The organism is Peteryoungia aggregata LMG 23059, assembly GCF_030814435.1.
In the GTDB taxonomy this organism is placed as follows: Bacteria; Pseudomonadota; Alphaproteobacteria; order Rhizobiales; family Rhizobiaceae; genus Allorhizobium; species Allorhizobium aggregatum.
Genome location: NZ_JAUSUW010000004.1, coordinates 224,594 through 281,955, shown reverse-complemented (window position 1 = coordinate 281,955; position 57,362 = coordinate 224,594). Strand labels below are relative to the sequence as shown.

General features: G+C 61.6%; 51 protein-coding genes (2 of these 51 running past the window's edge). 22 read left to right on the top strand and 29 right to left on the bottom strand.

All coding sequences use genetic code 11. From position 1 onward, the window contains the following. The 3 genes from J2045_RS08780 to J2045_RS08770 form a co-directional block, all read right to left on the bottom strand. A protein-coding gene (locus J2045_RS08780) for a hypothetical protein (protein WP_307371755.1) crosses the window boundary here: on the bottom strand, positions 1-323 show its start. It extends 523 nt beyond the left edge of the window; only the first 323 of its 846 coding nucleotides appear in the window; the start codon lies at positions 321-323; its stop codon lies off the left edge, out of view. Between the two features lie 1,047 nt (positions 324-1,370). After that, on the bottom strand, positions 1,371-2,135 hold the full coding sequence (locus tag J2045_RS08775; RefSeq protein ID WP_307371753.1) for a class II aldolase/adducin family protein: 765 nt from the start codon (positions 2,133-2,135) through the stop codon (positions 1,371-1,373). Then, a complete protein-coding gene (locus J2045_RS08770; RefSeq protein WP_307371750.1) occupies positions 2,132-3,271 on the bottom strand; it encodes a TauD/TfdA family dioxygenase in 1,140 nt (379 codons plus the stop codon). The genes J2045_RS08775 and J2045_RS08770 overlap by 4 nt, the downstream gene beginning before the upstream one ends. A 134-nt stretch (positions 3,272-3,405) precedes the next feature. On the opposite strand from J2045_RS08770, the gene J2045_RS08765 reads away from it, so the two are divergent. The 6 genes from J2045_RS08765 to J2045_RS08740 all read left to right on the top strand — a co-directional run bounded on the left by J2045_RS08765 (position 3,406) and on the right by J2045_RS08740 (position 9,662). Further along, on the top strand, positions 3,406-4,287 hold the full coding sequence (locus J2045_RS08765; protein WP_307371748.1) for a LysR substrate-binding domain-containing protein: 882 nt from the start codon (positions 3,406-3,408) through the stop codon (positions 4,285-4,287). A 628-nt stretch (positions 4,288-4,915) separates the two neighbouring features. Then, positions 4,916-6,229 (top strand): ABC transporter substrate-binding protein, encoded by a 1,314-nt coding sequence (locus J2045_RS08760; RefSeq protein ID WP_307371746.1) that lies wholly within the window; start codon positions 4,916-4,918, stop codon positions 6,227-6,229. A 108-nt stretch (positions 6,230-6,337) separates the two neighbouring features. Further along, positions 6,338-7,036, top strand: a complete 699-nt coding sequence (locus J2045_RS08755) for an ABC transporter ATP-binding protein (protein ID WP_307371744.1) — start codon at positions 6,338-6,340, stop codon at positions 7,034-7,036. Continuing rightward, positions 7,029-7,760 (top strand): ABC transporter ATP-binding protein, encoded by a 732-nt coding sequence (locus J2045_RS08750; RefSeq protein ID WP_307371741.1) that lies wholly within the window; start codon positions 7,029-7,031, stop codon positions 7,758-7,760. Before J2045_RS08755 ends, J2045_RS08750 begins: the two co-directional genes overlap by 8 nt. Beyond that, on the top strand, positions 7,753-8,652 hold the full coding sequence (locus tag J2045_RS08745) for a branched-chain amino acid ABC transporter permease (protein ID WP_307371738.1): 900 nt from the start codon (positions 7,753-7,755) through the stop codon (positions 8,650-8,652). The genes J2045_RS08750 and J2045_RS08745 overlap by 8 nt, the downstream gene beginning before the upstream one ends. Beyond that, complete coding sequence (locus J2045_RS08740; protein WP_307371735.1) at positions 8,649-9,662, top strand: branched-chain amino acid ABC transporter permease; 1,014 nt, start codon at positions 8,649-8,651, stop codon at positions 9,660-9,662. The genes J2045_RS08745 and J2045_RS08740 overlap by 4 nt, the downstream gene beginning before the upstream one ends. Here the strand turns inward: J2045_RS08740 and phnN are convergent, their stop codons facing one another. The 14 genes from phnN to phnG all read right to left on the bottom strand — a co-directional run bounded on the left by phnN (position 9,663) and on the right by phnG (position 21,887). After that, complete coding sequence (gene phnN / locus J2045_RS08735) at positions 9,663-10,259, bottom strand: phosphonate metabolism protein/1,5-bisphosphokinase (PRPP-forming) PhnN (protein WP_370873051.1); 597 nt, start codon at positions 10,257-10,259, stop codon at positions 9,663-9,665. Further along, positions 10,256-11,392 (bottom strand): alpha-D-ribose 1-methylphosphonate 5-triphosphate diphosphatase, encoded by a 1,137-nt coding sequence (locus J2045_RS08730; RefSeq protein WP_307371732.1) that lies wholly within the window; start codon positions 11,390-11,392, stop codon positions 10,256-10,258. The genes phnN and J2045_RS08730 overlap by 4 nt, the downstream gene beginning before the upstream one ends. A gap of 4 nt (positions 11,393-11,396) precedes the next feature. After that, a complete protein-coding gene (locus J2045_RS08725) occupies positions 11,397-12,098 on the bottom strand; it encodes a DUF1045 domain-containing protein (protein ID WP_307371730.1) in 702 nt (233 codons plus the stop codon). A gap of 53 nt (positions 12,099-12,151) precedes the next feature. Beyond that, positions 12,152-13,678, bottom strand: coding sequence for a phosphonate ABC transporter, permease protein PhnE (gene phnE, locus J2045_RS08720; RefSeq protein ID WP_307371728.1), 1,527 nt, complete (start codon positions 13,676-13,678; stop codon positions 12,152-12,154). Positions 13,679-13,685: 7 nt separating this feature from the next. Further along, entirely contained in the window at positions 13,686-14,648 is a 963-nt protein-coding gene (gene phnE, locus J2045_RS08715; protein ID WP_307371726.1) for a phosphonate ABC transporter, permease protein PhnE, read from the bottom strand. An 81-nt stretch (positions 14,649-14,729) separates the two neighbouring features. Beyond that, the gene (gene phnD, locus J2045_RS08710) at positions 14,730-15,635 is read right to left on the bottom strand and encodes a phosphonate ABC transporter substrate-binding protein (RefSeq protein WP_307371722.1); all 906 of its coding nucleotides are present in this window, start codon (positions 15,633-15,635) and stop codon (positions 14,730-14,732) included. A gap of 78 nt (positions 15,636-15,713) precedes the next feature. Further along, on the bottom strand, positions 15,714-16,571 hold the full coding sequence (gene phnC, locus J2045_RS08705) for a phosphonate ABC transporter ATP-binding protein (protein WP_102021083.1): 858 nt from the start codon (positions 16,569-16,571) through the stop codon (positions 15,714-15,716). A 121-nt stretch (positions 16,572-16,692) separates the two neighbouring features. Beyond that, complete coding sequence (locus J2045_RS08700) at positions 16,693-17,307, bottom strand: DapH/DapD/GlmU-related protein (RefSeq protein ID WP_307371720.1); 615 nt, start codon at positions 17,305-17,307, stop codon at positions 16,693-16,695. Further along, positions 17,304-18,011, bottom strand: a complete 708-nt coding sequence (phnL, locus tag J2045_RS08695) for a phosphonate C-P lyase system protein PhnL (protein WP_307371718.1) — start codon at positions 18,009-18,011, stop codon at positions 17,304-17,306. Before phnL ends, J2045_RS08700 begins: the two co-directional genes overlap by 4 nt. 24 nt (positions 18,012-18,035) lie before the next feature. Next, positions 18,036-18,812: a phosphonate C-P lyase system protein PhnK gene (gene phnK / locus J2045_RS08690; RefSeq protein ID WP_166600493.1), complete on the bottom strand. Its 777-nt coding sequence runs from the start codon at positions 18,810-18,812 to the stop codon at positions 18,036-18,038. Further along, a complete protein-coding gene (locus J2045_RS08685; protein ID WP_370873059.1) occupies positions 18,809-19,687 on the bottom strand; it encodes an alpha-D-ribose 1-methylphosphonate 5-phosphate C-P-lyase PhnJ in 879 nt (292 codons plus the stop codon). Before J2045_RS08685 ends, phnK begins: the two co-directional genes overlap by 4 nt. A gap of 11 nt (positions 19,688-19,698) precedes the next feature. After that, positions 19,699-20,805, bottom strand: a complete 1,107-nt coding sequence (locus tag J2045_RS08680; protein WP_307371713.1) for a carbon-phosphorus lyase complex subunit — start codon at positions 20,803-20,805, stop codon at positions 19,699-19,701. A 3-nt stretch (positions 20,806-20,808) separates the two neighbouring features. Continuing rightward, positions 20,809-21,417, bottom strand: a complete 609-nt coding sequence (gene phnH, locus J2045_RS08675) for a phosphonate C-P lyase system protein PhnH (protein ID WP_307371710.1) — start codon at positions 21,415-21,417, stop codon at positions 20,809-20,811. Continuing rightward, on the bottom strand, positions 21,417-21,887 hold the full coding sequence (gene phnG / locus J2045_RS08670; protein WP_307371708.1) for a phosphonate C-P lyase system protein PhnG: 471 nt from the start codon (positions 21,885-21,887) through the stop codon (positions 21,417-21,419). Before phnG ends, phnH begins: the two co-directional genes overlap by 1 nt. A 102-nt stretch (positions 21,888-21,989) precedes the next feature. On the opposite strand from phnG, the gene phnF reads away from it, so the two are divergent. Then, positions 21,990-22,709 carry a phosphonate metabolism transcriptional regulator PhnF gene (phnF, locus tag J2045_RS08665; RefSeq protein ID WP_307371705.1) on the top strand — a complete coding sequence of 240 codons (720 nt, stop codon included), beginning with the start codon at positions 21,990-21,992 and terminating at the stop codon, positions 22,707-22,709. A gap of 73 nt (positions 22,710-22,782) precedes the next feature. Here phnF and J2045_RS08660 read toward each other — a convergent pair whose 3' ends face one another. Then, on the bottom strand, positions 22,783-27,030 hold the full coding sequence (locus tag J2045_RS08660; RefSeq protein ID WP_307371703.1) for a beta strand repeat-containing protein: 4,248 nt from the start codon (positions 27,028-27,030) through the stop codon (positions 22,783-22,785). A 402-nt stretch (positions 27,031-27,432) separates the two neighbouring features. Between J2045_RS08660 and J2045_RS08655 the strand changes: the two genes are divergently transcribed. Beyond that, positions 27,433-30,138 (top strand): cation-transporting P-type ATPase, encoded by a 2,706-nt coding sequence (locus J2045_RS08655; RefSeq protein WP_307371701.1) that lies wholly within the window; start codon positions 27,433-27,435, stop codon positions 30,136-30,138. 10 nt (positions 30,139-30,148) lie between these two features. Here J2045_RS08655 and J2045_RS08650 read toward each other — a convergent pair whose 3' ends face one another. Then, positions 30,149-30,847, bottom strand: a complete 699-nt coding sequence (locus J2045_RS08650) for a GntR family transcriptional regulator (RefSeq protein WP_307371700.1) — start codon at positions 30,845-30,847, stop codon at positions 30,149-30,151. A gap of 172 nt (positions 30,848-31,019) precedes the next feature. On the opposite strand from J2045_RS08650, the gene J2045_RS08645 reads away from it, so the two are divergent. Continuing rightward, positions 31,020-31,706 (top strand): type 1 glutamine amidotransferase, encoded by a 687-nt coding sequence (locus J2045_RS08645; RefSeq protein WP_307371697.1) that lies wholly within the window; start codon positions 31,020-31,022, stop codon positions 31,704-31,706. A gap of 6 nt (positions 31,707-31,712) precedes the next feature. On the opposite strand, the gene J2045_RS08640 is transcribed toward J2045_RS08645, so the two are convergent. Further along, positions 31,713-32,624, bottom strand: coding sequence for a LysR family transcriptional regulator (locus J2045_RS08640; RefSeq protein WP_307371695.1), 912 nt, complete (start codon positions 32,622-32,624; stop codon positions 31,713-31,715). Positions 32,625-32,747: 123 nt separating this feature from the next. Here J2045_RS08640 and J2045_RS08635 point away from each other — a divergent pair, with 123 nt between their 5' ends. Both J2045_RS08635 and J2045_RS08630 read left to right on the top strand, forming a co-directional pair. Beyond that, positions 32,748-33,680, top strand: a complete 933-nt coding sequence (locus tag J2045_RS08635; protein WP_307371693.1) for a ring-cleaving dioxygenase — start codon at positions 32,748-32,750, stop codon at positions 33,678-33,680. Positions 33,681-33,735: 55 nt separating this feature from the next. Then, positions 33,736-34,344 (top strand): alpha/beta hydrolase, encoded by a 609-nt coding sequence (locus J2045_RS08630; RefSeq protein WP_307371692.1) that lies wholly within the window; start codon positions 33,736-33,738, stop codon positions 34,342-34,344. A gap of 63 nt (positions 34,345-34,407) precedes the next feature. Here J2045_RS08630 and J2045_RS08625 read toward each other — a convergent pair whose 3' ends face one another. The 7 genes from J2045_RS08625 to J2045_RS08595 form a co-directional block, all read right to left on the bottom strand. Continuing rightward, positions 34,408-35,424, bottom strand: coding sequence for a zinc-binding alcohol dehydrogenase family protein (locus tag J2045_RS08625; RefSeq protein ID WP_307371691.1), 1,017 nt, complete (start codon positions 35,422-35,424; stop codon positions 34,408-34,410). An 80-nt stretch (positions 35,425-35,504) separates the two neighbouring features. Next, on the bottom strand, positions 35,505-36,476 hold the full coding sequence (locus tag J2045_RS08620) for an ABC transporter permease (protein WP_307371689.1): 972 nt from the start codon (positions 36,474-36,476) through the stop codon (positions 35,505-35,507). Between the two features lie 50 nt (positions 36,477-36,526). Continuing rightward, positions 36,527-38,080 carry a sugar ABC transporter ATP-binding protein gene (locus J2045_RS08615; RefSeq protein ID WP_307371686.1) on the bottom strand — a complete coding sequence of 518 codons (1,554 nt, stop codon included), beginning with the start codon at positions 38,078-38,080 and terminating at the stop codon, positions 36,527-36,529. Positions 38,081-38,180: 100 nt separating this feature from the next. Further along, positions 38,181-39,167: an ABC transporter substrate-binding protein gene (locus J2045_RS08610; protein WP_307371684.1), complete on the bottom strand. Its 987-nt coding sequence runs from the start codon at positions 39,165-39,167 to the stop codon at positions 38,181-38,183. Positions 39,168-39,358: 191 nt separating this feature from the next. Next, positions 39,359-39,805: an RbsD/FucU family protein gene (locus J2045_RS08605; protein WP_307371681.1), complete on the bottom strand. Its 447-nt coding sequence runs from the start codon at positions 39,803-39,805 to the stop codon at positions 39,359-39,361. A gap of 9 nt (positions 39,806-39,814) precedes the next feature. After that, a complete protein-coding gene (locus J2045_RS08600) occupies positions 39,815-40,834 on the bottom strand; it encodes an aldo/keto reductase (protein ID WP_307371678.1) in 1,020 nt (339 codons plus the stop codon). Between the two features lie 28 nt (positions 40,835-40,862). Then, positions 40,863-42,368, bottom strand: a complete 1,506-nt coding sequence (locus tag J2045_RS08595; RefSeq protein ID WP_307371675.1) for a UxaA family hydrolase — start codon at positions 42,366-42,368, stop codon at positions 40,863-40,865. A 250-nt stretch (positions 42,369-42,618) separates the two neighbouring features. Here J2045_RS08595 and J2045_RS08590 point away from each other — a divergent pair, with 250 nt between their 5' ends. Beyond that, a complete protein-coding gene (locus J2045_RS08590; protein WP_307371673.1) occupies positions 42,619-43,506 on the top strand; it encodes a GntR family transcriptional regulator in 888 nt (295 codons plus the stop codon). Between the two features lie 3 nt (positions 43,507-43,509). Further along, a complete protein-coding gene (locus tag J2045_RS08585) occupies positions 43,510-44,598 on the top strand; it encodes a mannitol dehydrogenase family protein (RefSeq protein ID WP_307371671.1) in 1,089 nt (362 codons plus the stop codon). 10 nt (positions 44,599-44,608) lie between these two features. Here the strand turns inward: J2045_RS08585 and J2045_RS08580 are convergent, their stop codons facing one another. Beyond that, entirely contained in the window at positions 44,609-45,532 is a 924-nt protein-coding gene (locus tag J2045_RS08580) for a helix-turn-helix domain-containing protein (protein ID WP_307371669.1), read from the bottom strand. Positions 45,533-45,683: 151 nt separating this feature from the next. Here J2045_RS08580 and J2045_RS08575 point away from each other — a divergent pair, with 151 nt between their 5' ends. From J2045_RS08575 to J2045_RS08535, 9 genes are all read left to right on the top strand, one after another. Then, positions 45,684-46,916: an ABC transporter substrate-binding protein gene (locus J2045_RS08575; protein WP_307371667.1), complete on the top strand. Its 1,233-nt coding sequence runs from the start codon at positions 45,684-45,686 to the stop codon at positions 46,914-46,916. 88 nt (positions 46,917-47,004) lie between these two features. Then, a complete protein-coding gene (locus tag J2045_RS08570) occupies positions 47,005-47,913 on the top strand; it encodes a carbohydrate ABC transporter permease (RefSeq protein ID WP_307371664.1) in 909 nt (302 codons plus the stop codon). Next, positions 47,913-48,764, top strand: coding sequence for a carbohydrate ABC transporter permease (locus tag J2045_RS08565; protein WP_069042831.1), 852 nt, complete (start codon positions 47,913-47,915; stop codon positions 48,762-48,764). The genes J2045_RS08570 and J2045_RS08565 overlap by 1 nt, the downstream gene beginning before the upstream one ends. After that, on the top strand, positions 48,761-50,866 hold the full coding sequence (locus tag J2045_RS08560) for an alpha-galactosidase (protein WP_307371660.1): 2,106 nt from the start codon (positions 48,761-48,763) through the stop codon (positions 50,864-50,866). Before J2045_RS08565 ends, J2045_RS08560 begins: the two co-directional genes overlap by 4 nt. Next, the gene (locus tag J2045_RS08555) at positions 50,859-51,950 is read left to right on the top strand and encodes an ABC transporter ATP-binding protein (RefSeq protein WP_307371657.1); all 1,092 of its coding nucleotides are present in this window, start codon (positions 50,859-50,861) and stop codon (positions 51,948-51,950) included. Before J2045_RS08560 ends, J2045_RS08555 begins: the two co-directional genes overlap by 8 nt. After that, positions 51,950-53,878, top strand: a complete 1,929-nt coding sequence (locus J2045_RS08550; protein WP_307371653.1) for a beta-galactosidase — start codon at positions 51,950-51,952, stop codon at positions 53,876-53,878. Before J2045_RS08555 ends, J2045_RS08550 begins: the two co-directional genes overlap by 1 nt. Before the next feature lie 90 nt (positions 53,879-53,968). Then, positions 53,969-54,775: an alkaline phosphatase family protein gene (locus J2045_RS08545; protein ID WP_307371652.1), complete on the top strand. Its 807-nt coding sequence runs from the start codon at positions 53,969-53,971 to the stop codon at positions 54,773-54,775. A gap of 68 nt (positions 54,776-54,843) precedes the next feature. Then, entirely contained in the window at positions 54,844-55,560 is a 717-nt protein-coding gene (locus J2045_RS08540) for an SDR family oxidoreductase (RefSeq protein WP_307371649.1), read from the top strand. Next, positions 55,554-57,092 (top strand): cryptochrome/photolyase family protein, encoded by a 1,539-nt coding sequence (locus tag J2045_RS08535; RefSeq protein ID WP_307371646.1) that lies wholly within the window; start codon positions 55,554-55,556, stop codon positions 57,090-57,092. Before J2045_RS08540 ends, J2045_RS08535 begins: the two co-directional genes overlap by 7 nt. Before the next feature lie 15 nt (positions 57,093-57,107). Here the strand turns inward: J2045_RS08535 and J2045_RS08530 are convergent, their stop codons facing one another. Further along, positions 57,108-57,362: the final stretch of a glucan ABC transporter ATP-binding protein/ permease gene (locus J2045_RS08530; protein WP_307371644.1), read on the bottom strand. The gene runs 1,491 nt beyond the window's last position; the window shows 255 of its 1,746 coding nt (coding positions 1,492-1,746); its start codon lies off the right edge, out of view; its stop codon occupies positions 57,108-57,110.

Here is a 57,362-nt window from a genome sequence, read left to right as displayed (position 1 = left end):
ACAAGGACCCTGGCACGGCGATCCTGATCATGATCGACAGATTCGATGAAGCCGGCAAAGCGGAGGAGTGCAAAGAAGCCGGACAAGGTGCGGGATCGCCCCATCTCCGCCTGGATCCGCGTCAGGGTCGGACGGTCGCCTATTCCCAGTTCTGCCTCGCAATGCATGACGGCCAGGAGGCCTGCGGCATGGGACTGGAGATTGCGACCGAAGATCTTGTTGATCAGCTTTTCGCCGAGATGCATCGGCAGGATGCTGTTGGCGCAGTAGAGGATCGCATCCTCATAGGCCTGATCATCCAGTTTTGACCTCAATATGTCCATTGTTCCACACATCTCCATCGAGAGCCGGACAACGCTAACATGATTTCAAGGATTGTGCCGTGACCTCGATTACACGCGGTGTTGGAGAAGCTGGGCACTCCACTCGCGCGCCTGCGGTGATATCCATATGGATTTTGGACTTTCTGACCTCAGGATGTTCGGCGATCATAGATTTGTCGGGACACGCTCCCGTCGCATCCGCCGGGCTATATGCGGACTGTTGCCATGCCTATCCTTAATGCGAGGCCTTTCATCACGCCCGCGCGTTGGGTTTGCCGCAAATCTCTGACTTTCATGCCCCGGCGGATTGCCGGCCGATCACCGTGATCTTTCCGCCAGCGTCAAGGGCCGTAAATACCAGGTCGCCGCTGGCAGGTACGACCGAGGTCAATCCCGTGACGTTGACCTGATGTGTTACGAGTACGGATGGGGTTTCCGGTCGCCGGCTTGCAAGCCACGCGCGGAGAGCGTCCGTCTGCTCACGTCCATCCTGCAGTCTGCCAAAAAACGAATTGAGGAGGGGCTGTTCGGCGACTGGCCCGAGATGCAGAAGCGCAGCGGTCTCCAGGCAGCGGCACCACTGGCTCGAAAAGATGCTGGCTTGCGGTATGCCATTGGCCCGGAACAGGATCGCCGATCCTCAGCGCCTGGGCACGGCCGTCGGCGGAGAGGTTTCTCTGCGTGCTGCAGTCCCCAATATGGAAGTCCGGCGGGTCGCCAGTGCCCGGGGCCGTGGCGTGCCGCAGCAGCACAAAGCAGGTCCCTGCCCGCAGAGCCGCCCACGGATCGGCGGCCGCTGCGCCGCGAGGCGAAAGGGCGAGAAGTGAAGTCAGCAAAAGTTGCCGGCGCAGGAGCATGCCAGATCTCCGGTTACGTTCCGCGAAGGGTTACCTCGCAGATACGGGATCTGCCGCAATCAGATCATTTGGCCCGCCTTCCGAGTGGCTCGGCACACCGCCACCACCGCGACGCACCTGATCATCTCAAGCCGCGTGTGGGCGGCGATCATGTCGGGTGCCTGCCATGGCGTGTCCGGCGGCACGGATGTCACATCTTGTAGCTCGGGTCGTCACGCTCAAGCTCCGACTTCAGATGGTCGAAGTGGCGAATTGCCATGCCACGATAGGGTCCCCAGCCATCTGCGGTCGCCTGCGCCACCTCGTCGGAGAGAATGGAGAGCGGTTTTCCCGTAGAGAGCGCGAGGATCATGGTCTGAGCCGCCTTTTCGAAGAAGTAGAGGTCTTCGAATGCGTCCGCCACGGTTTCTCCTGCGATCGACACTCCGTGATTGCCCATGACCAGAACGGACTTGCCTTTCATCATGCGGGCAAGGCGTATTCCCTCCTCCTGCGCGTCCGCGATGCCCCCGAACTCCAGGTCGTAACCGATACGCCCGAAAAAGCGGGCGGTGTTGTTGTCGAGCGGCAGCATTGTCGGATCCTTGAGACAGGCCAGCGCCAATGCATAGGGGGAATGGCAGTGCAGGATCACGCGGGCTTCGGGCAACATGCGATGCAAGGTGCCATGAACCACCCATGCAGAGGGATCGGGCGCATTCGGACCCGTCATCACATCGGGATCATCGGCATCAAGAAGGAGGAGGTCGCTGGCCTTTATGCTGGCGAAATGTTGCCAGCGTGGGTTCAGCAGAAACTTCCGACCGCTCGGAGAGACGGCCGCGCTGAAGTGGTTGCCAACGGACTCACTCCAGCCGAAGCGATGGCAAATGCGGAATGCAGCCGCGAGCTCCTGTCGCAACAGGGCCACTTCCTGCGGTTCGGCCACGTCATTCTTCAAGGGAGTATGGCTCATGCCTTGAACCGTCCTTCCGAGACGAGCGCACGATAGGTCGAGCGCATTTCCGCCCGATCGGCATAGCAGCCGCGCAGATAACGGTCACCGCTGGTCGCGGAATAGGCGAGCCTCCCATGTACGATCCGGTGGTTGTCGAACACCATGCACTCACCCGCCTTCATCATGAAACGCATCATGAAGCGATCATCCTGCAGCATCTTTCCGAAGCGGCAGAAGGCGGGATAGTAGGTGTCCAGCAGGGTCTGAGGCAGATCGAAGATGTCCGCCATATGCTGGCTGATGGTCAGTCCCGATACCTCGCCATGCTGATCCAGTTCGATCACCCGTTGGCGGGACCGCATGTCGTAGTCATCATGCTCGCAATAGAAGGGGATGTCGATTTCACTGAGCAGGCGAAAGCCCTCGGGATCGATCGTCCGGAATGCGTTGGCCACTGCCACGCCATCCGAATAGATGCTCAACCCGCCCTGCACGGAATTGGCGCGGCAATGCAAAAACTGGATCCCCGGTGCGTATTCCTCGGCAGGCGTATCCGTATGCAGCTCAAGTGCTTTCGCCGTGTAAGCGGTGTTGGTCGGGTTGATGTGGGTCTTCACGTCGAAATACTCGCCGAAGAAGGTCGGTCTCACATGCCCCATGAGCCTGACAGTCTCCGTCAGCCCCTGATCGCTGTCTGGCATGTCTGTGACAATCGTCAAACCCTCGACAATCATGGCCCTGATCCACTCGGCGACCAGCTGCTTGTCTTTCAAAAGCTCGGGTTGAGAGAAACGCGGGATCTCAGGATAGTGATCGCTGAACCATGCCTTGCGTGCAAGGTCCGCAGGGTCGGCGCGATGCTTTCCACTGACATAGTCGGCAAGCATGATGAGGGGGTAGCGCGAAACGTGTGTTTCGTTGGCCCATGAAATGACGAGGTCCTTTCCGTCGACCTCTGCCGAAGCCGCACGCGGTGGCTGTTCAAGGTGAAAGATATCGAAGCTGCGTTCGCGCGTTGTCCTGTCGAATGAGGACGAGCAGTTGTCGCGCAGCCAGTAGTAGTTGAAATAGGCCGTGGTGTCCGCGCTAAGCTGTAGCTGGAGACCGTTTTCCTGCAATACGACAGCCTGCTGATGCAGAAAATGCGTGTTCATGACAGCCATCCCTAGCTTATTCTAGATCTCCGGTGCTTCCTGATGGAAGTCCCTGTGAGCATAGGTTATGCTCACATCGCTCCATTGGAAATGCTGGAAAAACTACCTGTAGAATAAGCTCAGGATTATACTGAATGCCCTCGGCCATTCCTCCTCTCAGGCTGCTAACCGTTTTCGATGCAGTCAACAGATGCGGCAGTACCCGAGGTGCTGCCCGCGAACTGAATGTCACCCAGCCGGCGATCAGTCAGGCCATCCGTGCGCTGGAGGAGCATATCGGCGTCACCTTGTACGACCGCGGGACACGACCGGTTTCCCTGACATCGGCGGGCGAAATCATGAGAGCCGGGGTTTCTCAGGGCTTGAGCCGTATTGCCGAGGCGATCGAGCGTGCTCAAGCTGAACACGGCACGGACGAAAACTCCGTTACGATTGGTTGCACTGTGGGAACGGCAACCTATTGGCTGATGCCGCGCCTGGCGGGGTTCTACGCAGACCACCCGCAGGTTGCAGTCAACGTTCTGACCACGATCGACAGTCCCAACGTCACCCATGGTGTCGACATGGTCATCCGCTATGGCCTTGGAGCATGGGAGGACGGCGATGTGACCAAGCTGTTTGACGAGAGGCTCGCTCCGGTGTTCAGCCCCGCCCTTCACGACCCGCCGCGTTCACTCTCAGATCTAAGGCACGCGACGCTTCTCCATGTGGTCAAGACTGATCCGACCTGGTTGTCCTGGAAGGACTATTTCGAACGACTCGGTCTGCCGGAAAATCGATTGCGTGGTCGCAACTTCTCCAACTATGTCCAGGCGACCCAGGCTGCCCTGTCCCAACAGGGTGTCATGCTGGGCTGGCATTCCAATACCGGCGACCTCATTCGGGAAGGTCGGCTTGTCGCTCTTGAGGGCGGTGAGTACGTCCCGCGAGAGGCCTTTTATCTGGTGGTGCCCGCCAGAAGTCGCGAGCGGGAGGCCTGTCGATTGTTCGCCAACTGGATCCTGCGACTGAGGTAGGGCTCGTGCATCCCCATACCAAGTCCGCACGTTGTCAACAGGTGGCCATGGTTCGGTGCCATTCAGCGTTCCGGCTGCAGTGATCGAACGACCGGCGGGCCGCCGATCCACTTGCGGGTTTCCGGATGTCGGACTCGAATTTGATGAAAATATAGATGAATTTCACTATATAGTGAATTTTTCCGGGCCCCTGAAGCTATGCCTGCATCCAGGGCTGAATTGCAAAAAATCAATTCTTTCAATCGCTGCAGCAGACCATACGCCACTGCGTGTTGTCGGTGTGATCAACTGGCACGCCTGTTGCAGATTATCAGGCGAACCGCTTGAGGAGGCGGCTCGGAGGAATCAGCAGTAACGCATATGTCGCCTGGGCAGCCGAACGTGGCCGACTTCCATGGGGGCGGAGCCATGCCTGAAACTTCCCGCAGCAAGGGTTTGGGAGGCCTGTCAGTCCTGTACGTCAATCATCGCGTGTCCCTGCGGGACGGTCTCTGTCCGATCTCTCCGCACATGTGCGCTGCCGCTCTTCGCTGCGGCGACGATGGTTTGCGGCGTTACTCGGTTCGGTCGCCAGATCCGTCCACTTAAACTCTTTTCCAACGCACCATTGAATCTCGGGAGGATTACGATGAATGAAATGAAAGTTGAAACCACACGCCGTAAACTGTTGCAGGGAGCCGGCATGGCTGCGGGTGGTGTGGTTGCAGCGCTTGCAGCGCCCGCCTTCGTCCGGAGTGCCTTTGCATCGGGTGATACCATCAATATCGGCTGGGTGAACGCACGCTCCGGCCCCCTTAGCGCGTTCGCCGAAGCTGATGAGTACGTCCTCTCACTGGTCAATGCCGCCTTGACGGGAGGGGTGGAGATTGGTGGCAAGACCTATGCGGTGAATTTCGTTCTGAAGGATACGCAGTCCGATCCGGTGACGGGTTCGAAAGTGGCGAAGGAACTGATTTCCTCCGACATGGTCGACATCGTGATGACCTCATCCACGCCGGAAACGATCAATCCGGTCGCCGATGCGTCCGAGGCCGGCGGCGTACCTTGCATCTCAACCGTGGCTCCCTGGGAGGCCGTCTATTTCGGTCGTGGCGCCAAGCCCGGCGCACCGTCGCCGTTCAAGTGGACCTATCACTTCTCGTTCGGCGCATCGGACTTTGCAGCCGTCTATGCCGACCAGTGGTCGAAGATCGAGACCAACAAGAAGGTTGGCGTTCTCCTGCCGAACGATGCCGACGGCAATGCCATCCGCGCCATCATGATCCCGGCGCTGGAAAAGGCAGGCTTCACGGTCACCGATGCCGGCCCTTACGAAAACGGTTTGACCGACTTCTCCGCACAGATTTCCACGTTCCTCGATGCCGGGGTGGAGATCGTCAATTCCTTCCCCTTCCCGCCGGATTTCCCTGTGTTCTGGCGCCAGGCCGCCCAGAGAGGGCTCGCTCAGCGGGTCAAGATCATGCAGGTGGCGAAGGCCGGCCTCTTTGAACCAGAACTTGAGGTTTTGGGGGAGCTTGGTAACGGGATCGCCGCCGGCGCCTACTGGCATCGCGCCTTTCCGTTCGTTTCACCCGTTACCGGCAAGACCTGCAGCGAATTGGCTGACGGCTTCGAAGAGGCGACGGGCAAGCCCTGGAGCCAGCAGGTCGGGGCGCAGATGGCGCTTTTCGATGCCACAATCGGGGCGCTGAAGGCATCCGGAAATCCCAAGGACAAGGCTGCGGTCGCTGCTGCCTTGGCAAGTCTCAAAGTCGAGACTGCCACGGGAATTGTCGACTTCACCGCTGGACCTGTTCCGAACTGCGCCGCCACCGGTCTCGTTGGAACGCAATGGATGATGAAGGAGGGCGGGAAATTTCCCTTCACGCTGGAGGTCACCTCCAATGTGCTCGTCCCGGATGTGCCGATCACCGCGCCGCTCCAACCCTTCGAACTGGGCTGATTGACACGAAGCAACCTCGGCGCGGCGCCGTGTCCGCGCCGAGGTTCTATCGCGAGGTAGCGGGGTAAAGGATCTATGGGAATCATCTTGTCGGGAGCCTCTCTGAGCATGCGTTTCGGAGCGTTTCAGGCGGTCAAGGATGTCAGCTTCTCGCTGGCAGAGGGCGAGGCGCTGGGGATCGTCGGCCCAAACGGGGCGGGTAAGACCACGCTGTTTTCGCTGATCGCCGGCTCGCTGACACCGAGCGCCGGATCGATCAGCCTCGCAAGCGAAAGTCTTGTCGGCAAGGACGCGGCCGCGCGATGTCTTGCTGGAATCGGCCGCACCCACCAGGTGCCTCGGCCCTTTCTTGGCATGACGGTGTTCGAAAACGCGCTGGTGGCGGCGCAGCACGGTTCTGGTCTGCCTGCCGGGGCGGCGGAGCGTGGCGCCGCCGAGGCGCTCACAAGAACCGGTCTGTCGGCTCTGGCCAACCGTCCTGCCGCAGCCCTCGGTCTCCTCGACCGCAAGCGACTCGAACTTGCGCGGGCTCTGGCCACGGCGCCGCGGGTTCTGCTGCTCGACGAAATCGGTGGCGGATTGACCGAGGCTGAACTGATCACATTGGTCGGTCTGATTTCCGAACTCAAAGCGGACGGTCTCTCGATTATCTGGATCGAGCATATCCTGCACGCTCTGCTGAAGGTGATCGACCGCCTCATCTGCATGAGTGTCGGGGAAATCATTGCCGAGGGGGATCCTCAGGCCGTCATGCGGGATCCCTCGGTCATGGCCGCCTATCTCGGAGGTATCGAAGAGCATGCTTGAAGTCAGGAACATCCAAGCCAGACATGGTCTCCTGCAGGCGGTCAGGGGCATATCGTTCCAGGTCCGCAGGGGCGAGGTGCTCGGCGTCATCGGGGCGAACGGGGCGGGCAAGACAACTCTGTTTCGGGCGATCACCGGGGTGCATACCGACATGACAGGGTCGGTCTTCCTGAACGGACGGGATATCTCCACGCTACGTCCGTCGAAGCGTGTGGCTGCGGGGCTGGCGATGGTTCCGGAGGGGCGCAGGCTCTTTCCGGACATGAGCGTGCGCGAGAACCTGCAGGTTGCCGGTGAACATGGCCGCCCGGGTGAGTGGACGATGGACACCGTGCTTGATGCCCTTCCGGCACTAAAGCCGGTCCTCCGCTCGCTGGCGGGGAACCTGTCCGGTGGTCAGCGACAGGCGGTGGCGATCGGCCGCGCGCTGATGACCAATCCGGATGTCGTGATCATGGACGAGGTGTCTCTCGGCCTTTCTCCGATCGCCATCGAAGGTCTCTACGAATCACTCGCGCAGCTCAAGGCCAGCGGGAAGACCGGGATCGTCGTCGTGGAGCAGGACCTGCGCCGGGCGACAGGGTTCGCTGATCGCATCGTCTGCATGCTGGAAGGGCTCATCACGCTCGAAGGTGCCGCAGCCGAGCTCAGCCATGACGACATCACCAATGCCTATTTCGGTCTCGACAACACGGGTGGAGAAGGGAGGGTGTCGCATGCTTGAAGCCATCATTCAGGGCGTGCTGCTCGGCGGCTATTACGCGATCCTTGCGGCAGGTCTGTCGCTGATGCTGGGTGTCACGCGATTTCTCAACCTGGCGCATGGCGACCTCGCCATTCTGGCCGCCTATCTTGTCGTCCATCTCGTCGCCGTCTGGCACTTGCCGGTCATCTGGGCAATCGCTCTGATGCTGCCTGTCATGGCTGTCCTCGGATGGGCGCTCCAGGCCATGCTGTTCGGACGTACGATGCGTGGTGGCTTTCTCTTGCCCCTCCTGACGACATTCGGTCTCGGGGCCGTCATCCAGAACGGCATCTACGGTGTTTTCTCCTCAGATGTGAAATCCCTCGGGAACTTCATCGGAAATCTCGCATGGGCTTCGTGGAAGCTGCCCGGCGACATCTCGATCGGAAAGCTGCCCGTCTACATTTTCCTGGCTGCTGTCGTCGTTCTCGTCTCGCTGCAATTGTTGCTCAGCTTCACCAAGCTCGGGCGGGCGATGCGGGCCACCACGGTCGATGAGGAGGCTGCCGAGCTTTCCGGTGTCGATGCGCGTCTCATCCAACGTGCAACGGTTGCGATTGCGATGGTTCTGGCCGGTCTGGCCGGCACGGCACTCGCCATGCGCTCACTGATCAATCCCTATACCGGCCCAACGCAACTGATCTTTGCCTTCGAGGCTGTCGTCATCGGCGGTATTGGTTCGTTGTGGGGCACGCTTGCCGGCGGGATCGTGCTCGGTGTCGCTCAGAGTCTTGGGGCGATGCTCTCGCCGCAGCTCTTCCAGCTCTCGGGGCACCTCGTGTTTCTAAGCGTGCTCTGGTGGCGGTTGAAAGGCTCCGGATCCCTGGAGTTCTCCAGTTTCCTACGTTTGCTGAGAAGAGGGCGCGCATGACTGATTCCCGTTTCGAATTCCAACGCTGGACGCCAGAGGGCTTGCGCACAGTGTGGACTGCAGGCGCACTGCTCATCGTGCTGGCGGTGGTTCCGCTCGTCATGCCGGCGATTGCGGTCGAGAAGCTGACGACACTATGGATCTACATCCTGCTTGCCGTCGTTTGGAACCTGCTCGCCGGTTTCGCAGGCCTCGTTTCGGTCGGCCAGCAGGCCTTTTTCGGGCTCAGTGCCTATCTGACGCTGCGCCTCGTCGAGTGGGGCGTCAATCCGTGGCTCGCCCTCGTGGGGGCAGCCTTCATCGCCGGGGCAGTCGCCATCCCCATCTCGTTCTATGCCCTGAGGCTCAGGGGCGGTGAATTTGCCATAGCGACCTGGGTGATCGCTGAAGTCGTGCGCATCTGCGTGATGTTCGATCCCCTCGTACAAGGCGACACAGGCAATTCACTGATCGCCCTCAACGCTTATGCGCCCGATTTGCGTCGCAACGTGATCTATTGGCTCGGTCTTGTCGCCATGGCCGGCTTCCTGATCCTGTCCTTCAGGGTGCTGCGATCGAAAATCGGCAGTGCGGCTCAGGCGGTGCGCGACGACGAGGAGGCAGCCCTGTCGGTTGGGGTGTCCGTGATGCAGACGAAGCGGATCATCTTTGTCCTCGCCGCATTCGGGACCGCACTGGCGGGCTCGATCTGGCTCGCAAGCGCGATCACTTTTCTGCCGCGCACGAATTTCGGTGTGCACTGGACGGTGTTCATGCTGTTCATGGTTCTCGTTGGCGGGCTTCGGACCTTCGAAGGGCCCATCCTCGGTGCGCTGATCTTTTTTGCGCTGCAGGAGACATTCAGCAGCTATGGCGTCTGGTACCTCTTCGGACTCGGCTTCACCGCCATCTTCTTTGCGCTCGCCTTGCCCGACGGATTGTGGGGGCTGCTGCGCAAGAAGCGAGGCGGCGATCTCCTGCCCATGGGAACGCTGCTGGTGGACACATCCCAGAGGTCGGAGGGCTCCTGATCAGCGGTGCTGGAGTTGCCGCTGGATCAGGTCTACCAGAGTCCGACCGGCTAGAGCCAGTTCGCCGCTGTTGTCTATTGTCGCGACGTTGAGATCTGTCGGCAGGGGGGCGGTTGCACGTGCAAGGCGGGCCTCTATGTCGGCGCGGGTTTCTCGTCCCCTGGCCGCCAGGCGTTCGGCCAGGACTTCCGGATGTGCTGTCACATTGATCACAAGCAGCCTCGGGAAGGCTGATCGAAATCCCTGAAGCGCGGAGCGGGAGCCATTGGCGACTACGACATGACCGGCGGCGAGATCGTCATGCACATCCGCAGGGATGCCGTAGTCTAGGCCGTGGGCATGCCAGCTTACGGCGAAGGCTCCGGCACGATCGAGTGTCTGGAAGTCCTCGGTGCTGACTGCAAGATGGTCTTCACCCATTGCCTCCTGAGGTCTTGTGATAATACGCCGGACGAAGCGCAGGTCCTGCCGGCCTGCGAAATGATCGCGGGCGATGTCGATCAGGCTGTCCTTGCCGACACCGCTTGGGCCAACCACAACCACGAATAGGCCAGCGGAGGTTTCGGCGTTTCGCTCTTCGACGGGGTGTCCCATCATGCTACGCGCCGCCCTTCCCGCCAGACGGCGCGGATAACCGGAACACCTTGATCGCGGCGGACGCGGACGAGATCGGCGCGCAGGCCTGGCTCGATTCGGCCGCGATCGGCGAGGCCGACGGTGCGTGCCGGCGTGGCAGTCACCATGGCGACAGCCTGAGGAAGAGATATCTCCTTGATTTCGTCGGCGAGCACGAAGCTCGCATGCAGCAGGCTCAGCGGCACGTAGTCGGACGAGAGGACATCGAGCACGCCGCGTTTGGCGAGGTCACGGGCGGCGATGTTGCCGGAATGCGACTTGCCGCGCACGACGTTTGGAGCACCCATCAGCACGCTCATGCCGGACTGGTGAGATGCTTCGGCTGCCTCGATGCTGGTCGGGAACTCGGCGAGCTTTACGCCATGTCCCTTCGCTTCTTCGACATGGGCAAGCGTTGCGTCGTCATGGCTTGCGACCGTGATGCCGCGTTCGGCGCAGGCCTTGGCGAGGGTATCCCGATGCAGGGCCGAATAGCGCTCCGACAGCGAAAGGCGGCTTTCGACAAAGCGGGCGAACTGCTCGTCCGTCAGGCCGCGCTTGGTCTTGTAGTAGAGCGTGTACTGTTCCATCGTCTGGAACTGGCGCTGGCCCGGGGAGTGATCCATCAGCGAGACGAGACGGACATGCGGGTCGTGCGCGAAGTCGGCGAAGTGTTCGAGCACGTTGTCGGAGGCGACTTCGCAGCGAAGGTGGATCAGGTGTTCCGCGCGCAACCGGTCGTCGCGTTCGGCGGCCTGGATGGCATCGGCCATGTCGCGCATTTCGCCCTTGTCGAAACCGCCGTCTTCGTCGGAGCCCATGCGCAGGCAGTCGAAGACGGTGGTGATACCAGACGTGACGATCTGGGCGTCGTGCGCCTGGATGGCCGATGTCATGTGCCAGCGCACGCCGGGGCGGGGCGAATAATGCGATTCCAGGTGATCGGTGTGCAGTTCGATGAGGCCGGGGATCAGGTAGTCGCCGCCGAAGTCCTCGCCGGTGCGGCTCGAACCTTCGTCGATGGCGGCAATCTTGCCGTCGCGGATCACGAGGTTGCCGTCGACGATCCGGTCTTCGAGGATGATGCGGGCGTTGGAAAAAATCTGTTCGGACATGGGATCAGCCGTTCTGTTGGGCGGCCTTGAGCGGCAGCCTTGAATGGACGAGGAAGGGAGCGCCGCGCTCGGGCTCGACAAAGAGGGCGAGCCCGTCGATCCGCAGGGGGCGTCCGATGAAATCGGCAAAGCGATGGGCAAGGATGCCAGCCATCAGCGGTGCCTTGGCTTCTGGCACGGGCCCGGTCAGCGTCATGTGAAAGCGGAAGTCGTCGAAGACGTAAGGATAGCCCCAGCGCATCAGGTTTTCGCGCTCACGCGGCGGCAGGCTGTCCGGCTTGCGCCTTTCGATATCCGACTGCGAAAGCGGCGCGCGAAACGGCTCGAACGTTTCCACAACGCTGGCTGCGAAATCCTGCAGAGGCGGATAGAGCCTGTCCGGCACCAGAGCGAAGAAGTGACCCAGCTGGCCGACGATGGCCGCCGGGATGTCGAAGGCCGATGTCCTTGCAGCGAAGGCCTCGATGGCTCCTGTGAGTTCCGCTTCGCTCCGTCCATCTGCAAGATGGAAAGGCGCCTTGAGCGTCGCGTGAAAGCCATAGCGTCTGGGATCGGCGGTCAAAGCCTCAAGTTCGTCTGCCGCAAGATCATCTTCCGCGACCCTTCGGAACTCGGCATTGCTGAACGCATCGCGTCCGAGCCACTCCGCTGCTGTCAGGTTCAGCGGATCGTCTGCGGAGGGGGTGAAATAGAGGGCGTAGCGCAAGTGTATGTCTTTCGTATCAGGTCACGCGGGATGGTGACCCCGCGTGCCGAAAATCAGTGGCGACTCTTGCCTATCAGGCGCGAGCGCAGGCTATTGGAGATGGCATCGAAAATGAACACCACGATCAGGATCAGGAGCACCATGTAGGCGACATTTTCCCAGTCGGAATTGGTGCGCATGGCTTCCCAGAGCTTGAGACCGATGCCGCCTGCGCCGACCGCGCCGATGATGGTTGCCGATCGTGTGTTCGATTCCCAGAAATAGAGGGCCTGGGAGGCGAATACCGGCATCACCTGCGGCAGCACACCGAAGCGCTGGACGGCCGCTGCCGGGGCGCCGACCGATTTGACGCCTTCGCGCTGCTTGTCGTCGATGTTCTCCAGCGCCTCGGCATAGAGTTTCCCGAGCGTGCCGGTATCGGTGACGAAGATCGCTGAAATGCCGGCAAGCGGCCCGGGGCCGAAGGCGCGGGTAAAGAACAAGGCCCAGATCAGCATGTCGACGGATCGTACAAAGTCGAAGAAGCGCTTGGTGATCTGGTTGATCGGCCGGTTGCGGGTGATGTTGCGGGCCGCGACAAAGGAGAGCGGGAAGGCGATCAGCATGGCGAGCAGAGTGCCCATGAAGGCCATGACGATGGTCTGCAGAAGCTTGGTCCAGACGTCCAGATGCTGCCAGGAGGCGTTGTAGAGGATGTTGTTCCAGGCGAGTGCCAGATTGCTCATCTTCGGATCGATGCGGTCACTGGAGGTCACCTTGTCGAACACTTGCCCGGCGGACAGGCCGAAGAAGGGCGAGTTGGTGTCGAAGACAAAGTTTTCCCAACCGAAGAAGCGTTTGCGCACCCGGACGCGATCGGACGACACGTCGATCCAGCCGGCCGAGCCGAAGTAAGCGATGACTCGGCCGCCTTCGAGGCGCTGCTCCACCCAGTCAGCGCTGCTGCCCTCAATGGTGACCGTGTCCCGCTGCTGGTCGAGCAGCAGTGTCACGGTTTCATCGCCGCGCACCAGCATCACGCGCTCTCCGGCAAGGTCGATCCGGGCGCTGCCAGACAGTGCAATCCGGGCTTCCGTGATGACCTCTTCAGTCGCCACGTTTGGCGCGGTTACCGCGTTTTCTGTGGGAGCTGTCCCGGATTGTGCCTGGGGCGTCGGCGACGTCATGAAGCTGAACGTGGAGCTCGGTTTCGCAACGCTCGGCGCCGGAGCCGCTGCCGCAGAGGGCGCCGGCTCTGTGCGGGTGATCGTTTCGCGCGTCGTCTCGATCCAGTCGGGATTCGGGTTGGGGCCGATCGGGTCGAAACGGGGATAGGTGACGGTGATGGCACCATCCCGATCGATGTCGAATTCCGGTCTGATTTCGTAGGATACCCAGTCGGCCAGATAGTTGCCGGCGATACCCCAATTGGCCTGGGAGATGGTCTTGCCGATGGCGAAAAACCACCAGCAGAACAGGAGGTAGAAGGCCAGGATGCCGATCGAGAAGGGGATCCGGTAGCGTTGCCAGAGACTACGCTCCAGCACCTGCGGATAACGCTCGGCCAGACGGTTCAATTCGGCGGTGTTGATCATCGACATGGGAACCTCACGTGACCGACTGGAAGGCCTGATCGCCGACGAGCTTTTGGCGCAGCCAGGCTGAGAACTGGTCGACAGCAATGACGGTCGACAGAAGGAGAAGCACGATGGCGAGGGTCTTTGCTTCGTGGCCCTGGCCAATCGAAAGACGGAGCGCTTCGCCGATCCCGCCGCCGCCGACGGCGCCGATGATCGTCGAGGCGCGGACGTTGATCTCGAGACGCAGCAGGAAATAGCTCATGAAGTTCGGCATGACCTGAGGCGTGATCGCAAACCAGACGCGCTCGAACCAGTTTGCGCCAACGGCCCTCAGACCTTCATCCGGTCGCATGTCGGCGTTCTCGATGACTTCGAAGAACATCTTCCCGAGTGCGCCGATGGTGTGGACCGTGACAGCAATGATCGCCGGGATGGGGCCGAGCGACAGGATGGCCAGGAAGAAGCCGGCGATGACGACTTCCGGAAAGGCACGCAGGATTTCCATGAAACGGCGCACCGGCCAGCGGACCCAGTTGCTCGCCATGGTGTTCTTTGCGGCGAGAAAAGCGAGGCCATAGCCGAAGATCATCGCAATCACGGTGGACAGCAATGCGATGTTCACCGTCTCGAGCATCTTATGGAAATATTCGGGGATGTAGAGGCTCTCGGTGATGTAGAGCCGTCCCTCGGGATAATTGTATTTCAGGCTACCATCGTCATAGGGCGAGGGCAGGTCAAACATGGCACGCCAGATCTCCCAGCCATCACGAGGCGCCAGATCGCCGATAAAACCGAAGAGATACGGAAGACGGTCGAAAAACTTGCCGGAATTGGTCTCGTTGGCGAACCAGAGTGAACCGGTCACCGCCATGATCAGGACCACCACGCCAAGGCCCGTATACATGCGCCGCTTGGCCGCGAGTTCCTGCCAGTGGCGCTCGACGGCTGCGCCGCGTTCGCTCAAGATGGGCTGTGTCGCCGTCATGGCCATCACCGCAATTCCTCTGGAAAAGACTTCAAGGAAAGACCGCCGGCGGTTTCCCGACCGGCGGTCTCTTTAACTCGTTGGCAATCAGCCGCCGATGGTTGCCTTGCGGGCGTCGATGATCGGCTTGTAGAAGTCGACGTTGACTTCGGTGAAGCCAGCGAAGTCGCCGCCCTGTATAGCCGAGAAGCAGGCCGGGTCAGACTTCGGCAGGTCCATCATGAACTGCTTGAACTTCGTCTTCATGTCGTCGTTCATCGAGGTGCGGACAACGACCGGACCATTCGGGATCAGCGGGGACTTCCAGACTTCGACGAGGTCGTCCATGTTCAGGATGCCCTTGTCGACCATCTTCTTCAGATTGCCGGAGGTGTAGCCGTCCTTGAACTCGCCAACGCCAGAACCCCAGGTGGTGCCGACGTCGAAGGTGCCCTTGACGACTTCGAGAACGAGGTTCTCGTGACCGCCGCCGAAGCCGGTGGAGGCGACAACCTGGTCAACCGGAGCGCCGAGAGCTTCCGGCAGGGTGACGAGGGGCACGAGGTAGCCGGAGGTGGAGTCCGGATCGGCATAGCCGAGCTTCTTGCCCTTGATGTCTTCGGTCTTGGTGATGCCCGAATCCTTGCGGGCAACCATGATCGAGTAGTAGCCGCTGGAGCCGTCGGTCTGGACCGTGGTCAGGATCGGCTCCACGGCGTCAGCCTTGGCAAGGTAGACCTTGGCGAAGGCGGATGCGCCGAGTTCGGCGTAATCGAGCGTGCCGCCGAGAAGGCCCTGGACAACGCCGTCATAGTCGGCGGCCGGGAAGAGCGAGACCTTTTCAACGCCGAGAACCGACGGAAGCTTTTCGGTCATGCACTGGAAGTTGCGCAGGCGGTCGGCTTCGTTTTCGCCGCCGAGGATGCCGATGCGGAATTCCTTGAGGTCTTCGGCGTGGACGCCGGAAGCCAGAGCGACGAGTGCTGCCGTAGCGAGCAGGGTCTTCTTCAACATGAGTTCATCTCCTGTTTGGTAGGATGAGGGTGTGTCTTGACGTCTTGCCCTTGTCGCAGGGCCTGCGATCGTCGCGGCTCAGGCCTCGGCAACTGCGAGGGGGCGGAGGCCGGCGGATGAGGTCTTGCGCTGTTCGTTGTCCTGATGCGCAAAGGTGATGCTCGTCGAGGTCATGGTCTCGTCGATGCCGGCGCCATGCTGGTCGGCGCCGTAGATTTCGTGGACAGCCTCGGCCGTAAGATCAGACGGCGTGCCGTCGAACACGACGCGGCCACGCGCCATGCCGATGATCCGCTCACAGTAATTGCGGGCCGTATCGAGCGTGTGCAGATTGGTGATGACGGTGATGCCTTCGCGCTCGTTGATGTCGCGCAGCGCGTCCATCACGATCTTGGCGTTCAGCGGGTCGAGCGAGGCGATCGGTTCGTCGGCCAGGATCATCTTCGGCGATTGCATGAGGGCGCGGGCGATTGCCACGCGCTGCTGCTGACCGCCCGAAAGCGTGCCGGCTGCCTGCAGTGCCGTCTGTTCGATCCCCAAGCGCTCCAGGGCCGCAATCGCCATCAGGCGTTCTTCGCGGGAGAAGATGTTCAACACGGAAAGCGCCGTGGAACGATGGTTCAGACGGCCAAGCATCACGTTTGTCAGGACATCAAGGCGCGGCACGAGGTTGAACTGCTGGAAGATCATAGCGCAATCACGCTGCCAATTGCGGAGTGCTGCGCCATGCAGGCCGGAGATCTCGAGGTCGCCAAAGCGGATGCTGCCGGACGTGGGGTCGACAAGGCGGTTGATCATGCGCAGCAGCGTCGATTTGCCAGCACCCGAGCGTCCGATCACGCCGACCATCTGTCCGGCCGGGATCTCGAGTGTCACGGAATCAACGGCCTTGTTGGTTCCGAACTGGCGGGTGAGGTTGTCCAGCCTGAAGCGCATCGTCGTTCCTTCGCCGTCATTAATTGCGGTGCTGGAGATGCATTAGCGTGGGCCCGTGAAGCGCTAATGTCAGTTTTGTGTCGGATTTGTTAAACTTGGCAAACGTCTGAAAAGACTGACTTTAGGCGTGCTTTGCGATGAATTCCGGGGCGTCCATGTGACGGAAGTCATCCAGTGCTGCGAACAGGCGATCGTGGTCCCAGTCCCACCAGGCGAGCGCCTGCATGCGCTCGGCAACCGATCCGGGAAACCGCTCACGGATCAGCTTTGCTGGCACGCCGCCGACAATGGTGTACGGAGCCACATCGCGGGAGACGACGGCCCCTGCGCCGATCACCGCACCGTCGCCGACGGTCACCCCCGGCAGGACGGTCGCGCCATGGCCGATCCAGACATCGTGGCCGATCACGACCCGGTTTTCCCGACGCCAGGCAAAGAAGTCGTGATCGTTCTCGGCGCCATCGAAATAGTCGGCAGCACGATAGGTGAAGTGATGCAGCGTCGGGCGCCAGGTCGGGTGGTTGGTGGCGTTGATGCGGACGCTGGCTGCGATATTGGCGAACTTGCCGATCGTTGCGCACCAGACGGCACCGTCCTGCATGATGTAGGAGTAGTCGCCCATTTCGACTTCATCGAGGCGGCATCGATCGGCGACTTCCGTGTAACGGCCAAGCGTCGAATTGACGACGCGTGCGGTCTCGTGGACGAGGGGGGCTAACCCAAGCTTCTTGGTCATGCCGCGACCTTTCGCGGCGAAAACTGCATGACGTTGAGGATGCGGTCGGCGACGGCTTCGCGCACTTCCTCGTCATGGAAGATGCCGAGCAGAGCGACGCCGGCTTCCTTTTTCGCGCGGATCATCGAGACCACGACGGCGCGATTGGCCGCATCGAGCGAGGCGGTCGGTTCATCGAGCAGCAGCACGGCATGGTCGGTGATGAAGCCACGGGCAATGTTGACGCGCTGCTGTTCGCCACCGGAGAAGGTGGAGGGCGGCAGTTGCCAGAGGTCGTGCGGCAAGTTTAGCCGGCTCAGGAGCTCGCTCGCCCGTTCGCGTGCTTCGTCTGTCGGTACACCGCGTGCGACGAGCGGCTCGGCCACCACGTCGAGGGTCGAAACGCGCGGGACGGTGCGCAGGAACTGGCTGACATAACCCAGTGTGCCACGACGGACTTCAAGCACCGTGCGGGGATCTGCCGAGGCGATGTCGACGATGCGGCCACCGTTGTTAACGAGGATCTGGCCCTGGTCGACGGCATAGTTGCCGTAGAGCATCTTCAGGATCGAGCTCTTGCCGATGCCCGAGGGTCCGCCGAGCACGACGCATTCGCCTGACGCGACCGAGAAGGAGACATTGGCCACGACCGGCAGGACCAGCCCGCCGCGCAGGTGCATGGTGAAGCTTTTGGCGACTTCCGAAACGATAAGCGGGGTCGGCATGATGTGTTCCTTTCGCGACGTCCGTCAGACCTGCAAGATCGAGGAGACGAGAAGCTGAGTGTAGGGTTCGCGGGGATCGTCGAGCACACGGTCTGTCAGCCCGTGTTCGATGACATGGCCGTCCTTCATCACCATCATCCGGTGCGAGAGCAGGCGGGCAACCGCGAGGTCGTGGGTGACGACGATGGCCGAGAGGCCGAGGTCGTTGACGAGGCCGCGCACCAGATCGAGGAGACGCGCCTGGACCGAGACATCAAGGCCGCCGGTCGGCTCGTCCATGAAGACGAGGCGAGGGCCGGTGACGAGATTGCGGGCAATCTGCAGGCGCTGGCGCATGCCGCCGGAGAAGGCGCGCGGCTGGTCGTCGATGCGATCGGTCGAGATCTCGACGCGCTCCAGCCATTCGCTGGCCGTCTGGCGGATCTTTCCGTAATGCCGGTCACCGATCGCCATCAGACGCTCGCCGACATTGGCGCCGGCCGAGACCGTCATGCGCAGGCCGTCTGCCGGGTTCTGGTGGACGAAGCCCCAGTCGGTGCGCATCAGGAAGCGGCGTTCGGCCTCGCCCATATGGTAGAGCTCGCGGTACTGGCCGTCGCGCATATGGTAGTCGACGCTGCCCGTTGTCGGCATCAGCCGGGTCGAGAGGCAGTTCAGAAGCGTCGTCTTGCCCGAGCCGCTTTCGCCGACAATGGCGAGCACTTCGCCCGGCCAGAGATCGAAGGAGACGTTCGAGCAGCCGATCCGACTGCCGTAGAACTTCGAGAGGTTGCGAACCTTGAGAAGCGGCTGGTCGCTCATTCTGCGGCCTCCTTTTTCTGGAAGAGCATTTCTCCGACATGGCCTTCGGCCTGGCGCGTCTCGCAGTGGTCGGTATCCGAGCAGACGAACATCCGGCCGCCCTTGTCGTCGAGCACGACCTCGTCGAGATAGACATTGTGGGCGCCGCAGAGCGCGCAGGGTTTGTCGAAGGTCTGGATCTCGAAGGGGTGATCCTCGAAGTCGAGGCTGACGACTTCGGTATAGGGCGGAACGGCGTAAATGCGTTTTTCACGGCCGGCGCCGAAGAGCTGCAGGGCTTGCGACATGTGCATCTTTGGATTGTCGAACTTCGGCGTCGGCGACGGGTCCATCACATAGCGGCCCTCGACCTTCACCGGATAGGCATAGGTCGTGGCGATGCGGCCATGCTTTGCAATGTCTTCGTAGAGCTTCACATGCATGAGGCCGTATTCTTCCAGCGCATGCATCTTGCGGGTCTCGGTTTCGCGCGGCTCGAGGAAGCGCAGGGGTTCCGGGATCGGCACCTGATAGACCAGAACCTGGCCCTCTTTCAGCGTCTCCTCCGGGATGCGGTGGCGGGTCTGGATGATCGTCGCTTCGCCGGTCTTGGTGGTGACGGCGACGTTGGCGACCTTCTGGAAGAAGGCACGGATGGAGACGGCATTGGTCGTGTCGTCGGCACCCTGGTCGATGACCTTCAGCGTGTCGTCGCGGCCGATGATCGACGCCGTGACCTGCACGCCGCCTGTGCCCCAGCCATAGGGCATCGGCATTTCACGGCTTGCAAACGGCACCTGATAGCCGGGGATGGCGATCGCCTTCAGGATCGCGCGGCGGATCATGCGCTTGGTCTGTTCGTCCAGATAGGCGAAGTTGTAGGTGGCGAGTTCCATTGCCGGCGCGCTCATTCTGCGGCCTCCTTCAGATCTGTCTGTTCAGTTCGGCTCGCATCGTGCTTTGCCCGCATGCGGCGGACGAGATCGAGTTCGGCCTGGAAGTCGACGTAATGCGGCAGCTTGAGATGTTCGACGAAGCCGGTCGCCTGGACGTTGTCGCAATGGGAAATCACGAATTCCTCGTCCTGGGCCGGCGCCACGACATCCTCGCCGAATTCCTGGGTTCGGAGCGCCCGGTCGACCAGCGACATGGACATGGCCTTGCGTTCACCCTGGCCGAAGACAAGGCCGTAGCCGCGGGTGAATTGCGGCGGGGCCTTGGCCGAACCCTTGAACTGGTTGACCATCTGGCATTCGGTCACGCGGATTTCGCCGAGTGAAACCGCAAAGCCGAGTTCCGGCACGTCGAATTCGACCTCGACGAGGCCCATGCGGATCTCGCCGACAAAGGGGTGGGTGCGGCCATAGCCGCGCTGGGTCGAATAGCCGAGCGCCAGCAGGAAGCCTTCGTCGCCACGGGCCAGCGCCTGGAGGCGCAGGTCGCGGGGCATCGGGAATTCCATCGGCTCGCGGGTGATGTCGCCGGCGACGTGATCCTCTGGCATCTCACCATCCGGCTCGATCAGGCCTTCACCGTCGAGAATGTCGGAGACCCGCATGACATGCTCCAGGCCTTCTTCGCGCTGTTCGCCGGTATCCACCGTCTCGTCATCGAGCAGCGAGGGATCGAGCAGGCGGTGGGTGTAGTCGAAGGTGGGGCCGAGCAGCTGTCCGCCGGGCAGATCCTTGTAGGTGGCCGAGACGCGGCGCTCGACGCGCATCTTACCTGTTTCGATCGGCCTTGAGGTGCCGAAGCGTGGCAGCGTGGTGCGATAGGCGCGCAGCAGGAAGATCGCCTCGATCATGTCGCCGCGTGACTGCTTGAGTGCGAGGGCCGCGAGCGCGCAGTCATAGAGCGAGGCTTCTGCCATGATACGGTCGACGGCGAGGCCGAGCTGGGCAACGATCTGAGCGATCGTCACCGACGGCAGCGACCTGTCACCCCGGCGGCGGTCGGCGAGCAGCTTGTGGGCATTGGCGATGGCTTTCTCGCCACCCTTGACGGCAACATACATGGCTCAGGCCTCCATCTCGCGGATCTTGGTCGTGCGCGGGAGCGCGATGAAACGCCGACCTGCCGTCAGCACCAGATCGACGCCGCGCGGGAAAAGGGCGCGATTGTCGGCCCACTGGCGCAGGAAGGTTTCGGGCAGACCCTTCGGGGCAATCGTGGCGGTGTCGCGAATGCCGGGGCCTGACAGCTGCAGAGGCTGGCCGCCCTCAAGCGACGAAGCTTCTACGATCAGCGTCGTTGAGCGGTCGGGGTATTCCTGGGTTCCCAGCGCAAACTGCGTCAGCGAGAGGACCAGTGCTCCCGCTTCGACGAAGGCGAATTTGGCATCGGTCTTCGTGGGCGTCAGGCTGGCGCCGGTGTGGAAGCCGATCCAGCCTGCCAGGGCGGACTTGGCGAGGACTGGCGTGACCCAGATCGGCGTGTCGTGGTCGCAGAGCGTCAGCAGCAAGGCGCCTGCCGCAATGCCGAGCGGTGCGGGTGGTGCGACGGGCACGTCGACGATACCGATGCTGCCGGGACGCGCCATGGCGTCCATCACGCTGCGGAAGACGCCTTGAGCATGGGTAACGGCATCCGGGAAACCGCCGTCGAGGCTTTCAGTCACTTCGAGCATCAGTCTTCTCCGCGAACCATGGTGAAGAAATCGACCTTCGTGGCGGCCGTTTCGGCTTCGAGCCGTTCGGTTTCCGTCGCGAGACGTGTTTCGAGAGGCCTCAGGAGGCGGGTCTCAAGCAGGGCGCGGGCCGTTTCGTCCTGCGCCACGGCATCGAGAACGGCCGAGAGCTGAGCCGCCTTGCGGTCGGTTCCGAGGCGGTAGCCGTGTCCGATCCGCCCGTTGCCAAGCCGCACGCTTGCCCTGCTCACGGTCGCTTCACCAAGATTGAAGGGTGCGCCGCCGCCGCCGATGCGGCCCTTGACCATGACGAGGCCGGTTTCGGGGCCGCGCAGCGCGGTGTGGGCCGATGCGGGGTCGATGGCCGCGAGGGCATCTTCAAGTTCGGCAAGCGTAGCCCTGGCCAACAGATCAACGATCCGCTTTCGGTCGGTAGCGGTGCCGGAATCAATTTCAGGAGCTCTGTCCATTGTCAGTCCTCGAAATGTCTAGTAATATAGACAACCATACAAGTTACTCTAGAAGTAACGCGGGGTCGTGACAAGCTTGTGACAGGGGGCTTAATTCCGGTGATGCAGAGGCAGAAGGGCGTGGCGTTGTGGCGACAGATTTCCGATCGGATTCGCGCCAATATTCTTGCAGGTCTCTATGACGGGACAGGCATGGTGCCTGCTGAAACCGCGCTTGCGGAGGAATTCGGTGTGAACCGCCACACGGTGCGCGCAGCCCTGGCGGCTCTGGCACAGGAAGGCATCGTTCGCGCGGCCCAAGGCCGGGGGACGATGATTACCCAGCGCGACAAATTCGACTTCCCAATCGGTCGGCGAACGCGGTTCACCGAGGGGATCGGTGATCAGGCTCGGGACCTCAAGGGGATCCTTCTGGCATCCGAAACACAGGCGGCATCCGCTGAGGTCGCGCACCGGCTCGGATTGCGAATCGGCGAGCAGGTCCTGCGTCTCGATGGCGTTCGCACAGCCGACGGGCGACCGGTTTCGCGCTCGTCGATGTGGTTTCCGGCAAATCGCTTCGCCGGGATCGATGCCGCTTTCGCCGCAAGCGGATCGATTACCCGTGCCCTCGCATCATGCGGTGTCGAAGATTATCTGCGCGATACGACTGAGGTGACGGCCGTCCACGCGGAACCCGACGATGTCGCCAGCCTTGGTCTGACGCCGGGTGCGATCGTGCTCGTCACGCGGGCGCTCAACACTGATCTTTCCGGCACGCCGATTCAGTACGCGGTCACGCGCTTCCCGGCTGATCGGGTCCAGTTCACGATCCGGAGCTGATGCTGCGCGAGAGCTTGTGTTCCCCTCGTTTCCAGCATGGACATCACCCGCCCCTTGCCTCCGAGCTCTCCGTTCAGACGGCTTCGTAGGCAGCCAAGATCGCTGCGATCTGGTCCGGGCTCAGGCTGTTGGACTGGGTAGCGCTGATTGCATGCAGCTGTGCACTGGTCATGTTGGAGATCTGGCTGACCGTGAGGCCCGGAAGAGCCTGCTGGCTCAGCGCGGCGATATCGTCCGTCGAGAAAGTGCGGAGATTGGTCGCGCTGAGAGCCGCCACCTGAGACGAGTTCAGGCCGGCCACCTGTGTCGGTGTCAGGGCCTCGGCCTGTGCGGCCGAGAGCGCTGTGACCTGTGCGACGGTCAGTCCTCCGATCGCCTTGGCATCCATGGCCGCAATCTGCGAAGTCGTCAGCCAGCCGACCTTTTCGGTGCCGAGTGTGGCGAGCTGAATGGCGTTCATCGATCCGATCTGCGCCGTCGTCAGGGCGCCGACCTGGTCCTGTGTCATCGCGCGGAGCTGATGATAGGTCAGGCCAGCAACCTGGCCCGTCGTCAGCGCTGAAATCTGCTCAGGCTGCAGCGTGGCAAATATCGCGGCGGGCAGGCCACCAATGGCAGACGGCGACAGGGCTGCGATGTCCGCCGACGTCAGAGTTTCGAGTGCTGTCGAGCTGAATGCGGAAAGCTGCGTGGCATTCAGTGCACCGAATTGCGCCGAGGTCATCGCGTCTACCTGACCCGGGGTCAAGGTTGCGATCTGTGCTGTGCTGAGACCAGGGATTGCCTTGGATGAGATTGCGGCGATCTGGGTGGTCGAGAGAGCTGAAAGAGTGCCGCTCGACAGTGACGCGATCTGTGTCGCAGTCAGGGCGCCGATCTGCGTTGGCGTCATGACGCCAAGCTGGTCTGGACGCAGCGCGTTCAACTGGTCGAAGGTCAACGCCCCGACCTGCCCCGCTGTCAGCACGCCGATCTGTTCCTGGCTGAGCGCGGCGATATTGGCTGCCGAAAGACCTGCTATCGCTGCCGGCGCGATGGCGGCAAGCTCTGCGTTCGAGAATGTTGCCAGTTGCGCGGAAGAGAGCGCGCCGATCTGGGTGGCTGTCAGCGCGGCAATCTGTGTCTGGCTGAAGCTGTCGATCTGGGTTGTGGACAGGGAGGCAACCTGAGAGGCCGTCAGACCAGGGATCGCCTTGACGTTCAGGGCTGCAATCTTGTCGCTGGTCAGCGTTGCGAGACTGTCGTTGGAGAGCGCGCCCAGTTGTGTGGAACCCAAGGCCGCGATCTGTGTGGTGGTGAACAGGGTCACCTGTTGCGGCGTGAGCGCCGCTACCTGCGCAGGTGTCAGGGCGGCGATCTGTGTTCCCGTCAGTGCTCCGATCTGGTCGGCACCGAGAGCGGCGATCTGCTGCGTACTCATGCCGGCAATGCCGGCGGCCCCGATCGCTGCAAGCTTGCTGTTTGGTAGTGTGGCCAACTGGGTCGGGGTGAGTGCCGCAACCTGCGTTGCCGTCAGAGCGCCCATCTGGGTCGTGGTCAGGGCTTCAATCTGTGTTGTCGCCAGTGCCGCTATCTGGGTCGTCGAAAGGCCGCTGATTGCGCCTACGCTGAGGGCGGCAATCTGTTCCGGGGACATGGCTGCGAGCGTGGCTGGTGTGAGCGCTGCAGATTGCGTCGCTCCAAACCCTGCCACCTGCTTTGCAGTCAGCACATCCATCTGCGTGGGTGTAAGGGCGGCCGTCTGCTCGGCACTCAGGACCCCAAGCTGTGCGGGGGTCAATGCCGCCACCTGGTCGAGATTGAGGGCTGCGATCGTCTCTGCCGAGAGACCGCTCATCGCGGTCGTGGTGATCGCCGCGATCTCGGCCGGCTCGAAGGCGAGAATATCGGCAGTGCGCATCGCGGCCAACTGCGTGGCGGTCAGGCCCGAAACCTGGGTTGCGGTCATTGCCGCAACCTGGTCGGAGGACAGTGCTGCAATCTGGTCCGTGCTGAGCGCCGCAACGGTCCGGGGGGAGAGCCCGGCGATCTGCTCGCGCGACAGCGAGGCGATGTTGCTGGGCGACAGTGCCGCGATCTGCGCTGCGGTGATCGCCTGCAGCTGGCTCGCACTCAAGGACGCAAGCTGAGTGGGGGTGAACGCGACGACTTGTTCGTTCGTCATCGCCGCGATCTGGGATGTTGTCAGTTTGGCAACCTGTTCGAGGCTGAGGCTAGCGATCTTCTCAGGAGCGAGCGAGGAGATGGCGCTTGTGGAAATCGCTGCGATTTCGGCCGGAAGGAATGATGCAAGTTGCGCTTCGGTGAGCGCGCCGATCTGGGCGCCGCTCATCTTGGAGATCTGGCCGGCGCTGAGCCCCTCGATCTGGCTGTCGTCAAGTGCGGCAAGCTGTGCCGTCGTCAGTCCCGGTATGGCGCCGGCGACGATGGCGCCGACCTGCGCCGGCGACCAGGCCTTGACGCCTTCGACGCTGATGACCCCGAGCTGGGCAGCCGACAAAGAGGCGATCTGCCCGTTCGTCATGGCTTCGGTCTGTGAAGGCGACAGAGCGGCAATCTGATCGCTCTTGAGCGCCCTGATCTGGGTCGTCGTCAAGGCAGCGACCTGATTGGGTGCCAGATTTCCGATGCGTTCCGGCTGAAGCCCCGATATTGCCTTGGCGCTGAGCGCGGCAATCTTGGCCGGCGTCATCGCAACGATGGCATCCGCTGGCATCGCCGCTGCCTGGATCGCGTTCAAGGAGGCGATCTGCGTCGTCGAGAGCGCATCGAATTGATCGACGGACATTGCGCCGATCTGATCAGCAGTCAGGCCTGAGACGGCTCTCGCGCTTAGTGCCGCGATCTGATCATCAGTGAATCCCGCCACCGCACTTGGCGGCAGTGCCGCAACCTGAACTGCCGTGAGGCCGCGGATCTGCGTCGGCGTCAGACCTGCCACCTGATCGGTCGTGAATGCTGCCGCCTGAGCGGACTTGAGTGACGAAATCTGTGCGGCTGTCATCGCTCCCACCTGACTGATGGTCAGCGAGGAGATCTGATCGGTGGTCAGGCCGGTCACAGCGGCGGCGTTGATTGCCCCGATCTGGGCCGGAGAAAGAGCGGCGATCTGTGCTGTCGAAAGGCCCGCAACCTGACTCGATGACAACGCCGTCATCTGCGATGTGCTGAGGCTCTGCAACTGTTCGGTGCTGAGGACCGCGAGCTGAGCGACGCTGAGACCGGCCACCGTCTTGGGAGCGAGGGCGGCGATCTGCGTCGTGCTCAGACCCGCAATCGTCGTCGCCGGCATGGCGGCGATCTGTGTTGCGCCCATGGCCCGGATCTGGGTGGTGGTAAAGGCGGCCAGCTGCTGCTCACTGAACGCGGACATCTGGTTGCGCGTCAAAGCGGCGACCTGACCTCCGGTCAGAGCCGCGGTCTGTGCCGGAGACAGTGCGGCGATCTGATCGCCAGTCAAACCGGAGATCGCCCGCGTGTTGATGGCGCTGATCTGAGTGGTGGTCAGGTTGGACACCTGTTCGACGCTCAGCGCTGCCAGCTGCTTTGATGTCAAAGCCGCCAACTGCCCGGAGGTCAGGGCCGCGACCTTGTCGTTTCCGAGTGCGCCGATCTGGCTTGTCGTGAGGCCGACCACGGCGCGGGCACTGATCGCTGCGAACTGCGCGGTGGACAAAGCATCCAGCTGCGGGGTGGTCAGCGCTGCAACCTGGGTCGCGCTGAGTGACTGGATCTGGCCGGCCGAAAACGCTGCGACTTGCTGCGGCGTCAGTGCCGCTATCTGATCAGGTCGAAGAGCGACGATCTGTGTGGATTTGAGGGCTGCGGTCTGGGGCGCTGACAGACCTGCAAGACGCTCTCCCGACAGGCCGCGCAGTGCAGCCGTGTTGATGGCGGCGATGTCTGCGGTCGAAAATGTTGCGAGATCCTCAGTGCTGAACGCCGCGAGTTGGGTCGCAGTCAGTTTGGCGATCTGGCCGGGCGTCAAGGCTTCCGACTGTTCGGTGCTGAGCCCGGCGAGCTGGGTCGACGACAATGCGGCGACCTGTGACGATGCAAGGCTTGAGACGTCTTCCGTCGACAGTGCCGTGATCTGATCGAGCGTCAGGCCGGTGATTGAGCGAGGGGAGATGGCCTTGATCTGGGCAGTTGACAGCCCCGACACCGCATCCGTCTGCAGCGCTGCAACCTGAGCGGCTGTCAGTGCGTTCACCTGGGCGCTCGACAGTTGGCTTACCTCGTCTTCAGACCAGGAGTTCACGGTGGCAGTCGGGAGCGCCCTGATCTGGGCTACGCTGAGCTGTGAAATGGGCGACGTCATGTCTATCGGCCTCTTCTGGTCAACCGGATATGCTCAAATTTTGTCTGCCGGTCGTTACACAGCTGAAGGGGTCATGACCTCGACAGCACCCGGCACGGAAATGCGGCACCCCCTCACTCCGTTGAGGATGGGCATGCCGGACATTGGGATCAATAGAGCCCAAGGCTTGCCCGAGCCTGTGCAGGCGCATCTCTTGGTTGGTCTGCGGCGATGCACGCCGGGCCGCGGTTGACGGCTGCGCTGCGGCAAAAAATTGTCATGGATCAAGGCGGGAGGGTGCGTCCCCCTTCATTGTCGCGACGGTCGAGAGCACTGTAATTGGGATGTTCGCTGGCCTTTGGGAGGCCATTCGTCCCGGTCGCTGGTTCAAGAGGAAGTTCACACGGGAGGAAAGACAACCTGATGATCGACGACAGCAAGCCTTTGGTGCCGCATGCCCTCCCGGAGGAGGTTGTCCTGCAGGCAATGAGTTCGAGTATGGAGGGTCTCAGCTCGCAGGAGGCGCAACGAAGGCTCCAGGTCTACGGTCGCAATCGTCTGCCCGAGGCTCCAAAACGCAGTGTCCTTGTCCGTTTCCTCTCGCAGTTTCACAACGTACTGATCTATGTCCTAATCGCCTCCGCGATCGTGACGGCTTTCATGCAGCACTGGGTCGATACGGGTGTCATCGTCGCTGTCGTCCTCGGGAATGCGATCGTCGGCTATCTTCAGGAGGGACGAGCGGAACAGGCGATGGATGCGATCCGTGGCATGCTCGCCCCGCATGCCGCAGTGTTGCGCGACGGAAGGAGGACATCCGTCGATGCTGCCGATCTGGTTCCGGGCGACGTCGTCCTCGTTGAGGCGGGCGATCGCGTGCCGGCGGATATGAGGCTGATGGAGGCGCGTAGCCTGAAGGTTGAGGAAGCCGCACTGACGGGCGAATCGGTGCCGGTCGACAAGACGAGCGACCTCGTGGCAATCGATGCCGTGCTCGGCGATCGCAATTCCATGCTGTTCAGCGGGACCCTCGTTGCGGCCGGAACCGGTCGTGGGGTGGTGGTTGCTACGGGTCTTGCGACAGAAATCGGCAAGATCAGCGGCATGCTGGAAGCCGTCGAGACCTTGTCGACGCCGCTCGTGCGCCAGATGGACATCTTCGCCCGATGGCTGACGCTGTTCATCCTCATTGTCGCGGCGCTGCTGTTGGCCTATGGCCTGGCCGTCGGCCATCTGCCTTTCGCCGAGTTGTTCATGACCATTGTCGGTTTGTCGGTCGCCGCCATCCCGGAAGGCCTGCCTGCGGTCATGACGATCACGCTCGCCGTCGGCGTTCAGGCCATGGCCCGACGCAATGCAATCGTGCGTCGTTTGCCGGCTATCGAAACCCTTGGTTCCGTTTCTGTCATCTGCACCGACAAGACGGGCACCTTGACCCGAAACGAGATGGTCGTGTCGAGCCTGGTCGCTGCAGAACATGTCTATGCGGTTGACGGAGACGGATATTCACCGGTGGGTGCGGTCCGGTGGAAAGAGGCCGACGCCGATCCGCGCGACCATGCCGTGCTCAGCGAGTTCGCCCTTGCCGCCAGTCTCTGCAATGATGCCGTTTTACATGCCGCAGAAGGCGATTGGCGGGTCGAAGGTGATCCGATGGAGGGCGCGCTTCTGGCTCTCGCTGGCAAGATCACGGGAGGCGGTGGAGAGCCGTTTACGACCGGCTGGAAACGCATCGACGCGATTCCTTTCGATGCGGCCCATCGCTACATGGCTGTCTCGCACATCGATGACGGAGGCCGGCGGCACGTTCACGTAAAAGGTGCGCCGGAAGCGGTGCTTTCGCTATGTGCTGGACAGCGCATGTCGGATGGTTCCACCGGACCTCTCGATGCACCCTATTGGGAGAATATGGTCGAGACTCTGGCCGGTGAGGGACAGCGCGTCCTCGCGGTGGCCTCATCTGGCGCTCTCGACGCGGACGGACGTCTCACTCAGGGCAAACTCGCAGGCACTCTGACTCTGATCGGTCTCGTCGGTCTCATCGATCCGCCGCGTCCCGAGGCAATCGCTGCTGTTGCCGATTGCCATCTGGCAGGGATTCGGGTGAAGATGATCACGGGTGATCATGCCGCGACGGCCCGTGCCATTGCCGGGATGATCGGCCTGAAGAACACCGAACGGGTGCTGACCGGCATCGACATCGATCTTTTGGACGATGCGGCCCTCGCGCTCGCTGCGCTCGACACCGACATTTTCGCCCGCACCTCGCCGGCCCATAAGCTTCGGCTCGTCACCGCCCTGCAATCGCAGGGATTGACGGTCGCTATGACCGGTGACGGTGTCAATGACGCACCGGCGCTCAAGCGGGCGGACGCGGGGATCGCCATGGGCGTCAAGGGCAGCGAAGCCGCGAAGGAAGCCGCTGAACTGGTGCTGGCAGATGACAATTTCGCCTCCATCGCCGCAGCGGTGCGTGAAGGCAGAACTGTCTACGACAACATCAAGAAGGTGATCAGCTGGACGCTGCCGACGAATGCCGGCGAGGCCACGACGATAATTGTCGCGCTGTTCGTTGGCCTTGCGCTGCCGGTAACGGCTGTCCAGATCCTGTGGATCAATCTGGTCACCGCGATCACGCTTGGGCTCGCGCTCGCTTTCGAGCCTTCCGAGGAGGGGACGATGCGGCGTCCGCCGCGGCGGCGGGACGAGTCGCTGCTGACGGCCGACCTGCTCTGGCATGTCTTCCTCGTGTCCGTTCTCTTTGCCGCAGCTGTCTTCGGGGTATTCTTCTATGCGCTGGACAAGGGCTACTCGATCGAACTCGCCCGAACGATGGCTATGAACACGCTGGTGGTGATGGAAATTTTCCACCTGTTCTTCATCCGCAACATCTACGGTACTTCCCTCACCTGGAGCGCGGTCCGCGGAACGAAGGTTGTGTGGATCTGCGTGATCTCGGTGACACTTGCCCAGTTCGCAGTCACCTATGTGCCGTTCATGCAGCCGCTCTTCGGGACCGAAAGCGTCCCCCTGTTCGAGGGGCTTTTGATCTTTGCGCTGGGTTGGGTGTTCTTTGCATTGGTCGAGATCGAGAAACAGATGCGTCTGGCCCTGCGCAAGAGGGCCTGACGAGCTTCTCCTACCGCTGCTCACGCCTGCCGTTGTAAGCGTGGGTGCCACCTTCGCTCAGAAAGTGTCGGCCAAGATGGCCGACACCATCTTGTATGTCTGCCTCGATGGCGGCCGACAGAGCATTGGCATCTCCAGCCCGGATCGCGTCCAATGCCTCCGCATGACGATCGATGCGATAACTCTCCTCCAATTTCTGGGTTGCCAGGCGCATAAAGGGCCCAAGGCGCAGCCAGACGGAATCGAGCAGGCTGAGGAGAACGCCACTGGCCGCAGGCTCATATATTGTCCGGTGGAACAGGACGTTGAGCTCGGTCGATCGCAACAGGTCTTTGGCCGCATAGGCACGGTCTATATCGGCATCGATTGACTGGAGCCTTTCTAGCCGCGTCTCGTCGATATGCGGGAGCGCCCGGATCGCGGCGAGCGTTTCCAGGGCGATGCGCGCGGCGATGATTTCCTCGAATTTCGAAAGTGTCATTTCGGGCACGCGGACGCGACGATTGTCCAGATATTCGAGGGCGCCATCGGCGACGAGGCGATGCAGCGCCTCCCGCACCGGCATCGCGCTGACGGCGAGTTCCTCGGCGACCCCATTGATCGTGATGGGCAGCCCCGGCAGCACGGCGCCGCACATCACGCGGGCCCGCAATGTCCGGTAGACCCGTTGCTTGACCGATTCCTCCACCTTGCGCTCTTCGCTCGCCATGGCTCGACCGAACTCTTCCTCTCGGAGATGGGGCGTTGCAATCCAGTTCCGTGCGGATTTTATCCGGATCGGTGTTCACCCTCTTGAAATTTGATCAAACTACCATTTGGTATAGATCGCAGGAGCGCAAGGCCCTCCGGGCCACTCTTTCGTCATGCTGCAGGAACCTGATATGACCGCCAAGACCATCGGCATCCTCGTTACGGGCCATTCGCCGGCAGAACTCGCCGGCGAATACGGGAACTATGCCGACATGTTCGCAACGCTGCTCGGCACGTTCGACTTCGCCTTCAAACGTTATTTCGTGGTCGATGGCGAGTTTCCCGAAAGTCCCTCCGAGGTCGATGGCTGGCTGCTAACGGGGTCCAAGTTCGGTGTTTACGAAGACCATGACTGGATCCGCCGGCTTGAGGCTTTCATTCGCGAGGTTCATGCCGCGAAGGTTCCGACGGTTGGCATCTGTTTTGGACATCAGGTGATGGCGAAGGCGCTCGGCGGTCATGTCGAGAAATTCAAGGGCGGCTGGTCCGCAGGGCCTGTCACATACACTCGTTCCGACACCGGTGAGGAGCATGTGCTGCTCGCCTGGCATCAGGACCAGGTCATTCGGGTGCCTGATGGAGCCGAGGTGGTGGGCAAGACCGATGCCTGCGAGAATGCGGTTATTCGTTACGGCGACTGGGGTCTGTCCTACCAGCCGCATCCGGAGTTTTCGCCACGCTTCTTCGAAGGGCTCGCCGAGGCCCGCAAGGCGGCCATTCCCGAAGCCCTGTTCGAACAGGTGAAGAAGGTCGAGGTGCCGATTGCGACCGACAAGATTGCGCAGGAGATCGGTGAATTTCTCGGGCGCAACCGCTGAGCGGATTCAGGTTGGCTCAACGCCGTCCCAGCTCTCCTTGATGAAGGCTTCGAAAAAGTCCGAGAAGGTCGCTACCCTGAGCGGGAGTTGCTCATAGGGTGGGTAGTAGAGGGTCAGCCAGATTGCCGGCGTTGTCCATCCCGGCAGGACCTCGACGAGTGTTCCTGCGCGCAGTTCGTCTACGACGATGAAGCGCGGCAACAGCGCAATTCCTTCTCCCGCAATGGCCAGTCTGCAGAGAAAGTCGCCGTTATTGATCGAGAAGCGGCCTTTCGCCTCGACAGTGCGTGTCTGTCCGGGCTTGCTCAGCTCCCAGGTCTCTGTTTTCGATTGGTCGTGATAGCTCAGGCATTCGAGGTTTGTCAGGTCCTCCGGCAGCTTGGGAGTGCCGTAACGCTCCAGGAATGACGGTGATGCGACCAGCAGGCGGGGGACGGGGCGTATCTTGCGCCAGATCGTCGATTTGTCTGTCGGCGGGCCCGAAATGCGGATCGCGAGGTCGTAGTTTTCCTGGACGATGTCGACGAAGCGATCGGAGAGTTCGATTGCGACGCTGGTGCGCGGGTGGATGATGGAGAACTGCGACAGCACTGATGGAAGCACCTTCATGCCGAGCGACATCGGAGCCGAGACCCGCAGCGAACCGGCGGTCACCTTCTGCAGATCCCGTGTTTCTTCCGTTGCCCGGGCCAGGCCTTCGACGAGCGGTGCGACACGCGCTGCGTAAGCGGCTCCCGCTGACGTTAGCGATACCTTGCGCGTCGTGCGCAACAGAAGCTGGACCCCGAGTTCATCTTCGAGGCCTGAAACCGTGCGGGTGACCGAGGCGGGTGTCATGCCGAGGAGGCGCGCGGCGGCGCTGAAACTGCTCTGGTCGGCAACGGTCAGAAAAGTACGGATCGCTTCGAGCTCGCCCATCTGATTATTGCTCCCAGTGAAATAATATCCACAATATTACAACTGTTCACTTGGGGAAAGCTATGGCCCATATTCCGTTCAACAGAACAAGACCGGCGCGAGTGCCGGGAAAGGATCAGAGCCATGCTTACCCAGATCAAAGGCCTGCATCACGTTACCTCGATGGCTGCGGATGCCCAGGAAAACAACGATTTCTTCACGAAGACCCTCGGCCTTCGCCGGGTCAAGAAGACTGTCAACTTCGACGCTCCCGATGTCTACCACCTCTACTACGGCGACGAAGTCGGCAATGCCGGATCGGTCATGACCTACTTCCCGTTTGCCAATATGGGCAAGGGTGGTCGCGGTGCCGGCGAAGTCTCCGAGACCGTGTTCTCCGTGCCGAAGGGTACACTCGGTTTCTGGCAGGAGCGCCTGTCTAAGCAAGGCGTCAAGGAGCTCGGCTCCTATTCGCTCTTCGGTGAAGACCGCCTGCGTTTTGCCGGCCCTGATGGTGACGGCTTCGCACTTGCTGAAGTCGATGGCGACAGCCGCGTGCCCTTTGCTGGTGGTCCGGTCGGTGTCTCCGAAGGCATTCATGGCTTCCGGGGCGTGACCATGCGGCTGCGCGACGAAGGTGCCACGGGTGAACTCCTGAAGTTCATGGGTTATCAGCCGGTCGACAAACAGGGCGACTTCGTGCGTTACGCAGTCCCCGGCGGCAATGGTGCCGACTATATCGATCTCGAAGTTCTGCCGGGTGCCTCGCACGCTCAGCAGGGTGCCGGTTCGGTCCACCACGTCGCCTTTGCCGTGGAAGACCGCGCCGCCCAGCTCGAGGTGCGCAAGGCGCTGCTCGATACGGGTTACCAGGTCACGCCGGTCATCGACCGTGACTACTTCTGGGCGATCTATTTCCGCACGCCGGGTGGCGTGTTGTTCGAGATCGCCACGAACGAACCGGGCTTCAACCGGGACGAAGATACGGCTCATCTCGGTGAGGCACTGAAGCTGCCGACCCGCTACCAGCAGTATCGCTCGCAGATCGAAGCCCATCTGACCCCGATCAAGGACTAATCGCAGAGAGGGGGCGATGCCTGACGGCGTCGTCCCTCGTGCGGAGGAAAGCATCATGGCAATCGATAGCTACATCCACCTCTACCAGGCACCGCAGGGTGCCGCACCGCTGGTCTTCACCTTTCATGGCACCGGCGGCGACGAGCATCAGTTTCCCGGGCTCGTGAACCGGATCCTGCCCGAGGCCGGGATCGTCTCGCCGCGCGGGGACGTCTCGGAATACGGGGCTGCGCGCTTCTTTAAGCGCACCGGCGAAGGCGTCTATGACATGGCCGATCTCGCCCAGAGGACGGTCCAGATGGCGGGTTTCATCCGCGCGCACAGGGAGAAGAACCCGGGTCGACCTATCTACGGGCTCGGTTATTCGAATGGCGCCAATATCTTGGCTTCGGTCCTGGTCGAGGCGCCTGATCTCTTCGACCGCGTGATCCTCATGCATCCGCTGATCCCATTCGATCCGCCGGCACAGCCGGGGCTTTCGGATGTCGCGGTGCTCGTGACTGCCGGCCAGCGGGATCCAATCTGCCCGCTGCCGCTGACCGAGCGGCTGACGGCCTATTTCGAGGCGCAAGGCGCTCAGGTCGAGACCTTCCTGCATCAAGGCGGCCACGAGGTTTCGCAAGGCGAGGTCGATGCGATCGGCGCCTTCCTGCAGAAGCCCTGATATCACGCACACGAAACACAAAAGGCCCGCAGATAGAGCTGCGGGCCTTTTTCGTCTCGGCTATCAGCCGATCTGGATGAGTGCCTTGATCAGGCCGGATTTCTCGCGCGCCCAGCGCGGCAGATCCGTGGCGAGATCTGCCAGGGTCGTGCGATGGGTGATCAGCTGGTCGATCGGTACGAGGCCATCGGCGATCGATTTGCGGACATGATCGAAGTCGACGCGGGTCGCGTTGCGGCTGCCGATCAGCATCATCTCGCGCTTGTGGAATTCGGGGTCGGAGAAGGTGATGTCCTCCTTTACCACACTGACGAGCACCAGGCTTCCGCCATGGGCGACGAAGCGAAAGGCGCGTTCCATCGAGGGGCGATAGCCGGTGGCGTCGAAGACCACGTCGAAGCCGTCTCCCCCGGTCAAGTTCGCGACCGCAGACTCAAGGCTGTCATCGGCGATCAGCCCTGATGTGAAGCCCAGGCGATCGGCTGCCATCGACAGGCGCTCGCTGCTGGTGTCGAGCAGGCTTACATCATGTCCGGCAATGCGCGCGAAGATCGCCGTGCCAAGCCCGATCGGGCCTGCGCCGATGACCAGTGCTCTCGATCCCGAGGGCACCATGGAGCGACGGACGGCGTGCGCGCCGATGGCCAGAAATTCGACGGTGGCTGCGGCTTCCGGGGACAGGTCGTCAGCGGGATAAAGGTTGATGGCAGGGACCGTGATCTCCTCGCACATTGCCCCATCGGTATGGACACCGAGCACGCGAATATTCGTGCAGCAGTTTGGCTTGTCTTTGCGGCAGGCGATGCAGGTGCCGCAGGCGATATAGGGATTGACGATCACCTTCGTGCCGGCACCCAAGTCGACGCCATCACCCGCCTCGACGACGGTCGCCGAGATCTCATGGCCCATGACGCGCGGGTATTCCAAGAAGGGGTGCTTGCCTTCGAAGATATGATAGTCGGTCCCGCAGATGCCGACATGGCTGATCGCGATGCGGGCTTCGCCTGATTTTGGACACGGCGGCGGATCGCGATCGACGATCTCGAGACGGCCCGGTTCGACACACAATGCGGCCTTCATGCTTATTCCTTTCGGCTGCCCGGCAAGGTTTGACGAAAAAAAAGGGGATGCCATTCGCGGCACCCCCACCTTGGGAAATCTCAGCGGCTGCCGCGGCGGCGAAGCTGGTCGAAATAGACGATCAGGATGATCAGGGCACCTGTGATGATGCGCTGCCAGAACGAGTTGACGTTCATCAGGTTGGCGCCGTTGTTGATCGTCGCCAGGATGAAGGCGCCGAGCAGCGGGCCCTGGACCGAACCGACGGCGCCGAACAGGCTTGTGCCGCCGATGACCGAGGAGGCGATTGCCTGCAGTTCCCAGCCTTCGGCCTGGGTGGCATTACCTATCCCGATACGCGAGGCAAGCAGGATGCCGACAAAGGCCGCACAGGTCGAGGACAGGATATAGGCCATGTAGATCGTGCGGTTGACGTTGACGCCGGAGAGACGCGCCGCCTCGCTGTTGGATCCGACCGCGAAGAGATAGCGACCCCAGCGGCTCAAATGCAGGAAGACATAGGCGGGAGCGGCGACCACGATAACCATCCAGAAGAGGCTGGGCACACCGAGGAAGTCTGCACGGGCGAAGTTGGTGAAGGCTTCGTTGGAGATCGAGATCGTCGAACCATTGGTGATCAAAAGGCCGATGCCGCGCAGCGAAGTCAGCGTTGCGAGCGTGATGATGAAGGCCGGAAGCCCCATGCGCACGATGCCAAAGGCGTGGAACATGCCGATGGCGACACCCATCAGGAGGGTGAGGACAATCGCCAGCCAGACGGGCAGGCCTGCTGCCAGCAGCCAAGCGAGGATGACGCTGGCGAAACCGACGACAGCGCCAACCGAGAGATCGATGCCGGCAGTGATGATGACGAAGGTCTGACCGACGGCGAGGATCGCCGTCATCGCACCCTGACGCAGCAGGTTGCTGATGTTGTTGGGCGTCCAGAAGCTGTTGGTGGCAAAGCCAAGGAGCAGCCAGAGGAAGAGCAGGAGGCCGAGCAGCGTGAGGCTGAAGAGGATGCTCATGCCCCTCTTCGGTGCGACCTTGGTCTCGGTGGTGTCGGTGCTCATCTTTGTCCTCCCAGTCGTCTTTTCATGTCGTTGTTTGCGGGGATCACGTCTCAGACGCCGATCGCCTCGGTCAGCACGTCTTCATGCGATGCGGTTCGATAATCATGACTCGCCACCAGTTTTCCCTGACGGAAGACATGCAGGCGGTCCGATAGCTCATAGACCTCCGGCAGGTATGACGAGATCAGGATGATGCCGGCGCCCTGCTTCAGGAGTTCCGCGAAGAGCCTGTAGATCTCGGCCTTGGTGCCGACGTCGACGCCGACGGTCGGCTCGTCGAAGATGAAGAGCCTTGCGCCATGGCTCAGCCACTTGCCGATGACGATCTTCTGCTGGTTGCCGCCGGACATGGCCGAGGCGAGCACCGCCCTTGTAGGCGTCTTGATCTTCAGATCGTTGATCTGCTTGTCGGCGTTTCCGGCTTCCAGCTTCGGGCTGATGGTGAGGCCACGGCTGAGGCGTGCGAAGACCGGCAGGTTGATGTTGAGGCCGATCGGCAGGTTGAGGCAGAGGCCCTGGTCGCGTCGGCTTTCGGGGGCGAGTGCGATGCCGAGGTCCATGGCCTTGCGCTCTGTGTCGATGACGACCTTCTTGCCGTCCCAGAAGACTTCGCCTGCCGTCAATTTGTGGCGGCCATAGAGGCCGAGCGCAAATTCGCTGCGACCGGCACCGATCAGGCCGTAAAGGCCGACGATTTCGCCTGAGCGCACCGAAAGCGAGACATCCGAGAAACCTGGGCCGGAAAGGCCCTTAGCCTCAAGGATGGTGGCACCGATCGGCAGCTTTTCCTTGTGGTAGATCTGCTCGATCGAACGGTTGATCATCAGCGAGATGAGTTCGGCGTCATTGGTCTCGCCGATCAGGCGGGTGCCGACATGGGTGCCGTCGCGCAGGACCGAGACGCGGTCCGCCAGTTCGAAGACCTCTTCCATGCGGTGGCTGATATAGACGATGGTTACGCCTTCGGACTGCAGGCGGCGGATGAGGCGGAAGAGCTGGGCGGATTCCTGGCGCGTCAGATAGGCCGTCGGTTCGTCGAAGATTATAAAACGGATACCGCGCATCGCGGCTTTGGCGGTGGCGATCAGCTGCTGCTGGCCGATCGTGAGGTTGGCGAGAATTTCGCCGGCGGGCAAATTGAAGCCGAGGTCGTCGAGGACGTTCTGCGCAGCCGTGGTCATGGCGCGCTGGCGCATGATGCCGCCCGACGACATCTCGTCGCCGAGAAACATATTGGCCGCGACCGAAAGATGCGGGCAGAGGACGACTTCCTGATGCACGGCATTGATGCCGCGCTGGATCGCCTCGTTCGGCGTGGCGAGTGCAACCGGCTTGCCGCACCAGCGGATCTCGCCCGATGTGCGCGGAATGACGCCGGTCAGAAGCTTGATGAGCGTGGATTTGCCGGCGCCGTTTTCGCCGACGATGGCGTGGATTTCACCTGCGAGGAACGCGACTGTCGCGGGCTTCAGGGCCTCGACGGCGCCATACTTCTTCTGCAGGCCGATGAGCTCGAGGATCGGCGTTCCCGGCGGGATGCGATCGGTCTCCAGCAGTTCCGGTGCGTCGTCGTGCCGGTGGCTCACATCGTGCAGCGAAGTCATGTCATTCCTCCCAAATCGCAGGGAAATCGGCGTCCGCCTCCCGCGTCCGCCGTTTCCGGTCCGGCACGCGCGACGGATGCCGCGCGTGCCGAAGTCTCGATCAGTTGACCTTCGGGTTCAGAAGAGCATCGATCTTCGGGTCGGCCATGTTGGCCTGGGTCACTAGGTTTGCACCGGTATCGACGAAGGTCTCGACCTTCTCGCCCTTGGAGACGGCGAGTGCGGTCTTCACGCCGTCGTAGCCCATGCGGTACGGATCCTGGACGACGAGGCCGGCAAGTACGCCTTCCTTGAGGAAGCCGACGGTCTTCTCATCCGAGTCGAAGCCGATCACCTTGATCTTGTCGCCGAGCTTGTTTTCGGCGATCGCCTGGCCAACGCCCTGCGCCATGATCAGGTTCGAAGCGAAGACGCCAACGATGTTCGGGTTGGCGGTGATCAGGTCGGTCATCATGTTGAGGCCGGTCGTGGCCTGGCCATCGGCGAAGCGGTCGACGGTCACGGTGATGCCCGGATACTTCGTCTTCATCTGGTCGAGGAAGCCTTCGCGGCGCTGGTCGAGCGAACCGACGCCGGGCAGGCTGGTGATGATGGCGACTTCGCCTTCTTCCTTGCCGGTCGCTGCCTTGATGGCGGCTGCGAGGCCGTCAGCTGCGATACGGCCACCCTGGACGTTGTCGGTGGTCAGGAACGAGGTGAAGGCCTTGGAGTCGGCACCGGAGTCGATGCCGATGATCGGAACCGCCTTGGCGGCTTCGTCGATCGGCTTGCCGAGTGCCTTGAACTCGGTCGGCGAGATGACGACGGCGGCGGGGGCACCGGCAACAGCGTTCTCGAGAATGCTGATCTGGCCGTTGATGTCGGATTCGGACTGAGCGCCGAGTTCCGGCACGCTCACGCCGAGGTCCTTGCCGGCCTGGCGGGCGCCGGCGAGCACGATCTGCCAGTAGAAGGACGTGGTGTCCTTGACGATGATCGGAATGGTTACGTCCTGGGCGAAGGACGCGGCCGGCATCATCGATGTCATCATTGCAGCGCCGGCGATCCCCATCAGGGCGCGGCGAGTCATGCTCTTCAGAATGGTCATTGTGGTTCTCCTCTCAACGCGTCCTGTTCCTCCGGTGAGATCGACCTGCAGAACGCAACCGGGTCGATCTTTATCGATAAAAAACACTTTATCGAGGCACGCTACTCCAGCATTCTGGAGAATGCAAGCAGGCGAAAGACAGCTCCTCCGAACTCGCTTTTGCCTTGAAATCCAGGGCTTCGCGGGTCTCCTCAGACCCGGTGAACTTCTTCCGGATAGACGACGCCCTTCTTCAGGATCACGTTGCCGTAAATCCGCAATTCCGTGGTCGCGACGATGTAGGCCGCTGTCTGCGCCCGCTCATAAAAGGCAAAACGCTCGAGGCTTTCGAGCTGGAAATCAGCCGCAAGCCTGGTGATCATCGCCTGGAACTCCGCACAGATCTCCGGGACCGCATGCGGATCGCCGACGACCTGCATGCGCCAGGCCGCATCCTCGACGAACTGGTCGAGCGGCATGTGGGCGAGGATCGCCTCGAGGATCTCGACGGCACCAACGCCGTCTGCCCGGATGACCGGGGGACCCATGGTTGATGCCGGGAAATTGCCGTCGGCAATGACGATCTCGTCGCCGTGTCCCATCGTAGCGATGGCGTGCAGCAGGTCAGGTCCCAGCAGAGGATGGATGCCTTTCAGCATGACGTGCTCCTATTCCCGGATAGCTGCATCGCCGAGCGGCGGTGCAACGAGTGTGTGCGCCTCGAAGGGTGCGAAGGCGGAAGCCGGCAATTCCTCTGATGTCAGAGCCATGTTGCGATGAAGGCTTTCCGGCTTTGCCGTGCCGATGATGACAGAGGCGACCGCCGGATGGTGCAGCGGGAACTGCATGGCGAACTGGGCGAGCGGCTTGCCGGCCTGCTTCGCCAGATCTTCCATGGCGCGCACCTTGCCGAGGACTTCGTCGGTTGCGGGTGTGTAGTCGAAATGCGCGCCCGGAACGGCGCCCGTCGCCAGGATGCCTGAATTGAAGACGCCGCCGGCGGTGATCGATGTGCCGCGCTTTTCGCAGAGCGGCAGCAATTCCTCGACGGCGGAACGATCCAGCAGGGAATAGCGGCCGGCCATCAGGATGACGTCGATATCGATGTCAGCCATCATCTCCAGGCAGGCGGGGACCTCGTTGACGCCGAGACCGAAGGCCTTGATGGCGCCCGAGGATTTCAGCTGGTCGAGCGCCTTGTAACCGCCGTCGCGCAGCTGTTTCACATAGCGATCGTTGACTTCGCGGCCATGGGTGTAGACGCCGATATCATGGACATAGAGGATGTCGATGCGGTTCAGGCCGAGGCGGGCATAGCTGAAATCGACCGAACGCATGATGCCGTCATAGCTGTAGTCGTAGACCAGCTTGAAGGGCAGCGGATCGACGAAGCCGACATTCGGGATCTGGTCCTTCGGCACGGGTGCGAGTAGGCGACCGACCTTGGTGGAGAGCACATAGCTGTCTTCCGGCTTGTCGCGCAGGAAGTCGCCGACATAGCGCTCGGCCTGGCCGAAGCCGTAATGGGGGGCCGTATCGAAATAGCGGATGCCGTGATCCCAGGCGGCCTGGAGCGTTGCAATGCCGACATCACGCGGACAGCGGCGATAGAGGCCGCCGAGCGGAGCCGTGCCGAAGGAGTATTCGGTCACTTCGAGGGCGGTCTTGCCGATGCGTCTCGTCTTCATGCTGATATCCGGATCCCTGTTGTCGAGGTCAGAGCGTGGCGCCGAGGTGCCACGGCACGAATTCGTTGTCGCCGTAGCCGAAGAGCTCGCTCTTGGTCTTCTGGCCCGAGGCGGTCTCGATGATCAGGTCGAAGATGTCGCGACCCAGACCTGAGACGCTGGCATCACCCGTGGCAATCACGCCGCAGTCGATATCCATGTCCTCTTCCATCGACCTGTAGAGCGCGGTGTTGCTCGTCAGCTTGATGGAGGGCACGGGGCGAGAGCCGAAGCAGGAGCCACGGCCGGTGGTGAAGGCAATCACATTTGCGCCGCCTGCCACCTGGCCGGTCGCCGAAACCGGGTCGTAGCCGGGCGTGTCCATGAAGACGAGGCCGTGTTCGGTGACGCGTTCTGCGTAATTGTAGACGGCGGTCAGCGGCGAGCGTCCGCCCTTGGCGACCGCACCGAGGGATTTCTCGAGAATGGTTGTGAGGCCACCCTTCTTGTTGCCGGGCGAGGGGTTGTTGTCGAGCGAGGCGCCGTGCTGGGCGACATAGGCCTCCCACCAGGAGATCAGGCCGTCGAGCTTGACGGCGACATCTTCGTTGACGGCGCGGCTGCGCAGGAGGTGTTCGGCACCGTAAATCTCCGAGGTTTCGGAGAGGATCGCCGTGCCACCGGCGCCAGCCAGGATATCGACGGCAACACCGAGCGCCGGGTTGGCTGTAATGCCGGACAGGCCATCCGAACCGCCACATTGCAGGCCGACGATGATCTCGCTGACGGAGATCGGTTCGCGGCGCATCGTGCCGACTTCCGCTGCGATCTCCTTCAGGATCGAAAGGGCGTTTTCCACGGCGCGGCGCGAGCCGCCGGCGTCCTGGATGTTGAAGTGACGCTTCGAGGCGCCGGCGCCGCTCTGGCCGTAAAGCGTCAGCTGGTTGACTTCGCAGCCGAGGCCGACCATCAGCACGCCGCCGAAATTCACGTGTCTTGTGTAGCCGGCTATCGTTCTGTGTAGCGTGCGCATGCCGTCGCCGGTCGAACTCATGCCGCAGCCTTGGTCGTGGACGATCGGCACGAAGCCGTCGATGCCCTCGTAATGCGGCAGGATGGTGCGGTTCGCGGCATCCGCGATCGCCCGACAGACCGTGGTGGAACAGTTCACGCTGGCGATGATGCCGATGTAGTTCCGGGTCGCAGCGCGCCCATCGGCGCGGCGATAGCCCATGAAGGTGCGGCCCTTGTCGGCTGCCGTCGCCGTTTCGGGCTGGGCGAGGCCGCTCACCGAGAGGCGATCTTCATCAAAGGCGAGATTGTGGGAATGGACGTGGTCGCCTGCGGCAATGTCCGTCGTGGCTCGGCCGATCGCCTGGGCATATTTGACCACAGGCTCGCCCTGGCGGATAGCTCGAACCGCCACCTTGTGGCCGGGGTCGATCTTCACCGCCGCGACAGCGCCGCCCGCCAGTAGATGCCCGGCTTCGATCGCAACAGTGGTCACGGCAACATTGTCGTCCTGCGACAGCAGGATACAGGCTGGTTTCGACACCCGATGTTTCTCCCATGCGTCCGGCGATACCGGATCCTGTGTTTTGTCTTTTATCGGCAATAGACAGTTTCTCGTCAATGGGTATGATATCGATAAAGAACAATTTGCTCCATCCCGGAGCGGGAGGAGCTGAAACCCTTGTCGAAGGAGAGGAAGGCCGCCGCAATCGGTGGTTTTCATTGCGCGGGTTCGCGTCTTGCGCCAAGAGGCAAAAGACCGAAGCGCCAGATAACAGCAACCAGGCAGATCCATGGCCAAGCAGAACACCGTCTTTAAAGATGCTTACAACCGCACGCTGAAGCTGATCGAGGAAACGGACACGCTTCCCTCGGAGCCGGAGCTCGGCGGGTTGCTCAGTGTCAGCCGCACGACCGTCAGGGCCGTCCTGACGCGCCTCGGAGAAGTCGGGCTGGTTGCCTGGGACAAGCGGTCGAAGACGGTGTTGCGGCGGCCGGTCCGAAACGACTATTTCCCCGACGAGGAGACCAACTCTCTTTCAGATATCATCGAGCGCAGCTTTATGCGGCGGATCCTGGCCGGTGGCGCGCAGCCGGGCATGCAGATCAACGAGCTGGAGCTTGCTCGCGAGATTGGCATCGGCACCACGAGCGTGCGCGAATTCCTCATCCGTTTCAGCCGTTTCGGGCTGATCGAGAAGCGGCCGAACAGCCATTGGGTGTTGAAGGGCTTTACCCGCGAATTCGCGCTTGAGCTGACCGAGGTGCGCGAAATGTTCGAGCTGCGCTCGGCGGCAAGCTTTGTCCATCTGGCCGAGGACCATTCGGCCTGGGACGAGCTCCGGCTGGTTGAGGCGCAACACCACGCGCTGCTGGCCGATATCGACAATCGCTACATGGATTTCTCAGAGCTCGATGAACGCTTTCACCTGCTCGTCCAGAAGGCGTCGAGTAATCGCTTCATCATCGACTTCTACGACATCATCACGATCGTCTTTCACTACCACTACCAGTGGAACAAGACGAATGCGCGGGCTCGAAACCAGCGGGCGCTGGAAGAGCATCTCGACTATATCAGCGCGCTGTTTTCCCGCGATGCAGGGAAGATCGAAAAGGCCTGCCGCCAGCATCTGAAATCGGCACGCGAAACGCTACTGCAATCCATCCAGGAGCCTGCCTGAGCCATGACCACGCCCATCCTGCAATTCGGCACGAGCCGATTTCTCCAGGCGCATGCCGATCTTTTCGTCAGCGAGGCCATGGAGGCAGGGAAGGCGCTGGGGCCAATCACCGTTGTGCAGACGAGCGGTGATGCCTCCCGGGCCGGGCGGATTGGCGCCTTGTCGGCCCCCGAGGGGTTTCCGGTCATTATCCGGGGGCTGGAGGATGGAAAGGCCGTGGAGCGGGAGTTGCGTGTGCGGTCGGTCAGTCGGTCGCTGTCCACCCAGGCCAATTGGGAGGAAGTCACCCGGATCTTCGTCGACGAAGCGCGCGTCATTCTCAGCAATACCGGAGACAAGGGCTATGCTCTGGTTGACGGCGACACGGTCGATGGCGTTCCGCGTTCTTTTCCGATGAAGCTCCTGGCATTGCTGCATGCGCGTTTCCGTGGTGGTGGCATGCCGCTGACCATCTTGCCCTGTGAGCTGATCTCGCGAAACGGCGAGGTGCTTCAGCGACTGATCGTTGATCTCGCAAGCCGGCACATTCCCGACGCGATGTTCGTTTCCTGGCTGACAGACCGGGTCATCTGGGGGAACACGCTTGTTGACCGCATCGTCTCCGAGCCGATCGAGCCTGCGGGGGCGATCGCAGAGCCCTACGCGATCTGGGCGATCGAGCGCCAGCCGGGACTGACACTTCCCTGCGAGCACCCGTGCATCAAGCTCGTCGAAGACCTGACGCCCTATGAGCGGCTGAAGCTGCATATTCTCAATCTCGGCCATACCGTGCTTGCCGATCGCTGGCGGGGGGAAGGCCGGCCGCAGACGGAATGCGTCAAGGACATTCTGGCCAATTCCGCGATCCGTGGTGAACTGAAGGAGATTTACCGCGAGGAAGTCGTGCCCGGTTTTCGGATGCATGGTCTCGGTGACGAGGCGGAGGTTTATGTGGCGACCACGCTGGAGCGGTTCCTCAATCCCTATCTCGAGCACCGCCTGGCCGATATTGCCGGCAATCATGCGGAAAAGGTCGTCCGCCGCATCATTGGTTTCCAGGAATGGTGCCCGGGCGTGGCCATGCCCCGACTGTCAGCGATCGCGCGACGTTGATCCGGGGCGCTCAGGCTTGTGGCATGCCCTTCGAGCGCATGCGGCGACGGAAAGCCGTCGGCTTTTCGACAAAACGCTGGCTGAAAGCCTCGTAGAAGCGGGAGACCGACCCGAAGCCGCTTTCGAAGGCGACGTCGGTGATCGAGAGGTCGGTTGAAATCAGCAGGGACTGGGCGGTGTCCAGACGGTGGCGCACGATCGCCTGGTTGATCGTATGACCGACGGCCCGCTTGAAGATCGACATGGCATAGTTCGGGTGCAGACCGACGGCGTTTCCGACGTCGTCGGCCGAAATGTTTTCCAGAGCATGTTCTGCGATGAAGCGCAGCATGCGCTCGATGTGCTCGACGCGCTCGCTGTCATTGGCGCTGAAAGCGGCGATCGCTGAACCTTCCTCACGCAGATCCCGCCAGCCGTCCCGCTCGATCCTCAGAACCCGTGCCGTCAGTTCGTTGCGCACGATTTCGGTCAGGTTTTCGTCGCCGGCCAGAAGTTCCTCGCGCCAGTGCTGAAAGATGTCCCGGTCCCAGGAACGGATTTCGAGCGCTTCGATCATGGCGCCCCGAAACACGGCATCGCGGAAGCGGCTCAAGTTCGCGAGCCCGAGAAAGACCGACATCGGCACGTAAAGGCAGACGAAGCGGGTGCCTTCGCTGCGGTCGATGACCTGATGTGGGATCATGCCCCAGAACAGACAGAGCCGTCCCTCGTCGACCGTCAACTCGCGACCGTCGAACCAGTAGGTCATCTCACCCGTCAGCACGAAATTGAGCTCGATCTGGCTGTGCATATGGGGGCCCGCCATGCGGTGAACCGTCAGGCTCTCGCCCGCACAAAAGCGATGATCGCCGAAGATGACCAGCGGGTGTCGCGGGTCATGATCGGGATGGACAGGAACGGATTCGTCTGCCAGCAGGGGTTTTACATGTTCCAAATCTTAGGATCCCGGAAAAGATCGGCAAAAACTCGGTAGATTATTACGGGTTTGAATCGGATGATCAAGATGAGCTGAGAATTCCGCTCCGGTGGGATCCGGGGCGTCAAGCTCGGCATATGCAATGCATAACGGTCATAGGGAGGAAAACATGACCTTTTTCAAAAGCCTGAGCAGCCTTGCTCTGGGTGCTGCCCTTCTGTCGTCCACCGCATTCGCCGGTGAAATCGTGCTCAACTCCGACCATTCCGATCCGGCGCCGAAAAAGGCGATGGAAGAATTGATCGCTGATTTCCAGAAGGCCAACCCCGATATCACGGTCAAGTGGAACAACTTCGACCACGAAGGCTACAAGTCCGCCATCCGCAACTTCCTGACCGCTGACGCTCCCGATGTCGCCGCATGGTATGCCGGCAATCGCATGGAGCCCTTCGTCAAGGCCGGTCTGTTCGAAGACGTCTCGGATGTCTGGGAAGCCAACGGCCTGAACGACCAGCTGAAGTCCGCTTCCGCCTCGATGACCATCGATGGCAAGAAGTGGGGCGTGCCTTACACCTATTACCAGTGGGGCATCTACTATCGTAAGGACATCTTCGCCGAACAGGGCATCGAGCCGCCGAAGAACTGGGCCGAATTCCTGGCGGCTTGCGAAAAGCTGAAGACTGCCGGCGTCACCCCGATCACAATCGGCACCAAGGCCCTGTGGCCGACCGGCGGCTGGTTCGACTATCTGAACCTGCGCGTCAATGGCTACGAGTTCCACATGGAACTGACCTCCGGCAAGGTTCCCTATACGGATCCGCGCGTGAAGGCCGTGTTCGAGAAGTGGGGCGAGCTGGTCAAGGCCGGTTACTTCAACGAGAACCATGCCGCGATCGACTGGCAGGATGCCATTCCGCAGATGGTCCAGGGCAAGGCTGCCATGTATCTGATGGGCAACTTCGCTGTCGCCACCATGAAGGATGGCGGTCTGAAGGAAGAGCAGATCGGCTTCATGCAGTTCCCGGAAATCACCGCGGGCATCCCGATGGCCGAGGAAGCCCCGACCGACACCTTCCACATCCCGTCGGGCGCGAAGAACAAGGAAGATGCGAAGAAGTTCCTCGCCTATCTCGCTTCGCCGGAAGCCCAGACGAAGATGAACGCAACGCTCGGTCAGCTGCCGGTCAACAACAAGGCCGAGAAGCCGTCGGATCCGTTCCTCAATGCCGGTTTCGAGATGCTGTCGAACGCTTATGCGCTCGCGCAGTTCTACGATCGTGACGCCAATGCCGAAATGGCAAAGGCCGGCATGGAAGGCTTCCAGGAATTCATGGTGAAGCCCGACAACCTGGACAAGATCCTGGAGCGACTGGAAAAGGTCCGCGCCCGCGTCCACAAGTAAGCCATAGAGCTCCCTGCGCCGGGTGCTGTGGGTCTCCCTGGGCCCATGGCATCCGGTTGCCGTTTTCCTTTCCCTCAGAGGTGCCGCCATGAGCAACACCGTTCCTTCGTCGTCCAGCGCATGGAAGCGAAACCAGCAGAAGTTCGCGCCGTTCCTGTTCCTGGCGCCGGGCATGCTGATGTTCCTGATCTACGTGCTCGTGCCGATCTTCCAGTCCATCTGGATCAGTTTCCACGACTGGGATGGGCTGGGGGCGATGACCTGGATCGGGTTCGGCAACTATGTCGAGCTGATCGACGACGACACCTTCTATACCTCGCTCTACAACAACCTGATCTGGTTGGTCCTGTATCTCCTGTCCATTCCGGCAGGTCTGGCGGTTGCGCTATTCCTCAACCAGACAGTCACGGGCATCCGGCTCTACAAGTCGCTGTTCTTCTTTCCCTTCGTGATCAGTCAGGTCGTCGTCGGCCTGATGTTCACCTGGTTCTACGCCCCGGATTTCGGCCTGTTTTCGAAGCTGACGGAAATGCTGTTCGGCGAGCAGATCGCCGTTCTCGCCGACGAACGCTTCGTCACCTACGGGATCATCGTGGCCGGTCTCTGGCCGCAGACGGCCTATTGCATGATCCTCTACCTGACCGGTCTCAACAACATCAATCCGGAGCAGGTCGAGGCCGCCCGCATGGATGGCGCCAAGGGTCTGAAGCTGCTCTGGTATGTGATCCTGCCGCAGTTGGCACCCGCAACCTTCATTGCCATGGTGGTGACGGTCATCGGCTCGCTGCGCTCCTTCGACCTTGTGTCGATCATGACCGCAGGCGGCCCCTATGGATCGAGCCAGGTTCTCTCCTACTTCATGTATGAGCAGGCGCTCTCCGAATATGGCTTCCGCATGGGCTATGGCGCATCGATCGCGGTCGTGCTGTTCCTGATCATGATGGTCTTCATCTCGCTCTTCATCGTCCGCATGCTCGCTCAGGAAAGGAACGCCTGATGTTCCCCACTCCGATCCAGAAGGCCTCGCCCTTTGCGCAGACGGCCTACAAGATTCTGTTGCCGGTAGCGCTCGTCCTCTGGCTTTTGCCGCTGATCGGCGTCGCCATCACGTCGGTTCGCCCGGCCGGTGACCTCGCCGCCGGCAATTATTTCGGCATCCCTTCCGGCTTTGCCGGTTTCGAGAACTATTCGGCCGTCTTCAACAACTCGCCGATCGGCTATTACATCCTGAACTCGTTCAAGGTGACGATCCCGACGGTGATCGGCGCGGTTGCGCTTTCCTGCCTCACCGGCTTTGCGCTGGCGGTCTACAAGTTCAAGGGCAATCTGATCCTGTTCTTCATGTTCGTCGCGGGTAACTTCATTCCGTTCCAGATCCTGATGGTTCCGGTTCGCGACATGACGCTGCGCGCCGGTCTCTACGACACGACCATGGGTCTCGTGCTCTTCCATGTCGCCTTCCAGACCGGATTCTGCACGCTCTTCATGCGCAATTTCATCAAGGGCCTGCCGTTCGCGCTGATCGAATCGGCGCGCGTGGAAGGTGTCTCCGAATGGCGGATCTTCCGCTATATCGTGTTGCCGCTGATGCGTCCGGCGATTGCTGCCTTGTCCGTGCTGATCTTCACCTTCGTCTGGAACGACTACTTCTGGGCAACCGTTCTGGTGCAGGGCCAGCATGCCATGCCGGTGACGGCGGGTCTCTATTCGCTGAACGGCCAGTGGGTTGCCGCCTGGCATCTCGTGTCCGCCGGTTCGATCGTTGCGGCCCTGCCGCCGGTCGCCATGTTCTTCCTCATGCAGCGCCACTTCATTGCCGGCCTCACACTCGGAGCGACCAAGGGATGAGCGAAATCGTCATCATCGATTCGGGCCAGCTGGCGCTGAGCCTGCGCTTGCCAGCGCTTGGCATGCCGGAGATCCTGTCCTTCGGCGCGGAACCTGTCGAAGCCGATTCCCTGTTCGAGATCGAGCGTTCCAGCCGGGTCAACGGCATGGACATTGCCGTACCCTCGAATGTGCTCCTGCCGACGGGCGGCATGGGCTTCTTTGGCTGGCCGGCGATTACAGGTCACCGCGGGGGCCGCGATTTCGTGGCGCAGTTCGGCGGCTGGACCGTCCATCGCGACGGCAATCAGACGGTGCTGAAAGCTGTCGATTCGGTTGCCAGGCTCGGCATTGCCATTACGCTCACCGCGCATGTGTCAGGCCTCATTTCGATGGCGACGGAGTTAAGCAATCTGGGTGACACGGATTATCAGCTTGATCGCTGCATGGCGGCGACCTTCCTGGCGCCCGCCGGCGATGTGCAGGTGATGAGCTTCACCGGCATCTGGGGGCGCGAGTTCCAGACGCGGCGCGAGCTTCTCGGCAACGGCACCTGGATCCAGGAAAGCCGGCGCGGGCGCACCTCGCATGATCGCTTCCCGATGCTGTTCATCGAAAGCGAGACCCAGATCTTCGGCGTGACGCTGGGCTTCAGCGGCAACCATCAGATGGTCATCGACCGCACCGATGACGGTCAGCGGCTGGTGCATCTCGGCGAACTCTTTGAACCCGGTGAAATCGTCCTGAAGCCGGGTGAAAGCTATCGCAGTCCGATCGCCTATGCCGGCGCCGACAGCCAAGACTTCCATGCCTTTGTCCGTGACGAGCTGACCCAATGGCCCGCCGGCAAAATGAGCCCGCGCCCGGTGACGCTGAACACCTGGGAAGGCAATTACTTCGACCACCAGATGGACTCGCTGAAAGCCCAGGCGACAGCCGCCGCCGAGCTTGGCATCGAGCGCTTCGTGCTCGACGATGGCTGGTTCGGCAAGCGCGACAACGACACCACGAGCCTTGGCGACTGGGATATCGATGCACGCAAATATCCCGATGGCTTGAAGCCGCTGGTCGATCACGTCACCGGGCTTGGCATGCAGTTCGGCATCTGGTTCGAGCCTGAGATGGTGAATCCGGTTTCCGAGCTTTACAAGGCGCATCCCGACTGGGCACTGACGATCGAGGGTCGTCCAATCCTGGAATCGCGCACCCAGTTGGTGCTGGATCTGACGCGTCCCGAAGTCTCCGATTATCTCTTCGGCAAGATCGACGCGGTGCTGTCCAACCATGCCGTTTCCTACATCAAGTGGGACATGAACCGCGATCTCACGCATGCAGCCGGTCGCGACGGCAAGGCGAAGACATCAGCCCAGACCCGTGCCGTCTATGCGTTGATGGACCGCATTCGTGCCGCTCATCTCAATGTCGAAATCGAGAGCTGCGCCTCCGGTGGCGGACGTATCGACTACGGTGCCTTGAAGCGCACCCATCGCGTCTGGACGTCCGATTGCACGGATGCGCTGGAGCGGCTGGAAATCCAGCGCGGCGCTTCGGTCTTCGTGCCGCCGGAAATTCTCGGCAGCCATATCTCGGCCTCGCCGAACCATCAGACCGGTCGCCGCCATACGCTGGCCTTCCGGGCGCTCGTGGCCATCGCCTATCATCTCGGTGTGGAGCTCAACCCGCTCGAACTCACCGATGAGGAGCGCGACGAACTCAAGGTCTATATCGAGACCTACAAGCGGCTGCGCGATCTCTTCCATGCGCCGGGCGCCAGTTTCCGCATGGAGCCACTCGACGGTCGCTATGTCTGGGGTGCTGCTTCGGCCGAGAAAATCGTGGTGATCGTCGCTCAGGGGCCGCAGATGGTGGGCGAACAGCCAGCACCTCTGCGCCTGCCCGAGCAGATCACCCAGTTCGGTGGCCAGTGGCGGATCAAGACCGTGCTGCCGGCAGAACCGAAATTCATCCGTATCTCCGAGGGCCAGAAAGCGCTGCTTTCCGGTGCCGTGACCTTCGCGCTTTCCAGTGCCGGACTTTCCGGCCTGCCGCTGCCGATGCTGACGCCCGAAAGCGCTCTTCTCCTCGAACTCGAACCGATCAAGGGAGGCAAGACCCATGGCTGATGTAAGCCTGCGTGGCGTCAAGAAACAGTTCGGCGCGCTCAGCGTCATCAAGGGTGTGGATCTCGACGTCAAGGACGGCGAGTTCTGCGTCTTCGTAGGCCCCTCCGGCTGCGGCAAGTCCACGCTTCTGCGCATGATTGCGGGCCTTGAGGAGATCACCTCCGGTTCGCTTGCGATCGGTGGCCAGGACATGACCAGCATCGGCCCGTCCGAGCGCGGCGTTGCCATGGTCTTCCAGTCCTATGCGCTCTACCCGCATATGACCGTCGAGGAAAACATCGGCTTCGGCCTGAAGATGACCGGCCATTCCAAGGCTCTGATTGCGGAGCGCACTGCCGTTGCCGCCAAGATGCTGCAGCTTGAGCCGCTTCTGCAGCGCAAGCCCGGCCAGCTTTCCGGCGGCCAGCGCCAGCGCGTCGCCATCGGCCGCGCCATTGTCCGCAATCCGGAAGTCTTCCTGTTCGACGAACCGCTGTCGAACCTCGATGCGGCGCTGCGCGTCCAGATGCGCACGGAGCTTTCCAAGCTGCATCAGGACCTGAAGGCGACAATGATCTACGTGACGCACGACCAGGTCGAGGCCATGACCATGGCCGACAAGATCGTCGTGCTGTCGGCAGGCCAGATCGAGCAGGTCGGTTCGCCGCTCGAACTCTACCACCGCCCGAACAATCTTTTCGTTGCCGGCTTCATCGGCTCGCCGAAGATGAATTTCCTGAAGGTTCAGGCTTCGGCTACCGACGGTGTTACCGTGGTGCGGCTGCCCGGGGCCGAGATCTCGATCCCGACGCATGGGGCCAGCGTTCCGGCTGGTGAGATGACCTTCGGCCTGCGTCCCGAGCATATCGATGCGACAGGCAAGGGCGATGTCGTCATCGAGGCGACCGTCAAGCTCGCCGAATATCTGGGGTCTGAGACGCTGTTCTTCGTCACGCTTGCCGATGGCTCGGAGCTTGCGGTGAAGGCTGATGGTCTGGCCAGCGAGAAGCCCGGCCAGACGCTGCGCCTCGGCATCAATGCCAAGGCCTGCCATCTGTTCGACAAGGACGGCAAGGCCGTCATCAATGGGGATCTGACACGATAATGCTGGGCGTCTGCTACTATCCGGAACACTGGGACGAAAGCCGGTGGAAAACCGACGCGCGCCGGATGCGCGAACTCGGCATTTCCTTCGTGCGTATCGGTGAATTTGCCTGGTCTCGTCTGGAGCCCTCGCGCGGCAATTTCACCTTCGAATGGCTCGATCGGGCGATTGACGTGCTGCATGAAGCGGGCCTGAAGGTCGTGCTCGGCACGCCGACCGCAACCCCGCCCAAGTGGCTGGTGGACGAATGCCCCGATATCATCCCCTATGACGAGCAGGGCCGCCCGCGCGGCTTCGGTTCGCGCCGTCACTACACCTTTTCATCGGAGACCTGGTGGAAGGAAAGTGCGCGGATCGTCGAGGTTGTCGCAGAGCGCTATGGCAAGCATCCGGGCATTGTCGGCTGGCAGACAGACAACGAATATGGCTGTCACGATACGACGGTCTCCTGGGGTCCTGAAGATCTGAAGAGCTTCAAGCGCTGGCTGCGGCTGCGTTACCAGTCGACGGACCAGCTGAACGAAGCCTGGGGTTCGGTCTTCTGGTCGATGGAGCTTTCGAGCTTCGACGACATCGCCCTGCCGAACCTGACGGTGACCGAGCCGAACCCGGCGACGCGTCTCGACTTCTGGCGTTTCCATTCGGACCAGGTCGCGGCCTATGACAAGATGCAGTGCGAGATCATCCGCAAGCATTCGCCCGGTCGCTGGGTCACCCATAACTTCATGGGCTTCGTCTCCGATTTCGACCACTTCAAGGTCGGCGACAATCTCGATCTGGCCTCCTGGGACAGCTATCCGATCGGCTTCGTCGAGAAGTTCCCCTTCACAGAAGAAGAGCGCAATCGCTGGGCCGAAACCTCGCATCCCGATATCGCGCCCTATCACCACGATCTCTACCGCGCCGTCGGCAAGGGTCGCTTCTGGGTGATGGAGCAGCAGCCGGGTCCGGTCAACTGGGCGCCGTGGAACCCCGTGCCGAAGCCGGGCATGGTGCGTCTTTGGACCTGGGAGGCGCTGGCTCACGGTGCTGATGTCGTGAGTTACTTCCGCTGGCGCCAGGCACCGTTTGCGCAGGAACAGATGCATGCGGGTCTGAACCTGCCCGGCCTCGACGAATGGTCGCCGGGCGGCAAGGAAGCCATGCGGGTCTCGGACGAACTCGCCGCTCTCGGCGCGCTTCCCGAGACGAGCCAGGCACCTGTCGCGCTGGTCTTCGACTATCAGAGCTACTGGTCGACGATGATCCAGCCGCAGGGCAAGGATTTCCGTTACGAGGAACTCTGCTTCCGCTGGTATGAGGCCCTCCGCCATCTCGGCCTCAATGTCGATTTCGTCCGTCCGGGCGCGTCGCTCGAGGGCTATCCGCTGGTTGTCGTGCCCTGCATGACGGAAGTGACGGAAGCGGCACGCGCCGAGCTTGAAAAGGCTAAGGGTGTCCTAGTGATCGGTGCGCGCACGGGTTCGCGCGACCGCAATTTCCGGATACCGGAAAACCTGCCGCCGGGTCCGCTCGGCGCACTCACGGGCAATCGCGTCATTCAGGTCTCCTCCATGCGGCCGGGTCTCTCGGATGGCGTCTCCGGTGCGGTTTCGGGTCATGCGATCCGTTGGCGCGAATATCTGGAGACCTCGGCCTCGGTGCTCGCGACCTTCGAGAACGGCGATCCGGCTCTGACCGAGAAGGACAATGTGCTCTATCTCGCCTGCTGGGCCGATGCCGGGCTTCTCGCCGAGTTGCTGGAACTGGCCACCAAGAAGGCAGGTGTTGCGACGCTGCGCGTGCCCGACTTCATCCGCATCCGTCGCCGCGGCGACCTGGTCTTCGCCTTCAACTACGGAAGCGAAGACTGGCCGCTGCCTGCAGGTGCCGATCCGGTGCTCGGCGAGCGCGTGCTGAAACCGCAGGCGGTTGCCGCCTGGCGCTGACGCTAGGCTATACCACATGATCAAGGGGAGGCTTCGGTCTCCCCTTTTTTCTGCCTTGTCATTCAGGCTGTTCGTGGCAAGTTGCGCGCCATGAACAAAGTGATCCTGATCGTTCTCGATGGACTGCGCTACGACGTGGCCCGCACCTGTCTCGGTTACATGGAAGGCCTCGTGGCTGCAGGCAGGGCCGATGTGCGCAAGCTCACCTGCGAACTGCCCGCCATGTCGCGCCCGCTTTATGAGACCTTGCTGACCGGGCGAAAGCCCGTGGACCATGGCGTGGTCAGTAATGGCGTGGTGCGCCGTTCGGTGGGGGACAATCTCTTCGCGCGGGTTCGGGCCCAGGGTGGCGTGACCGCTGCTGCCGCTTATCATTGGGTGTCGGAGCTTTATGTGTCCTGCCCGTTCGACCGATACCGTGATCGCATTCTCGTCGATGGTACAGGCGATATCACCCATGGCGTTTTCTATTGGGACGATGCCTATCCCGACAGCCATCTCTTTGCGGATGCCGAATGGCTTATCCGGTCGAAATCACCTGATTTCTTGCTGCTGCACCCGATGAATGTCGATGATGCCGGCCACAAGCATGGTGGTGACAGCATCGGTTATCGCAATGCGGCGCGCATGCAGGGTGATCTGCTTGCGCGGCATGTGCCTGCTTGGGTCGAGGCCGGTTATAGCGTGATCGTCACGGCCGATCACGGCATGGGCGACGACGGCAATCATGCAGGGCCGACACCGGAGGAAACGGAAGTGCCTTTCTACACGGTGGGCTTCCGGATCGAGAAAGCGGCCCTGCTGCAGCAGATCCAGATTGTCGGCCTCGTCTGCCGGCTGATGGACCTTGATCCCGGCGACATGCCGGCCTTTGGCGGGACCGTGGAGCGCCTCTGAGACAATCTGTGCCTGATCCGGTTTGGCTGCCTGCCGTATTGGGTAGCACAGACCAGCAGGAGATCCAGATGTCCGACTTTTCCGGAATGACGTCCCTTAATCCCGGCTACCGCGCGCTTGTGCTCGGGGCGAGCGGAGGCATAGGCGGCGCCTTTGCTGCCGCCATCAAGGCCGATCCTGCCTGTGGTGGCGTGACCGAGTTGTCGCGCAGCCGCGACGGGTTCGATATCACGGATGATGCCTCTGTCGGCGCTGCGGCAGCCCCCTTCTCGGAAGGGGGCCAGAAATTCGATCTCATTCTCTGTGCGACGGGTGCGCTTGTCATCAATGGCAATGGCCCGGAAAAGACGATCAAGGCGATCCAAGGTGACGTGATGGCGGCGCAGTTTGCGCTGAATGCGATCGGTCCGGCGCTGGCGCTGAAACACTTCGCACCGCTTCTCTCCAACGAGGGCAAGAGCGTGTTCGCCACGCTGTCGGCGCGGGTCGGCTCGATTGGCGACAACAAGCTTGGCGGCTGGATCTCCTATCGCTCGGCGAAATCGGCTCTCAACCAGATCACACGCACTTCGGCGATTGAAATTGCCCGTCTCAGACCGAAAAGTGTTGTGGTGGCGCTGCATCCGGGGTCCGTCGATACCGGCTTTTCCGGCGGCTTCTCCAAGACGCATGACAAGATCCAGCCGGCTGATAGTGTCGCCATGATGCTTTCGGTGCTTGATGGCCTTGAGCCGGTGCAGACCGGTGGCTTCTTCGCCTATGACGGTCAGCCGATCGAATGGTGAAGGCATCGCGTATCCATCTCGTTCTCGGCGATCAGCTTACGCATTCGCTGTCTGCGCTTGCCGATGCCGCTCCGGAGACCTCGCTGGTGCTGATGGCGGAAGTCATGAGCGAGGCGACCTATGTGAAGCATCACAAGAAGAAGATCGCTTTTCTCTTCTCCGCCATGCGGCACTTTGCCGAAGAGTTGCGGGAGAAGGGGTTCCAGGTCCGCTATGTGACGCTTGATGACCCCGAGAACACCCAGAGCCTCAAAGGTGAGCTTGCCCGCGCGCTTGCCGAAAGCGGCGCTTCCGCCGTCAGCATCACGGAATGCGGGGAATGGCGTTTGGCCGAGGAGATGCGGAGCTGGGAAACGGATATTGGCGTGCCCGTCGAGATCCGCGAAGACGATCGTTTTCTCTCTTCGATCGAGGACTTCCGCACCTGGCGCAAGGGGCGTAAGCAGCTGCGCATGGAGTATTTCTATCGCGACATGCGCCGACGGCACCGGGTGCTGCTGGATGGCGAAGAGCCGGTCGGTGGCAAGTGGAACTTCGACGCCGAGAACCGCAAGCCGCCAGCCGAGGGGCTGAAAGGCCCAAAGCGGATCAGCCATGCCAAGGATGCAATCACGAAATCCGTGCTGGCGCTGGTCGAAGAGCGCTTCGTCGGCCATATGGGCTCCCTCGACAGTTTCCATTCTGCGGTCACCGCTGATCAGGCGGAGATGGAGCTCCAGCAGTTCATCGACGAGATCCTGCCAGATTTCGGCGACTATCAGGACGCGATGGTGAAGGGCGAACCCTATCTCTATCATTCATTGATCTCGTCCTACATCAACGCCGGATTGCTACTGCCGATCGATGTCATTCGCCGGGCCGAGGCCGCGTGGTTCGAGGGGCGGGCGCCGCTGAATGCCGTCGAAGGCTTCATTCGCCAGATCCTCGGCTGGCGCGAATATGTCCGTGGCATCTACTGGACGGAAATGCCTGATTATGCCGGCTTGAACCATCTCTCGGCCTCCCACCCGCTGCCGCAGATGTACTGGACGGCAAAGACCGATATGGCTTGCATGCGGGGGGCGATCGGGGACACGATCGAACACGCCTATTCGCATCATATCCAGCGACTGATGGTGACCGGCAATTTCGCCATGCTGGCCGGGATCGATCCGGTAGAGGTCTGCGACTGGTATCTCGCGGTCTATTCCGACGCCTATGAATGGGTCGAATTGCCAAACACGCTTGGCATGGCGCTCTATGGCGATGGTGGCGTTATGGCCAGCAAGCCCTATGCGGCGAGCGGCAAATATATCGATCGGATGAGCAATTTCTGCGGTGGATGCCGCTATGATCCGAAGCTGACGACCGGGCCGAAGGCCTGTCCGTTCAACGCGCTCTACTGGGACTTCCTCGATCGCAATACGGAGAAGCTGGCGCGAAACCCCAGGCTTTCCAACATGTATGCGACCTGGCGGCGGATGGATCCTTTCAAGCAGGACGCCATCCGCAAACACGCCGCCCAGGTGCTGGAGAGGCTGGATACGCTCTGACTGACCCCAAATGGTTCAGATCGCCGGGCTCGGCTCTTCCTTGAGGAGGCCGCTGGTCCGCAGCAGCGAGCTGAAGCGGCCACCCAGCGCGCTCAACTGGTCGTAATTGCCCATTTCGATGACGTGGCCATGGTCGAGGAAGACGACGAGGTCGGCTTCGCGAATGGTCGAAAGACGATGGGCGATGATGAAGGTCGTGCGGTTCTTGCGCAGCCTGTCGATGGCTTCCTTCACGCGCGCCTCGGTTTCGACGTCGAGCGCGCTCGTTGC

Excerpts from the sequence above, each read along its gene's own strand:
- J2045_RS08590 (WP_307371673.1), top strand. The coding sequence starts at position 42,619 with ATGGCCAAGCAGAACACCGTCTTTAAAGATGCTTACAACCGCACGCTG.
- J2045_RS08775 (WP_307371753.1), bottom strand. The coding sequence starts at position 2,135 with ATGAGCCATACTCCCTTGAAGAATGACGTGGCCGAACCGCAGGAAGTG.
- J2045_RS08550 (WP_307371653.1), top strand. The coding sequence starts at position 51,950 with ATGCTGGGCGTCTGCTACTATCCGGAACACTGGGACGAAAGCCGGTGG.
- phnF (WP_307371705.1), top strand. The coding sequence starts at position 21,990 with ATGCAGAGGCAGAAGGGCGTGGCGTTGTGGCGACAGATTTCCGATCGG.
- J2045_RS08650 (WP_307371700.1), bottom strand. The coding sequence starts at position 30,847 with ATGGCGAGCGAAGAGCGCAAGGTGGAGGAATCGGTCAAGCAACGGGTC.
- phnN (WP_370873051.1), bottom strand. The coding sequence starts at position 10,259 with ATGATGGGACACCCCGTCGAAGAGCGAAACGCCGAAACCTCCGCTGGC.
- J2045_RS08730 (WP_307371732.1), bottom strand. The coding sequence starts at position 11,392 with ATGTCCGAACAGATTTTTTCCAACGCCCGCATCATCCTCGAAGACCGG.
- J2045_RS08680 (WP_307371713.1), bottom strand. The coding sequence starts at position 20,805 with ATGTATGTTGCCGTCAAGGGTGGCGAGAAAGCCATCGCCAATGCCCAC.
- phnG (WP_307371708.1), bottom strand. The coding sequence starts at position 21,887 with ATGGACAGAGCTCCTGAAATTGATTCCGGCACCGCTACCGACCGAAAG.
- J2045_RS08605 (WP_307371681.1), bottom strand. The coding sequence starts at position 39,805 with ATGCTGAAAGGCATCCATCCTCTGCTGGGACCTGACCTGCTGCACGCC.
- phnH (WP_307371710.1), bottom strand. The coding sequence starts at position 21,417 with ATGCTCGAAGTGACTGAAAGCCTCGACGGCGGTTTCCCGGATGCCGTT.
- J2045_RS08770 (WP_307371750.1), bottom strand. The coding sequence starts at position 3,271 with ATGAACACGCATTTTCTGCATCAGCAGGCTGTCGTATTGCAGGAAAAC.
- J2045_RS08585 (WP_307371671.1), top strand. The coding sequence starts at position 43,510 with ATGACCACGCCCATCCTGCAATTCGGCACGAGCCGATTTCTCCAGGCG.
- J2045_RS08610 (WP_307371684.1), bottom strand. The coding sequence starts at position 39,167 with ATGACCATTCTGAAGAGCATGACTCGCCGCGCCCTGATGGGGATCGCC.
- J2045_RS08660 (WP_307371703.1), bottom strand. The coding sequence starts at position 27,030 with ATGACGTCGCCCATTTCACAGCTCAGCGTAGCCCAGATCAGGGCGCTC.
- J2045_RS08700 (WP_307371720.1), bottom strand. The coding sequence starts at position 17,307 with ATGACCAAGAAGCTTGGGTTAGCCCCCCTCGTCCACGAGACCGCACGC.
- J2045_RS08765 (WP_307371748.1), top strand. The coding sequence starts at position 3,406 with ATGCCCTCGGCCATTCCTCCTCTCAGGCTGCTAACCGTTTTCGATGCA.
- J2045_RS08545 (WP_307371652.1), top strand. The coding sequence starts at position 53,969 with ATGAACAAAGTGATCCTGATCGTTCTCGATGGACTGCGCTACGACGTG.
- J2045_RS08560 (WP_307371660.1), top strand. The coding sequence starts at position 48,761 with ATGAGCGAAATCGTCATCATCGATTCGGGCCAGCTGGCGCTGAGCCTG.
- phnC (WP_102021083.1), bottom strand. The coding sequence starts at position 16,571 with ATGCGCTTCAGGCTGGACAACCTCACCCGCCAGTTCGGAACCAACAAG.
- J2045_RS08555 (WP_307371657.1), top strand. The coding sequence starts at position 50,859 with ATGGCTGATGTAAGCCTGCGTGGCGTCAAGAAACAGTTCGGCGCGCTC.
- J2045_RS08625 (WP_307371691.1), bottom strand. The coding sequence starts at position 35,424 with ATGAAGGCCGCATTGTGTGTCGAACCGGGCCGTCTCGAGATCGTCGAT.
- J2045_RS08740 (WP_307371735.1), top strand. The coding sequence starts at position 8,649 with ATGACTGATTCCCGTTTCGAATTCCAACGCTGGACGCCAGAGGGCTTG.
- J2045_RS08535 (WP_307371646.1), top strand. The coding sequence starts at position 55,554 with ATGGTGAAGGCATCGCGTATCCATCTCGTTCTCGGCGATCAGCTTACG.
- J2045_RS08755 (WP_307371744.1), top strand. The coding sequence starts at position 6,338 with ATGCGTTTCGGAGCGTTTCAGGCGGTCAAGGATGTCAGCTTCTCGCTG.
- J2045_RS08540 (WP_307371649.1), top strand. The coding sequence starts at position 54,844 with ATGTCCGACTTTTCCGGAATGACGTCCCTTAATCCCGGCTACCGCGCG.
- J2045_RS08565 (WP_069042831.1), top strand. The coding sequence starts at position 47,913 with ATGTTCCCCACTCCGATCCAGAAGGCCTCGCCCTTTGCGCAGACGGCC.
- J2045_RS08570 (WP_307371664.1), top strand. The coding sequence starts at position 47,005 with ATGAGCAACACCGTTCCTTCGTCGTCCAGCGCATGGAAGCGAAACCAG.
- J2045_RS08750 (WP_307371741.1), top strand. The coding sequence starts at position 7,029 with ATGCTTGAAGTCAGGAACATCCAAGCCAGACATGGTCTCCTGCAGGCG.
- phnE (WP_307371726.1), bottom strand. The coding sequence starts at position 14,648 with ATGGCCATGACGGCGACACAGCCCATCTTGAGCGAACGCGGCGCAGCC.
- J2045_RS08645 (WP_307371697.1), top strand. The coding sequence starts at position 31,020 with ATGACCGCCAAGACCATCGGCATCCTCGTTACGGGCCATTCGCCGGCA.
- J2045_RS08630 (WP_307371692.1), top strand. The coding sequence starts at position 33,736 with ATGGCAATCGATAGCTACATCCACCTCTACCAGGCACCGCAGGGTGCC.
- J2045_RS08620 (WP_307371689.1), bottom strand. The coding sequence starts at position 36,476 with ATGAGCACCGACACCACCGAGACCAAGGTCGCACCGAAGAGGGGCATG.
- J2045_RS08760 (WP_307371746.1), top strand. The coding sequence starts at position 4,916 with ATGAATGAAATGAAAGTTGAAACCACACGCCGTAAACTGTTGCAGGGA.
- phnK (WP_166600493.1), bottom strand. The coding sequence starts at position 18,812 with ATGAGCGACCAGCCGCTTCTCAAGGTTCGCAACCTCTCGAAGTTCTAC.
- J2045_RS08745 (WP_307371738.1), top strand. The coding sequence starts at position 7,753 with ATGCTTGAAGCCATCATTCAGGGCGTGCTGCTCGGCGGCTATTACGCG.
- J2045_RS08575 (WP_307371667.1), top strand. The coding sequence starts at position 45,684 with ATGACCTTTTTCAAAAGCCTGAGCAGCCTTGCTCTGGGTGCTGCCCTT.
- J2045_RS08600 (WP_307371678.1), bottom strand. The coding sequence starts at position 40,834 with ATGAAGACGAGACGCATCGGCAAGACCGCCCTCGAAGTGACCGAATAC.
- J2045_RS08615 (WP_307371686.1), bottom strand. The coding sequence starts at position 38,080 with ATGACTTCGCTGCACGATGTGAGCCACCGGCACGACGACGCACCGGAA.
- phnD (WP_307371722.1), bottom strand. The coding sequence starts at position 15,635 with ATGTTGAAGAAGACCCTGCTCGCTACGGCAGCACTCGTCGCTCTGGCT.
- J2045_RS08640 (WP_307371695.1), bottom strand. The coding sequence starts at position 32,624 with ATGGGCGAGCTCGAAGCGATCCGTACTTTTCTGACCGTTGCCGACCAG.
- J2045_RS08635 (WP_307371693.1), top strand. The coding sequence starts at position 32,748 with ATGCTTACCCAGATCAAAGGCCTGCATCACGTTACCTCGATGGCTGCG.
- J2045_RS08685 (WP_370873059.1), bottom strand. The coding sequence starts at position 19,687 with ATGGAACTCGCCACCTACAACTTCGCCTATCTGGACGAACAGACCAAG.
- phnL (WP_307371718.1), bottom strand. The coding sequence starts at position 18,011 with ATGCCGACCCCGCTTATCGTTTCGGAAGTCGCCAAAAGCTTCACCATG.
- J2045_RS08655 (WP_307371701.1), top strand. The coding sequence starts at position 27,433 with ATGATCGACGACAGCAAGCCTTTGGTGCCGCATGCCCTCCCGGAGGAG.
- phnE (WP_307371728.1), bottom strand. The coding sequence starts at position 13,678 with ATGTCGATGATCAACACCGCCGAATTGAACCGTCTGGCCGAGCGTTAT.